Raw genomic sequence first — 57,671 nt, 5'->3', positions numbered from 1 at the left:
AGGGTGATAAAATGGTAGATGAGAATTGTGAAGTACCTAAAAAGAAGAAAATTACTAAGGAAAATAAATTCCATGACTCCAGTAATCCCGAACTCATAGATGAACCTGTAAGCTTCCATTCAGAAAGAATCGATAAAAACGAAGACAAAGATATAGATCCCTTGGCACACAAAAGCGGACCAAGCGACAGTAATAAAGAAGCAGCTCCCAGAACACCAGGAGTAACCAAGAAAAAACATCCCCGAAGTTAAGATTCAAAGATTAAATCAAAGAACTTTGGAACATTCTCAAAATATTGGGCGGTAAATATTAGTTTCAAATTGAATTTGGAACTAGATTAGGGTAATAGTAGTACCGGCATTGCCCTTTAAAGCATCAAAAACATTTTCTATAGATGTTATAATGGCTTTTTTACCTCCATTTTCGAGAAAATTTATTATGGATTCTATTTTTGGTCCCATATTTCCTGATGGGAAATGCCCTTCTTTAAGATATTTATTTGCCATTGAAACTGTCATATGGTCAAGATCTTGTTGGTATGGCTTTCCATAATTAATTGAAACCTTATCAACATCAGTTAAAATAAGAAGTATTTCAGCACCAATCAAAGAAGCTAGAAGGGATGAAGTGTGATCCTTATCTACTACTGCCTCTAATCCCTGTAAATGACCATTTTCATTTTTAATAACAGGAATACCGCCACCACCAGACGCAATTATCAATTCCCCTTTTTCAAATAATGATTTAATTGACGATTCTTCTATAAATCCTATTGGTAGTGGTGAAGGCACAATCCTACGATATCCCTTTCCACTATCTTCAACCATTGACCAACCCCTTTCACGAAGTTTAGATGCTTCTTTAGCAGTATAATAGGGGCCTATAGGTTTTGAAGGAATTTTTAAACGTGGATCATCTTTATGAACAAGAGTTTGGGTGAGAATAGTAACAACAGACTTTTCGATATCCTTGTCTTTTAATGAATTTTTTAATGAAATCTGCAACATGTAACCTATCATTCCCTGTGATTGAGCCACACATACATCTAATGGCATTGGTGGTAAAATTTCCTTTGCAAGATCGTATGACAACAGAATATCACCTACTTGTGGTCCGTTACCATGGGTTAATGCAACATGATAACCTTCCCTTAACAATTCAATGATAATGCTGCTAGTTTGCTTCGTGTTTTTTAGTTGTTCTTCAGCAGTACCTATATCTGTGTGTTTGAGTATTGCATTTCCACCCAATGAAACCAATATGTTTACAGTCATAATTACACCAAATTTTTATATAAAATATAATTTTTTGAAATTAATAATAATATACAAATGTTTAAAATTTATTTTTTTTAGCGTCTTCTAAGTGCACATGTCATGCAGTGGGCTCCTCCATATCCTCCTGTGAGATTTATCAAGTTCAGTGGGTAAGCATCAATATCATGTTGATAAATCTCTTTTTTATGAGGGAAGAACTGACCTTCATTACATAGATATTTATAATCCTTTTTTACCTGCATTAAAAGATTTCCATATATTTCCGGATTATCAGCTGCTTTATCCTTTAAACTATTTATCACATCTTTCACAATACGATCAACTTCAACAGAAACAATAGTACCATTTTTCACACATAGGAAGTTAGATGCATAAGCAAGATACTCTAGGGTAGTAATATCAATGATTTCAAAACCCTTGGACACAATATAATCATGAAGATTTGTTTGCTCTTTTGATTTAACATATTCTCCTTGATTTTCCCTGTAATATATCGCAACTGGGGCATTCTTTAATAATGGTTCACATCCAACAACAACTCCATCGGAAGCAACATTGAAATATGTGTCTAAATGCATATTTATCATCAAATCATTCTTTACAGCTGGTAATAATGGATGTTTTGGTTGTTGAACCACACCAACTTCATTGTAATTTAAACCCTCTTGGAGTATTTGTTCAACACCAGACATATTAGTACGATCTCCAACACCGATTAAGGAAAATTCTTTCATAGGAATAAAGTCTCCGCCTTCAAATGTGCCCGGATCCTTAATTTCACATGCGATAGGCATTTTAAGAGAATTCCATAAAAATTTGGTTAGCTGTGGTTCTCTTCTTCGCTGGGGTTTGGACATTCTTGAAATTACTATTCCTTTATCTGTAACTGCCTGTTGGTCCCTCATAAAATAAAGATTTGTTAGAGGTTCATTTTCAGTTACATGTAGATGTATCATCCTTGTGCCTGTACTTGATTTCAGTTCAACATTAGGATTTAAAAGAACGGTGTTAAAGTAGTAATTTGAATCTAATATTTTCTTATTTTTTTCTACTTCTTCTTTAGCACGATCAACTTCGGTAATGTCTCCTGTATAATGCAGATTTTTAAATGCTAAATTAATGAGTTTTTCATGAATTGGGGTTGATTTATCGGCTTGTTCAATTATAGTTTCCTTTAATGGGATTATATCAATCTTGAATTCATGTTTTAAGGTGTAAATAAGTAGTTCGTGTTCTTTTAATGCATCTTTCATGCTGAAGGATCTTTCATATAGGGATGCAAATGGATCTAAAAGTCCAAAGTACATTTCTATTCCAGGAGAATGCACTGCAACTTTACTTAGATGATCCCATTCGGCGTTTATTTTAGCTTTCATCAAAACTATCCTTTGATTTTTTTAATATAAATAAAAAAACATCCTAATAATATAATTTATTACATCTTAATACATCTTTATTCACCATAAATTATATAGTTGATGTTTAATATAATAAAAATGTGACTTTAGAAATTGATAATAGTTTTTGGAGGTTTTTTTGCAATGATTCCAGAATTAATTAACAAGTTTTATGAAGATAAATTGATTTCAAAGAACCAGTACCAATCACTTTCACCATTAAAAAAAGATTATGATAAAAAATTAGGAAATTTTTTAGTAGATGGTGGATTTATAACACAAAAAGATTTAAAAACCTTTTTCAAAGAAAATAAAGAATTTCTTTTTCAAATTTTTAATAAATGGATGAAAGAAAATAGTAAAATAGCCAATGCCATAATATGGCGTTCGAAAGATTCAAATAACTCTCAAAATGAAGCACACAACTACAATGTCTGGACTGAAGATAAAAAACATGAGCTTTCCAATACATTCTGGAAAACCCTTTTAGATATTTTACCAGATTTAAAAGATGCACCTGAATGTACATTAAATATATCCGACGATGGAACTGTCTTGTCAACAGATCTTAATCCAGATGATGCTTGGATTTATTATATAAATTATGTTGCTCACTCAATTAGAGTTGAAATAGATAGACTTGTACACTGGTCAATTTTAAGATACAATTCTGAGCAGCTAGAATTTTTATTAGACAGTCGTACATTTTTTGAATATTCAGAACCTCGAGATGTATATTCGATATGGAGATGGCATGAATCATTATTCAGCCATGGATCAGCAACTATTGGAGATCCAGTTAGGATATACGATTTTTTAGACAGTGGAAATCTCATCGGAATAACCCGATGGGGAACAATAGGACGTTTTTTAGGATGGATCCGTAATAATTTATACCATTATGATAGTGGAAATACTCCTGAAAACTATAAAAAACACTGGCAATACCAAGGTTATCCACCTGTTGAAAGAATAATTTCTGGAACCACACATCCAAAAAATGGATTTAAACACTTCACAGCTGGATGTTGGGGTACAACAGGGTTTATAAGAATCATTTTAAAAACAATCAACTTTCCAGTTCTATTGGAAGAGCGGTGTGGCCATGCAATGCCACATTTTGTTTATGATAAAACACACGAATTCTACCTATCACATGCTGACGATCCATACAACACTCTGTTTAAACATAACACCCCACAATTAATTCCATTAGAGCTTATTATAGATCGTTATAAATTTGATGAATGGTTTAATAAAGATTTACCGGAGAAAACTATTTGTAATAACGTGGGAAGACGTGCATTGGAACTTGCTGTGGAATATATTCCCAATGAAATCTTAAAAATATATTGTGATGATATATCCAAGGGTAAAACACATGAAGAAGGAAGAATGTACAATGAAATATTTAGAGAGCATATTCCTTTAGTTGACCTTAATGCATTTGGTTTTTGGAATAGATTGGAAAGTAAGATAAAATCACTAGGCGGATGTGAATACATCTTAAAAGAGATATGATAAATTTTCATTGTAAAGAACATTTTCATTAAATAATTTTTTTATGAAATGTTCTCTGTTGTCTTCGGTTATACCAAAATAATAGATTTGATGTTATTATCCCGGTTTGTTCCGGTATTCTATTCATATTTATGTTGTTTCATGGATTTTAGTAGGTATAATTGTTTATTTGTTGAATAAATGCGTATTGTGAGAAAACAGATGATTGTTTAAAAAATACATGTAAATTGGGTGATATCTATGAAAAAGTTATTAGAGAAACTTTCAAATGCTCCAGGAATTTCAGGTTTTGAAGAGGAAATTAGGAAAATTATTTTCAATGAACTTGATGGACTAGTTGATGAGATTAAAATTGATGATATGAGAAATCTTATTGCAGTTAAGAATGGGGATCCAAACGGGAAAAAAATCATGCTGGCTGCTCATATGGATGAGATAGGGCTTATGGTAAGATATATTGATTCTAAGGGATTTGTTAAATTTTCCAAAATAGGAGGAATCAATGATCAAATGCTTTTAAACCAAGATGTTTACATCCAGACATCTGATGGGGATGTAAATGGCGTTATTGGATCGAAACCCCCTCATAAAATGAAAAAAAGTGAAAAAGATAAGGTTGTTAAATACGATAAAATGTTTATTGATATAGGAGCCTCCAACAAAGAGGAAGCTCTTAAAATGGTCCAAATAGGAGATCCAATAATTATCAAACAGAATTTTCAGGATTTAGGAAATTCATTGGTTAAAGGAAAAGCATTAGACAATCGTGCAGGTTGTGCAGTACTTGTTGAGGTTTTAAAACGGGCTAAAAGCAGTGCTACGATTTATGGAGTAGGAACAGTACAAGAAGAAGTGGGATTAAAAGGTGCAAAGACATCAGCATTTAGAATAAATCCAGATATGGCATTTGCATTGGATGTTACTATTGCAGGTGATCATCCTGGAATAAAAAATGAAGAAGCACCATCAAAATTGGGAGAGGGTCCAACAATTGTTTTGGCAGATCAAAGTGGTGATGGTATAATAACCCCTCCAAAAATTAAAGAATTATTGATAACAGTCGCTGAAAAAGAAAATATCCCCTTCCAGCTAGAAGTTAGTGAAGGAGGAACAACAGATGGTACTGCCATACATCTCACACGCCAAGGAATCCCTACAGGTGTAATATCCCCTCCTTCAAGGTACATACATACTCCTGTAAGTGTTGTTAACATGGAAGATATGGAGAATACAGTTAAACTCATAGTAGCAGTTTTGAATGGTATTTAAAAGATATTTGGAGTGATTAAAAATGACTAAATTTGAAGAACTAAATCAAATATACACCAATGCGGAAAATGATTTTAAGGAGTACAGATGGAATTGTCTAAATTTTGTTATACAGTTAGGTAAAGGACTAGCAGAATATTTGGAATGTGATTATGATGAAATACGATACTACAGACCTCCTGATAAAGACAATAAATCTATGGAGGCACATCCACGTGATGCTCTTTTAATTGATATTGATACTTCATGGCATTATGGAATGGGAGTCAACCTCTATGTTGAAGGAAATATTGATAATCCTGCAATGGCCTACATATTTGATTTGGCTCTTAAAAAAGATGATAAAAACTTTGGACTTCGCTTCACCAAAGAAAAAAAAGAATTCACACTTGATCCTAAGGACCCCACTAGTTTCATCCCAGTATATGATCTGATTTACAATTTGATCAAAAATAGATTCGAACAAGAACTTGAAAAATTTTTAACTAATAAATCTAGTGAACATTTCCCCGAGTATGGATAGTTCCATGATTTATAGCAGGATGTAACAAAATTGCAAGATAAAAATAATTCGAACAAAAATACCGATGAAACTATTTTAAATTTAAAAAAGGTAAAAGGAGAACGTCTACTGAGCTTTGAAACAAATAATATTAAGGAAATTAAACAATTAAAATTAAAATTCAAGGCCCTAAATGAAAAAGAGAAAATTAATGAGGTAATATTACAAGCAGATAACATAACTTTTGTAAAACATAACAATGAACTTGAAAATGTATTTACAGCTGTGGATGTTAAAAAAATTGTAGGTAAAAGATTCCTAGAATATGAGGACTGGCATGCAGAAATTTTAACCGATACAGGTAATTTAATAGCACCACAATACAATTTAACCTTGACTTTTGAGGAAGGATATGTAATGGAAATAGAAAATTATCGATGATCTCCATACATATAAATTCACTTAGATCAATTTAAAGCCAAATTCAGGATTTATTGGCTTGTTAAATTTATTAAAATATTACCATTTTGGATTTCTTGGAATTCTGGAATTTTCATTTTCAGTTCGTTCCATTTATTCTGGTTTCGTATACATCCTGGATCTGGAGCCTTTACATCACCAAAGTAGGTGTATGCTCGTGCCCTACATCCACCACAGATATTTTTTGATTCACAACTTCCACAATGGTCATCTAATAAATTTTTATTTCGCAGGGTCTTTAAAAGAGGATTATTCTTCCAGACCTCTTCAAAATTATCTTCCAGTAAATTTCCAAGTTTCAACTCTTCATCATGTGGGAAAAATACACATGGATAAATATCTCCATTAGGTTCTATGCTCATGTAAAATCTTCCAGCTCCACAACCACCAACAAAATCTGCTAGTTGCATTACTTGAGGGTTATCATACTCGGGATTATAGAAATGGGTGGGTATTAAAGAAGATTTTGATTGTAAAGATTCTGCAACTGGAGCAAATTGTGGGGCAGTTGAAAGTACCTGCATATCTCCAATCATATTTTCATCATATGCTGTTTCTAACAAATTAAGTCTGTTTTGTGGTGATATATCCATTTCACTAATATCACTTCCACTTCCAGTTGGTATAAAGTTGTATAACATTAACCAATGCACACCTAGGTCCTTAACATAATTTATTATTTTTGGAATTTCTTCAATGTTATGAGTTGTTACAGTTGTTGCAACTTCAACAAAGAAATCTCTCTCCACACAATTTTCTATGGCTTGAATTGCTTTTTCCCAGGATCCTTCAACACCCCTGAATGAATCATGTGTCTCTGGATTGAGGCCATCAATACTTATTTGAACAAATTCTAGACCTGCATCAGCAAATTTATTACAAACATATTCCTTTGAAAGCCTATAACCATTAGTAGCAATTGCAGGATACATTCCTAGTTCATTTGCATTTTTAATATATGTTGTTATATGTGGATTTATGGTGGGTTCTCCTCCTGAAAATGCAACAGATGTTACACCCGCTTTGGAATTAATTTCAAGACCCTGATTTATCTCATCACGATTAAGTTCATCTACATCTTTTCTTCCAGCATTTTCATAGCAATGAACACATTTCATGTTACAAGCACGAGTTATATTCCAAACCACTTGAAATGGAGCACCGGGTACGAATGGTTTTTGCACACCAAATTTACCTATTCCCTTTACAACACTGCTTAATCCTCGAACCCAATGGGGATCTTTCATAACTTCGTTTAATTCATCTTCATTTACTCCAAAGCTTGTCATACCTTTTTTTATAAGTACTGAAAGTATCTTAGATAATATTGTACATCTAATACATGCATTCTCCCTATTATTGAATAATAAATCTAATCCAACTTCCAGTCTATCTGCTTTATCTTTCTCACAATAATCAAACGTTCTATTTATTATAAATTTAGATAAAGGATTATTAGTAACTCCCTTAAATGATTTAATCATATCTCCAACATCTAAATTATCAATACCAGTCTCGTTTTTTGTTACTTGACTTTCCATTGTAATACCTCTTCACAGATCTTATTTACTAAAAATTTTAATAAAAAAAACAAACTAAAAAATATATCATTCTAATACATCTTATTACATGTTAGTACACTATAATAAATAAATTTTTGGGATTAATTACTAAACAAAAGATTTGTATTAATCATATTTTCTAAAAATTTACATCTTTAATTTAAAACTCTTGAAAAATTATTACTACTTTTTTCAATATCCCTATATTTAAAACAAGTAATTTTTAATGGGACAAACCTTTAAATCATAAAAAGATAGAAATTGTTTCTATGCATCTTAATGGAAACAATCAAATATTGTTTTTACTGTTTGTAGGTGTTTTTATGGGCTCACTGGATATTGGGATTGTCGGGCCAGCACTGCCTTCAATTCAAACATATTTTCTTGTAAATGAAAGAGTTTTATCGTGGGTCTTCACAATATATATCCTATTTTTTATGATAGGCACGCCATTAATGGCTAAACTATCAGATATCTACGGACGTAAATCAATATATATTTTAGATATCTTCCTTTTTGCTTTGGGTTCATTAATCACAATAACATCTTTTTCATATGATATGCTACTATTAGGAAGGGCTATTCAGGGTATTGGTGCTGGGGGAATATTTCCAGTTGCAAATGCATTTATTGGGGACATTTTTCCTCCTGACAAACGTGGTGGGGCACTTGGAATATTGAGTTCCGTTTGGGGTCTTTCCAGTGTACTGGGTCCAATACTGGGAGGTCTTCTACTTAATTATAGTTGGCAATTACTTTTTATAATAAATTTACCCATAGCAGGAATGGTTTTAATTGGAAGCTTGTATATACTGCCTAAATCTCAAAAAAATGGTAAAATAAGATTTGATTGGGCGGGACTTACAGTATTGGGGTTTATGGTGATTGCTTTAGCTTATGGTTTAAATCAAATAGAGACCAACAATTTTATTTCAAGTGTTTCATCATTAAATGTCTGGCCGTACATTGTTCTTAGCGGTATATTGCTTCCAATATTATGGTTTGTTGAGAAAAGAGCCAAAGATCCATTGATACAAGTTAATCTTTTCAAAAGTCTTGAAGTTAAACTTGTAAGCAGTATTTCAATTGGAACAGGCTTGGTTCAAGCATCTACTGTATTTGTTCCTGCATTTGTAATTGCTGCGCTATCATTTAGTACAACTACTGCAAGTTTAATGTTAATGCCAATAGTCTTGACCATGGCATTGGGGGCTCCTGTAATTGGAAAGCTTCTAGATAAATTTGGTTCAAGAAATATAATGGTTACAGGGGCATTTTGTATAGTGATAGGATTGTTTATAATGGGATTCTTTTCTAAATCTTTTTATTTATTTATATTTGCGGGTATTCTGGTCGGTGTGGGTATGAGCACAGCCATAGGATCTCCACCACGTTATATTATGCTGATAGAAAGTCCACCAAAAGAAAGAGCATCTGGCCAAGCCCTAATTAACATCATTACAAGCTTTGGCCAGCTTATGGGTGGTGCTCTTATAGGGGCAGTTATTGGATCTTATGCTGGAGCAGTTAATGGTTATCAACTTGCTTATATTGCAATTGGATTTGTAGCAATATTAATGACAATACTTGCATTGGGACTTAAGAGTAAAAAACAGCAGCTTAAAACCATGATTGGATAGTTGAATATCAATTATCTATCTAAATATTAGAAATTTTAATTTAGAACAAGTATATAGAATATTTATCAATTTTATTAAATGCATAGAATATAATATGTATTTTTTTATATCCAAATCAACGTAATAATCTTAGACAAAAATTATCAATAACAATCTAGATTTTAAACATCTCAGATTTCCAACCTTTAAAACCATCTTTAATATTGTAAACATGTGTAAATCCTAATTTTTTTAGTATTTCACATACATTAATACTTCTGCGTCCGGATTTACAGTAAATAAGATAATATTTTTCTTTGTCTAACTTTTTGATCTGTTCATTGAAATCTGGATCAGTATAATCCAGATTAATTGCACCTTCAATATGATCATCAGAAAATTCCCATGGAGTTCTAACATCCAAAATTATAAGGTTTTGATCATTTTGATGTTTTTTAATTAATTTAAGGGCATCTAATGGTGATATTGTTTTAAATATTTGATATTTTTTATTTTCTGACATTATTTAACTCCATTTAATATATTTATGATTATTTACAATCTTAAAATTATTGGTCAAGCAGATCCTTATTGTCAAATTATTATTCATTTCATTCGAAAATTATAATTAAACTGCAACACATAATATAATCGAGGTAATTTTATGCTTTCGAAAATACCAATAGATTTAGGAAGAATAAAACAAGAAGATTTAGACAAGGAAATACTTCGAGCAGCCATAATTGGTGAACTTGATGCAATAAATCTTTATGAAGAATTTGCAAACATGACAGATAATGAGGATTTAAAGGCAGTTCTACAAGATATTGCTGAAGAAGAAAAAACTCATGTAGGCGAATTTCAAACCATGCTCTTAAGAATAGATAAAGAACAAGCTGTCGAGTTAGAAAAGGGAAAAAAAGAAGTTGAAGAACTGACTGGTAAAAAATAACTAAATTTCCTTATTATTTTTCAATTTTTAAATATTAATTCGATAGAATAACTTTTAGGGATAATAATTTGATTGTTGGTTTTAATTAATGTGAATTTTTAAAAAAAAATTTAATCTACTTTTTAATAAAATATCCTTTTTATAATCACAAAAATAGTTATTAATATGAAATTCTCATAAAATAAGAAATTTATTATCTACTTTTATGAAAAACTGATTATATACGTTTATATGGAATAAAATCCATCCATCCGCTACAGAATTCATCTTTTAGCTAAACAGAAATGCAATTTGAATTACTAAAACTCATCTATTCAAAAAAAACCTAACTCATTGAATGATAGGTTTAAGCCATTTAAAAAAATGTAGGTCTAAAATTTATCCTTCTCAAAATGTAAGAAAAATTATTAATCGATTAAAAAACTCCCATTACTTTAAATAAATTTATATATTTAAGTTGACAAATAATATAGTGTGATTGGGTTAGTACACTACTAAATCCATGAGTATACCTTATTTAATTAAACAATTGAAGCTTAGTAATTGGGGTCTATGTATTTTTGAATAATATTAAATAAAAATAATTTGGGATATTGGGGAGTGTTCATTAATGATATTTAGAAAATCCACTGAAAATGAACTGAATTCGAAAGAAATCTTAAACCAAGTAAATAGATGTAAACCAGAAGAATTAGAAAACCTTTTAAACCAAATTGAAACAAAAATAGAGGAATCTCAATACGAAGATAGAGATCTTCTATTTGCTAAAACAATGACTACTAGCAGATTAGCTTCTATGAGGAGTAATGATCAAGCATTTATTTGATAAATATTTGATTAAATTCTATAAAGTTATATTCTAAGGAATTCCCATATAAAATAATTCTTTTAAAAACTATTATAACAATATAGTTTGATGATATATAGGTAGATTTTAACAAGAAAAATTATGAGACTACCTCTAATTAGAAAAAAATAAATTCTTTATGATTAACTTATCTTCTTTTGTTCTGCAAGATAATTTGCAAAGTTTAAAGCTCTAATATATCCTGCTATTGATTGGGATCGTGATGTGTCAATGTATATTTCATCCATTCCAAAGGTTACTGCACCAAAACTTTTAACTCCACATATCAGTGCCAATGTTCTAAATATTTGATTTCCACAGTTACCATCCGATGTAATACAAAATTTGGATTTTTTATTGTTTCATCTACAAACTTAGTAAATCTAATATATTTTGTAAAATAGAATTTCTAAATAAAATTATCCATTAATTTGGTTGAAAGTTGATTGTAAGATTTTTAAAATTGTCGAAGAAGGAATGCCTTTCAATTTACATAGATTTGAGGATCACAAGATGTTCAATAAGCATTCCTCTAAATATACTACAAAATTTAGGATTAATCACTTGAAAATGGTGTTGTATATTCTGCAGATATTATTGACAAAAAGAATATGAAATGAGGGTTATTTTTAGTTTTTGGCATATTTAATCAAAGTTTTTTATATTTAATACCATAAATTCTATTAAAAATTGAAGAAAAGAAATTATCAGAAAAGTTTAATATTATACAATCTAAAAATACCCATACTATTGATAAAAATGAATTATCGTGTATTTTTCATGATAATCTTCTAGAATATTTAATAAAGCTATTGATTATATGAAACTTAACAGATTGTGCTTAAAATAGTTAAAACTAGTAATGATAATGGAGAATTAATATGGGTGACCAAGGTTTATTGGATAAGCTGGATGAAGAAACTAAGGATAATATTGCTAAAGCATTATGGATGCTAGAATTCAATAATGAAGAGATTTCTGATGAACTTTTCAAAGGATTTGAATCTGAAAAAAATAGCAATGAGAATTTTGGAGTTAGAATGCAGTATCTTTTAAGGGAAAAGATAAATAATCCTGATTCATTCACACCAAATTACAAAAATGTCTATGAGACTTTAATTAAACATTCTTCATCCCTTTCACCACATCAGGCATATGCCATGACCTTTTTTCTTGGAATGGACAGTTCTAAAGGTTATAAAGCCATACCGGGGAAGGCAGATTTTAAACTTCCACAAGATGATGCTCCACAATGGGATTATCAACTAGGATGGCATTTTATTGTTGGAAGTTGTATGGGGGATAATGGAAAAGAATATGGTGTACAATTCATGTTCTGGCAATATGCACTTCTACCACCAGAAATAGCTAAACATTTTGGGCTTTCTGACATTGAAAATCAGATTATTGAATTACATCTAGCTGTAAGTGAAGCTGGCGGAGAACATTACCGTTCCAAACCCATATTAATTGCAGGTACAACTGGACTTGTGGATTTCAAAAACAATCCCTTTGATTATACTTTTGGAAAGAATAAAATAAGATCTTTAAGTGAAGACCGTACTTTTCCTATGCAAATTAAAGGGTGGGGTGTGGATTTAGATCCAGATTCACCATCAGAAATTGAGGTGGATATCACACTCACACAAACTAAGGAATATTTACTTCAGGGCAAAGATGGATGCGATCCATGCTGTGGTGGAGTTGGAACATTATACTATTCCGTACCAAATCTTAGAGTTGATCCAGATAAAAGTACGCTAAGAATCAATGAAGAAGAAATTGCGTTGAAAAGTGGTAAATTCTGGTACGACCATCAATGGTGTAATGGAATGATTCCTGCAGGTAATCCTCGAGTAAAAGTTTTGAGAGCTGCTAATAATATGAATGAAAAGGCTGCAGGTGGATGGGACTGGTTTATGGCTCAATTTAAAGGTAATAGGGAGTTGACAATGGCATCTGTACATTCACATGATATGCTACAATTTCTTAATCAAACAGGACCTAATCCTCCAAAAATAATGGAAGCTGAAGTTTCAGGAAAATATATAGATGAAAATAACAACTCTAAAAAGATTAAAGGGCAAATAAAAATAACTGAATGGATTAGAAGTGTGAAATCACAAGATCCAGATTTATATCCTCCAACAAACACATGGTACCCTCAAAAATGGGAATTTAACTTTGGTGAGGATATCCCCGAAGAAATTCGAAATTTTGTTATGATTCCAATTGTAAGTGGAGGCCAATCAGGATTTTTTGGAAATGGATTGCATTATTCTGAAGGTGCTGTATACTTAAAGGACAATGAAGGAAATTCACTTGGCAGAGGTTTTGCAGAATCAACAGGCTATGCTGACCCAATACTAAACAGACTTAAATTAGCAGGACTTCCAGCAACAGAAGAAATGCGTGATAAATTGGAAATACCCCAACCATCAACGTTTTTAAAATTAATTAGTACGTTATATATTTTATGGCCTTCAAACAAGTCCAAATTAAAAAAATTACTTACAAATTGTGTTGATGCGTTATAAAACAAGCTTTACATAACATGTTAAAGGATAATACTGATAATTCAGAAGTTATAACATCAGAAAGGGTTGATGAAATTTGATCGATGTAGAGAATCTTACAAGGAAATTTGGTGATTTAACAGCAGTAGATAATCTCACATTCCATATCAATGAAGGAGAGGTTTTCGGTTTTCTGGGGCCAAATGGTGCCGGAAAAACCACCACAATGAGAATGCTTAGTTGCCTCATATCAAAGACAAGTGGAGAAGCTAGAATAGCAGGTTATGATGTTAGTGATGAAGCTGATTCCTTGAAAATCAGGAAGATCATTGGTTTGCTTCCTGAAAATGTTGGTCTTTATGATGATTTAACAGCTTATAAAAACTTAGATTTTTATGGAAAACTCTATGAATGTTCGGAAACTCAAAGGAAGGAAAATATTAAACATTTTCTTAAATTGTTAGGACTTTGGAATAAAAGAGATGTAACTGTTGGAACCTTTTCTAAGGGAATGAAACAAAAACTAACTATTGCACGAGCACTTATTCATGACCCTGAAATTTTGTTCTTAGACGAACCAACAGCAAATTTAGACCCTGAATCATCAAAAATTGTAAGAGATTTCATACTAGATTTGAAGAAGGAAAAAAAGACCATTTTTTTAAATACACATAATCTCGATGAAGCTCAGAGAATCTGTGATAAAATTGGAATATTTAACACTAAATTAATGGCAATAGGTTCTCCTGAAGAATTAGAAGGATCTATCTGGGGTAATAAAACCGTAATTCAGTTAAAAGAAGTTAATGACAAAATATTGGAAGCAATAAATAATTTATCAATAGGAAATATGGTACACGATAATAATAAATTAACCATTGATGTAGGGGATCCTGAAAAAGAGAATCCAATCATAGTAGATGCTATATTAAATGCCGGTGGACAGGTTCAATATGTTAATCGGCTCAGTCCATCCTTAGAAGAAGCTTATCTGAAAATTGTGAGGGGAGATTAAGATGAAACTTTGGAAAACATGGGTTATCGCAACCAAAGACTTCAGCATATTTCGTAAGAAAAAACGTATTCTATATACATTAATAATTCTCCCACTCCTTCTTTCAATAGGTTTACCTCTAGTTGTCAGGTCCTTAACAAGTCTTGATAATGCAACAACAGAGATCATAACCTTACTGAATGCATTTTCATACTTTTATATTATCTTAGTTTATATACAATCAACAACACTGGCATCCTACAGTATTTTAGGTGAGAAGATTGAGGAAAGTTTAGAACCTCTCTTAGCAACACCCACAACTGATAGTGAACTTTTATTTGGAAAAACAATTGCTTCATTCTTACCCTCAATAGGGGTAATATATGCTACATCCATAATTTTCATGGTGCTTTCAGATTTATTCACATATAACACTCTGGGTTATCTTTTTTTCCCTAATTTAAGTATGGCATTCATTTTACTCTTAGCAGTCCCTCTCTCATCGATTTTAAGCATTCAATTAAATGTTATCATATCTTCGAGAGTAAACGATGTGAGAACTGCAAACCAGCTTGGATTCCTTCTATTTGTACCATTTATGGGAGTTTATATCCTGCTTGTAACAAATGCAATCTCATTAAACATTACCAATCTGGTTATAATTACCATATTCCTCCTTGTTATTGATGTAATTTTATTCTACCTAAGTAAAGCCACTTTTAGCAGGGATAAAATACTCACAAAATGGAAATAACTTTAAATATCCATAAAAACTTAAACTAATCATAAAAATCATTTTAAGGAATTATACAAAAATTTATCTTTTTTATTTATAATTCTAAAAATTTTTTAATCTTGATATTGTTAATCATATATGCATTTTTCGTAATGATCTATATTTGATATTAATGATTTGGAAATATCTTATTGGAAAAAGATTTATAACATAATTACACCTTAATTCGGTGAATTTAAATAAAATAGGGTCTATATTATAATTAGGTGATAATATGGGTGAACTACCAATAGCTCCAATAGGAAGAATAATAAAAAATGCAGGCGGACTTAGAGTTAGTGAAGGTGCAGAAACTACTTTAGATAAATATTTAGAGGAATATGGTGAAAATATTTCACGACAAGCTGTTAAACTTGCAAAACATGCAGGAAGAGTAACAGTTAATGCATCGGATATTGAACTAGCAGTTAAAGAAATGCAATAAAAAAATTTATTCTTTTATTTTTTTTAGTTAACTTAACAAAGTTTTTGATTTAATCTGAATCTAAATCTCTGTTCAATAATTATTTACTTGAAATTGAACTAAAGTTAATATGCAAATTACATAAAAAAATAATTTTTATTTCAAAATGGTGAAAAAATGGTGAAAAAAACAGAATTAAAACAAAAAATCGTAGGAATTGGTTTCGAAGATGATTTGATAGTTAGATCACAAAGAGGTAAGATGTACAGTGTAAAATTAGCAGATGACCTTGAAATAGATATTAATGAGTTATTGGCTAAAGAATCTGATAAAACCATCTGGGCCAATATCGACACAGAGGCAGATATTTGGGTAATTACTGATGTTGAAATAAACGATGATTAATCCAGTCTATCGTTATATAAATTAGTTTTAATAGTCATTATAGTATTTTTAGCAAGTCTTAATCTATTGATTTTATCGACAATGTTCACATTGTCTATAATATCTAATGTGGCATAAGTAACATTGTATTTAGCAGATTCAAGCATGGATTTTTCATTTAAATCTTCCATGCTTTCTGTTATCATGTCAATTTTATCTAAAACAATATTTAACTCGTAATTTACATTTCCAAGATCGATAACCTCTTGAGTTGAGATGAACATAATATCGATTAAAGCATCTAACCTTTCGATTAGAATATTTAGTTCAATTAAAATGTCTTCATAATTCATTTTATCACATATAGTTTTTTTTTAAACATTAAATGTTATATTATTTATCATAATTAATTTTTTGGACATTTATAAATACAATACCCATTATTCACCTGTTGAAATTCATTATTAACCTATGTTAAACTAAACAGATTATAAGTTGCTTTCACCGATTTTATAAAGATAAATTTTATCTCTATAATCGATTTTTGCAGGTTTCCAATCATGAAACGTCCAAACGTATGAAACAACAAGGGTTCCTGGTTTTAATTCTTTTACAAGCTTTTTTTTAAGCTTTTCATTGGCTTTACTACCTAAAAAAAGAGTTACGGCTGTTGCATCAATGATATCTTCATTGAAAAAATTACCCCATTTAATTTTTGATTTGTCCCGAATTCTATAAAAAAATAAAAACATCCTTGACCATAAAACCCGTATTGGATCTGCTTCTATTCCCACTGCCTTGGCACCATAACATTTCACAGCTTCGGTTATAATTCTCCCATCTCCAGAGCCAAGATCATATAAAACATCATTTGGACCAATTTCAGCTATTTCAAGCATTTTCTTTACAAGTTTCTTTGATGTTGGCTGAAAACCAGCTCCTATTATAGCAGACCACATTATCCAAGATATAATAATTGAAGTGACAGTAATAATCATACCTATAATAAGATAAAATTCCAATTTCAACACTCCATTTTATGATTTGTTCAAAATATTATTTAATTTTTGATTAATAAGTATTATCCACGTTTAAATTTCGATAATATCCGTTTTACTGTGATAGCGAATACTCCACCTATCATAACTAATATTACACCAATCATCATGCCTAGAATACCAATTTCAATACTTGACAAAATAAATTCATTCAATGTAAAAGCATTTGAAATTATTAAACCGATGAATACGGCTATTGTTGATAATGTAAATCCGGATATACATCCCAATTTAATAGATGTCCATGATATTATACTATTATAGCTTGTTTGAGATAGGTAGAAGTATAAATATCCAATGAAGAGGGATATTATCACATATTGTAATGGTATTTCAACATATAAATCTATATATATTCCTCCACTTAGTTTTTAGGGACGTCACCAAACTGGTATGTCTGTTCGTGTATTTTTCTAGCGTTAAATTTTTCCATCTTGTAACTTCTTGTTTTTGGATCTATATATGCCCATATCAATCTAATTTTAGCACCACTAATATACGGCCTTTTGTATATTGCACATAGATGTGTTGGCATATACCATAAAAGTGCTCCACTATCCCAGTATAATGAAGGCTTTTTCCATCATTATAATAAACATCCCCTATACATGTCCATGCATAGTTTCTGTTGGGAACATTACGAATTATTACTGGTTGATACCAGGAGTTTGCCGCACCTATGTCGTGGTTATCAAATTTTAAGTCTAGTTCTGCTGCATATGTTGGTGTAGCCGTTGTTACACAAGATAAAATTGTCAAGCATAAGAAGGCAACTAAAATTTTTGATATATTTCCCATTTAGTATTCTCCCCATTGTATCTTTTCAAGGAAACGTTTACTTGACATAATTATTATGAACTTTAAAATATATAATACTTATTAACAATTTTCAAAGAAATAATATTTGATCCTATTTTATCAAAGATTCTTACAGCAGACTAAAGACAACAATTTTAAAAATAGCCTGGAAAAATAGAGAATAGATAAACAAATGATAACGAATTCATTTTTCATTGGTTATCTATTTTGATTTTTTTATATTTCAATCAACATAAGTATTATATATATTATTATTCATATTACTGATGTATTAGTTTATTATTTTAGATTGAGATAACAGTTTTTGGACAATATGTACGCTTATAATACAGTTAAATAAAGAAAAATTAACTATTTAACTAAAAAAGGGAGAAAAAATGATGAAAAATGGAGAAGGGTTAATATTAGTTGGTACGGTATTATTTATAATATTTCTTCTATTAAAAACGAATATAACTCTTACTATGTTTGCTTTACTATTATTAGTGATGGGATTTCTTAATTATTATGGAAATAATTATAAAAAAATTACCTATTCCTTATTTGCCCCACTGATCTATCTAATTGGACTATTATTCATATACATTCAATACAAACCAGACACATTCACACTTGTAATAAATGTATTCATAATTATAATACTATTTATTGTAGCTGTGAATCTGAGTATAAAAAGAAAATAACAGTTATTTAGGAATTTAAAAAACATCACTTAAATAATATAAAATTAAGCAATAAGTAAAGAATTTTCATAATTTTTTAATATTAAAATAGGAAAATTAAATTAATAATCCTATTTTTACTTCGCTATATTAACCTATAACGAAATAAATTTTGATTATTTATTCAATTTAATAGACATCAAATAGAATCATTTAGATATTTTATATTTCATTTTTTGCCATTTCTCCACTCTAATGCCCAGAATATTTAATTACTATTCTTTGCGTCTATTCTATTAATTTTAGGCATTATAATTGTAAAAATAGAAAGTTTTATTCTGGATTATAACAAATATTTGTTTTGGGGGATAGGATTAGATAAGTTTACTAAGATATTGATTGTTTTAGTTATTATTTTAGTTGCAGGACTGAGTTTAACTGTTGGTTTAGTGCTTGGTAACTATTTAAACAAACCTTTGATGATAAATAATACAACAAATTCATCCAATAGCTCAACACAAAGTAATCAAACAAATTCGACTAATCAAAGCAAGATAAGCAATACTAAAAATAATTATATAAGTGCAAGTGAAGCGATAAGGATAGCTAAGGCAGCATGGCCTGTGTCCAAAGCCACGTATTACATAGATACTTATCCCACATCCAAATCACCTTACTATGAGGTTACCGTTCAGGATAATCCTAATATCGGTCCCGGTGGGTTTGTTGAGATTAACGCAATCACTGGTGAGGTAATAGAGAAAGGTACATAATATAGAATTTTAACCTATTTTCACAAATGAATCTCACTTATAATTACATTAAAGAATTTGATGAATGCAAATATATCATATTTAACTAGGATTAAATACTAAGTCTATTTTAAAAAAAAAGGAAGATATTGGAATTAATATTGTGTGAACTCGTTTTTTATAATAGTATTATTTTCTATTATTATGTCCTGAGAGTATTCCATTTTGCTTTCTGCGTTAATAGTATTGTTGTATAATGTAGTATTATTGTAATTTAGTTGTGCTGCTGTCATGTGAATCTGTGCATGGGCTATGTATGGACTAGCATAAGTACGGAGAGGAAGATCCCAAATTGCCGGAGTATAACCTCCACTTTCCCAATAATAACCAGGCCATTTACCACTAGCTTTACTAAACCATACTGTTCCACATACTGTCCATGCGAAAGTACCACCAGCTATATTTCGAACAATATGTGGTTTAAACCAAGAAGTAGCTGTATAATAACCTCCTGAATCTACCTTTACTTCAATGGGATATACTGCATATGTTCCATGTATTGAGACGAATAAACCAAATAGAGTCAAAATTAAAAATAAACTCTTGATTTTTTGATTCATTATTAATTCACCTCCTATAATTCACCTCACTTAGTTCGAAAACCTATATAATAATATATAAATTTATATATTTACATTTTTCCATGTTAAGTTTAAAAGTATAAGTAAATTAATAAGTTAAAGAATAATTAATAGTGTACAAAATCTGAGTTAATTAATAATTATTTTATGAAAAAGGAGTTTTGAAACATGTTTGATTTAAATAAATATTACACAAACCTAGATCTAGATGAAAGAATATCTACAATAGGTCTTATTTCGCTAATGTTATTGTTTGTAAGTGTTTCTCTTCATTTAAGTTTTAATTTTTATGGATCACTAAATGGAAACTTAACATCTTCAATAATATTTTTAATAACTATTTTTTCAACACTACTTTATTTTTATTTTCTAATCATAGTAGTTAAAACAAAAAATAATTCATTAATTAATAGAATAATCATGATCACTTACATTTTTCTTGCAATAGTACTATTCCTATTTAAAAATATTTGGTTTAGCATGAAATTTTATTAAAGATTATTTAAAGTTATTATACTCTAATCATGAACCTAACACGATAAAAGAAGTTTTAATTTTCTTGCATTTAAGCCTCATTTTATGCCTCAAAAATTTAGTTTAAGCCTCATGAAAAATACGCCTCAATTTATGCCTCAAAAATTTAGTTTAAGCCTCATGAAAAATACGCCTCAATTTATGCCTCAAAAATTTAGTTTATGCCTCAGGATTATTAGTAGATTGATACTTTATCGCTCTACCTTTACCTATAGTATAAATTTGTCCTTTTTCTACAAGATCTTTAAGATCTCTGGAAGCTGTTTGTCTAGAAACTGAAAATTCTTCTTGATATAAACTATTAGTGTAGTATCTTTTTTGATTTACCATCATTTTTAATGCTTCAATCTGTCTGTTGTTGAGTCCTAATTCTCTTAAATCAGTCATTCTTTCATCAGGGATATCTGATACTAGATCAAGTATTTTGTCTCCCGGTCCATAGAATTTTACTACAAAATAATCTCCTTCTTCGGAAAATTCAGGTTCTTTTAAGCCATGTTCTACCATTAATCTTTTCATTTTTCTTACACCAGTACCAATCTTGAAGCCACTTTTTAAGATCATTTAATATTTTTAGGTCCAAAAACTCTTCAATGATATATTTATTATTATGGGATATCCAAATTAACAATTTAAGAAAATGATTTGGAACTACACTATCTTGATTTAAAATTTCATCAAGTTCCTTAATATCCTTCTTGTAAGATTCTTCAGAAGTATATAAATTAAATATATTGCCTAAATCTGAATAATATTCTTTTGAATTCATTTTATTAGCTTTTAATCCTAAGGATATGAAAAGATTAGAATTAAATAAATATGTTTTTGACGTTCTTCATACAAATGTTATATGTTTCATAATTAAGCGGATCTAATAAAAATTCAAAGAGTTTCGTAATTAAATTAATAGAAGGAGCATATAACCTAGAGAAAGTTTTACAAAAATTTTCTATATTTTCTTTATTTTCAAAAATTAATTTTTAATATCAGGATGAGCAAAAAATGGAAAATTCCAACTTTTAAAACCTCTACTTGTATCATCTATTAATCAATAATCTATATCAATCCATTCTTTATTTATTATTTTAACACTTTAGAGTGTCATTCAGAATAAAAAGTAAAATATATTTTTTAGAAATCTCTAATTTTTATAATAAGGGGTTATTATAATATTTAAATTTTATAGTACATATTATTTTATTAATTAGTAATATTTAAATAATAATCTTTACAAAAATAGTATGTAGAAACTAAAATGGATAAATAAAGAGCGGTGAATTGAAATGTTTTTGAAAGAAAAATGGCTTTTAATAACATTAATATTTACTATAACATTAAGTATACTACCATCCAGTATTTGTGCTGCAAATTTAGACAATATAAACAATCCAACACAGTCTAATATTGGATCGTTTTATGTAGATGATTTTTCAAAAATAGTAGATGCAATAGAATCTAAAGAAGTTAAAAATTGGATTGGAAATCATACTGACGTAGATCCGAATAATTTCAATTTCGCAAGAATAGAGAAAAAAAATTTGAACGACAAATCAAATTTTATAAGATTTTACGATAAAAATAATCATGAAATTTATTATACGATAACGCCAGGAAGTACTTCAGTAATAGAATCAAATGTTGAAAAATCCAGAAGCGTGCTATTACCTCAAATTGGCCCTAATCATTTTCGTATTGTTAATAGTCTAGGGAAAACAGTTGATTATGTAAGTGTAAAATTCTTTCGTATGTTAGGTGGTGCTCCAATAGGAGGTCAGGTAATCGAAAGACATAAAATACCCAGTGGTGGTTTATTAAATTATAATCCCAGCCCAGAATGGTCACATGTAACAATCACTATTAATGTTGATGATCTGGGTCTGTTGCGTGTGAAACCAGATATTTGGCATTGGTGTCTGCCATTAGGCACTTGGCATACAGGAATCATTAAAGAAGATAAAGGGTATTATCTAGACTTTGGATAAAGATAGGAGTGGTGTAAAAATGGATAATGTTTTAAGAGTAGTCTATGAAAATGGTTATAAAGTTGTAGGAGTACTGTTATTAATTTATATCTTCATTTACATTATTTTGTGGATTATTGCACTTTCACCTTTTTAATTATTTTCTACCTATTTTTTTAATTCATTTAATCAGCTTAGACTATGCTTTATTCTATAGGTCAAGCTATTCAACTTCGTTAAATCGTTAGGTATATAGCGAATTCTTTGATAGAGTTCGTGAACAGGCTGCAAAAAATCTAATCAGAAAATCAGGGACCCTCCAAATGATACTTGGACGGCATCCTGTGAACAATGGTGAGCTGGTAGGATTCCATGATTATATTGTTGGAGGATTCTCGATTTTTTGGTTAAGCTTCTCGATAGAGTTCGTAATGTAATAAATTCGTTATATACCGATTTGACGCTCGTTGTAATAGGTTTCCCCTGGTAGGGCTGAGAATAATCAACCATAGAATATAAGATAATATATATTCCTTTTTCAGAGTTTAATCTGTATTCTTAAATAAAGAATTGAAATTAATATTTTTATTTAAAATTTTGTTAGATTATACCCCTAAGAAAAAATTTTTTTACTAGAATGTAGGTTAATCATCAGGTTAATCATCAGGTTACTAAAACATAATGAGTACTTCGACCTTTACCTTTGGCTGCAATTTACTTCGAGATCAAGCATCTTTTTTAGTTCATCATAAGCACTTGAATGAGACAAATTAAACATATTCTGAACGTCTTTCTTAGTTATTTTACTATTTTCAATTATTTTTTCAACGATCTTCATTTGTCTATCATTTAAAGGAATTTGACCCTTCTTTTTAAGAAATTTAACATCTTTACTTAATCCCAGTACTTTATCTTTTACGAACTTTATACTAGTCAAAACACCAGTTGTAAAATATTCAAGCCATTGAGTTAAATCTAATAAGTCCGGATTAACGGTTTTTAAAGTTTCATAATATTTGTCTCTATCTTGATTATAATAATCATCCAAACTAAAAAATCGTTTTATATCATAACCCCTTCTATAAAGTACAATCATAACCATTATACGTGCAGATCTACCATTTCCATCTATAAATGGATGAATTCTAACAAGTTCATAATGAGTTATACTTGATACAAGAACTGGATTTAATTTTTCAGTATCAGGGGAATTGAACCATGAAAGAAAATTATCAATTAATCTGGGACAATATCAGTATTCGGTGGTCTAAATATAATTTCACGAGTAATTGGCTTTAATCCCAACATGAATATGCTGAACATAACCATTATTGCAAATAAAGGTACATTGTTTTTTAAATACATCTCTTGTTACTACCTGTGGATTATTTATTGAAAGTAAATTTATAAATCAAAATTCTATTAATTATGACCTATAGTAATGATTAAAAATATAAACTTTTAACTTTTAAATTTATCTAATAATCTGAAGAGATTTATAATAAAAGAGTGTTAATAAAACTAATATTGAAATTATCCAAATTTTTGGAAGTAAATATTATTTACCATAATTTAATAGAGATATGATCATAATTACTGTAAAAATATAATTCATGTAGGTGGAATCAATATGATTGATATTAAAGTAACAAAAACATTTAAAGGATTAACAGTTGAATTTAAAAACTTATCGAGTAAACCTTTGTTTCAAGAGCTAAACACAGGATTTCTTTTATTACAATTAGAAGACTCAATTTACAAAAAAAGTGATAAAAAAATATGTGATTTAATTCCTTTACATTACACTTTTATAAATAATCATTATAATTTAAACCCACAACAGGTAGCAGAACTTGAAGATTGGTTTAATCAACCAGCGGAAGAGTTATTAAAATATTTAGGTGATGACTATTTTGATTTTATAAATGAATCTGAATAAACATTTATTCTTTTTTTAATTATTCTTTATTACTATGTTAGTTCATATTTTTGACGGGATTATAATTTTGAGGTAATTTAGGTAGGGTTGGGTTATGGTGTCATTCCAACTAAGTATACCCATATCAACCATTTGGGCGATATTTGTAGACGTAATGGCTTTTGTATCAGAAGCCAATTGGAATAAAGTATGAGTATTAACAAGGGCTCCTGTAGATACATCCCTAACTCCAAGACAGTTCATATAAATAATTTTATCATTTTGAACAATAACCATTGCTAATCCGGGAATTCCTGTTTGAGGATAGGTTGATTTCACATAAGCATCAAAAAGATGGATAATATTGTCCATTGGGGTAGGTGTAGGTTTGGGAGTAGGATTTGGAATAGGTTTAGGTGAAGGGCTAGGTAAAAAATTAGAAGAACTTGATTGGCCAGAAGATAATTTTAAAATTAATAATCCTGTTAACAAGGATAATGGTCTATTAGACGGTAATATATTGTTATTGGTGTTATTCATGTTTCCGGTGTTTATAGCGGTATTATTAACTCCAAAAGTACTAGGTTGTGAATTATAAATGATAACTCCAGCTACAACAACTACTAAAACACAAACTAAAATTAATCCTCCCAAAACTTTATTATCCATCCTAATCCCCCCATTAGAATTTCATATAAATATTCTTATGTAGTTATTACTTTTTGATATTCTTTTCTATTTATAGAAATTTTAAAATTTATTTTTACTAAAAATTTAAATTATCTCAAATATTTTTTTGGATAAAATTATTAAATTTTTATTTAAGATTTTTTTTAAAAAATCAAAGTTGTTATAATGTGATTAAATTAAATAATTTAATTCTATACGTGGATTATTTATTTTAACCCTGTTTATTTAGCTTAATTGAACAAATAATGTCTCGTTCAATGTTCAGTGATTTTAAAAATGTGAGAAACTATCATATTTGAACTGCGAAGTATACATGTAATGATATAAATAATGGTATTTAGTTGATTTTTAAAAATTAGAAATTTTTTTGTACCATTCATGGAATGTTTAAAGTTCAATAATTCAATTAAAAAAGTTGGAATTTTATTTTTGTAACAATTAATGGATCAAAAAAATTTTTTGAATATCATTATTTGTAACTCGAAAATAATTGGTAAATCGTTTGTAATATTTTTAAATTTCATTATTTTTTGTAAAATCTGAAACAAAAAATAATAATTAGTAAAACAGAAATACAAAAAAAATTTATTTGTAAATAAAATTAAAGATACTAATAAATTATTTCTTACTATTCATAGCATTATCAATGGAAGTGGCCAGTAACTTACTGTCAATTTCATCTTTAACCAGATAATCCTGAGCACCCCTACCAACAGTACTAACAGCGAATATATCTTCCTTAAGTCCGGTAAGAACTATTATGGGTATATCTGGGGCATTATATTTCATAATATTAAAAGTGTCCATTCCTTCACTATCAGGTAGGCCTAGATCCAATAGAATTAAATCAAAATCATCCCTTACAATAATTTTTATTCCATCATCGAGCCTGGTGGTATGTACAACTTCATAACGGTTATCATCAGCTTCTTTTAACATTTCTATTATAGATTTTGTATCACCAGGATTGTCCTCAATCAATAGAATTTTGATGATTTGTTTTTTCATTTTCTTCCCCGAAAACTTCTTATTATTATTTATAGAGAATACAAGTAATATATTTTTCTATAGAATTAGGAATATGTACCATAACTGAAAATAGATGAAGAATTCAATATCCTTAACAATTCCACTATAGATAATGGTACAAATTGTACTCACACAATATTAACTTCATTTATTCCCACTTAGAAGACTATTTTTTCTACCATAAAAATAATAAATAAACAAACCAATTATGAGCCACAAAATAAATCTAATATGAGTTATGGACGGTAGTTGTGTAACCAAGAAAAAACAGAAAACAATAGCTAAAATAGGAATTACTGGTACTAATGGGGTTTTAAATGGACGTTTTAATTCTGGTTTTTGTTTTCTAAGTATAATTATTGCTGCTGATACTATAATGAAGGCTGCTAGGGTACCAATATTCACCAATTCAGCTAATTCAGTAATTGGTAGAAATGCTGCAAGTATAGATGCAAAAATACCAACAATTATTATTCCATTTGTTGGTGTTCTAAAATCTTTATGTAATCTTGAAAAAAATTCAGGAAGTAAACCATCCCTGGACATTGCGAAAAATACTCTACTTTGACCGAAAAAGCTTACTAGAAGAACAGAAGTTATTCCACACAAAGCCCCAATAGAGATCACTATATCTGCCCAATGAATCCCTAATTGATTTAATGCAAATGCAACAGGAGCAGCAGTTTCTTTGAACATATAATATGGAAGAACACCATCTAAAACTCCTGAAACAGCAATATAAAGGATGGAACTTATAAGTAGTGATCCTAGAATTGCAATTGGAAAAGTTTTTTTAGGATCTTTAACCTCTTCGGCAGCTGTTGTAATGGCGTCAAAACCTATATATGCAAAGAATATGATTGCTGCACCTTTAAATACTCCGCTCCAACCATAGGGAAGGAAAGGATGATAATTAGCAGGATTTATATAATTAACACCAATGGATATGAACAACAAGATTACGGATAGTTTAATTATTACAATCACTGTATTAACCTGGGAACTCTGTTTTACTCCTCGAATTAAAAGCCATGTTATACTGACTATAATTAGCACTGCTGGAATATTTATTAGCCCACCTTCAACTCCAGGAGGATTTATTAGTTGTGCAGGTAGAATTAACCCTAATGATGTGAAAATATTTACTATGTAACCTGACCAACCAACAGCAACAGTAGCAACAATCACCAGATATTCTAAAATAAGGTCCCAGCCAATAATCCAAGCCAATAATTCTCCCAAGGTTACATAACTGTAGGTGTATGCACTGCCAGCTATGGGAATCATGGATGCAAATTCTGCATAGCAAAGTGCAGTGAATAAACAGGCAACACCAGCAATTAAAAAGGATATAATAATAGCTGGGCCTGCATAGAATGCAGATGCAATCCCTGTTAGTATGAATATTCCCGCACCAATAATTGCACCAATACCCATGAGTAGAAGTGCAGGAGTACCTAAAACACGTTTAAGTCCATTTTTGTCTTCTGTGATTTCAAGAAGTTCATTTATTGATTTTTTCCGAAATATTTTTCGATCCATGTAATAAATTTGGATGAATTACTATACTGGTAGATATTAAATAAAAAACAGAATAAATACACCTATAACTTTTGTTCATCCAAACCCCCTACTCTTTTTTTAGTTTTTCTTTAAATAAAACTTCCTAAAAAGAATGTTAAAATCAAGTAGTTATAAATTAATTGGGATTAAATATCGACTTTAAAGTTTGATCTTAATATAAGGATATATTGAAAGTTTACTTTTACCGGATTAATATGAAATAATTCTAATTAAATCTGCTATTTAAAATAATCACATAATTATGTATGAAAATGTAATAAAATGTAAATTAATCATTAATTATACCATATATTGGATATATTTAAATATTTATTAAAACAAATAATAATAAGTTGGAGTTTGATTTTATGGACTATAATCAATTCCATTATCATGCCAAATGTTGAAGTCAGTACTTAGTACTTGCTTCAACTACCTCCATTATTCTAATTCTAAAAAATGGGAACGTGTTCATTCATGAAATTACGAAAACCAAGTGAGAACAAAAGGATTAATAAAGAAATGTTGAATGAAATAAACGATAAACCAGAAGAATTAGAAGAATCTTTAGAACAATTTATATCTAAAATTGAAGCAATAAAGGGCATGATTATTCATGAAATTCAGAAAATCCTCGGAAAACAAAATACAGGAAAACCAAAAAAAATCAAAAGATCTCTTAAAAAAAGCAAGTAACTGTAAAACAGAAGAATTAGAAAATCTACTTAAATTAATTGAAACTACAACAGTAACATCCAAAGATACTGATAATGATCTTTTAATGGCAAAAACTATGGTTACAAGTAGATTGGCATCTATTCGGGATAAATAATTCAAATTAACCTTAAATCATTATTATTTATCATTTTCTTTATGATTGATTAAATCACATGCAACCTTTTCTTTTAATAGTTCTTCTATTACAGCTGAATTCTCTTGATATTCAAGTGAACCTTTGCATTTTGGACATATGAAGTTGTCTTCAGATGCTTTTTCAAATATATACCGATGTCCATTATTACATACAAAAAACATATTTTCTTCTTCATACTTAACAGATTTTTCAATTTGTTCGGATAATTTATCATATTTTTTTGTTATGAGATCATAGACCTTGTCTTCTTCAAATTTCCAACTGTAAATTTCCCATTTTGTCTTAGGATCTTTGGTCTTTGTGTAGGAAATAACACCTGCATCATTCATTTTATAGAGAACTTTCCTTACTAAAGTCAATACTATTTCAGTTTCCTCTGAAATTTCTTCGGCAGAAGTTTTACCATCTAATATGCATTCAATAATTGGAATGCTACATTTTTCATCGTCTGTTATATCCATTAAAATTTCCTGTACAATCGGATCATTTAACATTATTATCATACTCCCACAACATAAAAATCCATATAACCCAAACAACTGAAAATTATAGTTAATTGTATTAAATTAGAATATAAACTTTGTTTTTAAATTATAATATTTCAATTAATATTTAGATATGAAATGATAATCAAATTTCAACTCCTTTCATTTTTATAAATTCTTTTCCTCTTTAAGCTTTATTTTAAATCTTAAGGGTGTTATATTAGTTTTAAAACTTAATATAATTTGTTATTAATTATCCCTACCTTTTTAACATATATTATTAATACCTTTTTTAGATTAACCAAGATAAAGAATTTTAGAAGATGATTAGATTGATAGGATTAATTAGATCAGTAAAAAATATGGGGAAATTAAGGTTGTTAATAATGTTAAAGAGTTTAATAATACTATAAAGGGATATTATTATCTGTGAAAAAATGATGTTGATAATACCATCTCTTCAAATTAAATGTGCTTTTATAGAAATTTGATAACAAAAATTAAAAATAGATTTGGAGATCACGTTCCTTTTTTTAACAGTTTTTCTTCATATTTTTTTATCCATATAATTTCCTTAAGTATCAGATCACCATGTCCCTTGGGATTACAAATGATCTCTGAAATCCTTTCTTCGGTAATATGGTCAAGAAGGATTTCCCATTCACTTAAATCGCTGTAAATATCTCTTTTAACATGGAAAACATCTAGTTCAAATAATTCTAGAACTTGGTCAATATCTTCTCCAACATTCAATTTATGAATATATTCTGCTATTACATGAGGTAAAAACTCAACAATTTTAATTTGGGTTATCAAATAAGCTTCGTATGGATTTTCATAGCTTACATGCTCAACATCTATAAATCCATTCAAATCATCGGTGGAAGATTTATTGATCTGATTGTAATGTTTATTCAGTTCTTCCACAAGATCTCCATGACTGTTTTCAAGGGAAATCTTGTAGGTCAACATTTTTTCAATGATCTGCACTCGTTCATTGGACTCGTTGATATATAATTCCTCCAAATCATTTATCCATTACATAGGGAGTATAATCCGTTTTAATTGAGTTTCACACCATCTGTAACTGGTAGTTTTCTGAGCCATCCTATATCACTTTTGTAGAGCATTCTTATATCGGTTATTCCTAATTTCAACATAGCTAACCTTTCAATTCCAAGTCCAAATGCTAATACTGGTGTTTCAACTCCTAATGGTTCTAAAACTTCTGGTCTGAACATTCCAGATCCTCCAAGTTCTATCCAGCTTTCCTTCTCAGGTAAGTATATTTCACATTCTGTTGATAGATATGTGTACGGGAAGTATGCAGGCCTGAACCTCACTTTAAACCCTAATTTATGATAAAATTCTTCGATAATTCCAAGAAGATTTTTATAATTAATATCCTCAGCAGCAACAATTCCCTCGACTTGATGGAATTCTGGAAGATGTTTATATGTAATTGTTTCCCTTCTGAAAACTCTACCAACAGAGAACATCTTAAGGGGAGGTTTATATTCGGATAAAAACCTTGCAGACACACATGTGGTATGTGTTCTTAAAACAGATTGTTTTGCAACTTCACGATCCCATGTGTACTGCCATCCTTCGGATTCAGTTGTTCCCCCATTCTCATGGACATCTGAAACTCTTTTAACGAGTTGATCATCAGGTAATTGAGAATGTTTAGGATTTTTAATATAAAATGTATCCTGCATTTCACGTGCTGCGTGATCTTGAGGCTGGAAAAGACAGTCAAAATTCCAGAAAGCTGATTCTAAAATATTGCCGCTTGACTCTGTAAAACCCATGTTAAGGAACACGTCTCTAATCTCTTCAATAATTCTTGTTAATGGATGTATCTTACTTGGAAATGTTTCAGGATGCTCTGCATTAATATCATAACTTCTGAACTTCAAAGACTTCCATGAACCAGTTTTCAATTGTTCATGGGTAAGTTGGGTTGCAGTATAAGTGAGATCAACACCATGCTTCAATACTTTTTTACCTTCTTTAGTAACTTTTAAACGATATTTAACATCTTTTTTAACAGAGAGTATTCCTTTTCGCTGTTTTAAAAGGTTGTAACCATTTTTAATTATTTTTGAAGGTTCGAAAAGCAGAAGTTGTTGCATTTCAAGCAATGTTTTAAGGAGCTGTTCATCATTGAAATCCGTATCCAGGGCTTTTTTACCATCTTCTGTTATTTTAACAATTCCTTTATCGATGAAAGCCCATTTCTTTCGAATAATCCATCCTATTGCAATTTTAACTTCATTAGGTTCCAATCTAGTTTCTTTACCAATGTCTGTCATTGGAATGGAATTTTTTTCGCCTAAAACTTTTAATATATTCCTTTCAGGTAATCCCTGCTTAGCATATACTTGACCATCGTCTGTAAGGCTTAATATATCTTTAACATCCTTTTGAACCTTTATCAAACCCCTTGATTCAAGAATTCCTGCAGCGCTCATAACAGATTTAATGTCCATTTTCTGAGATTCAACTATTTCTTCGGGTGTAGCTTCATATCCTGCAGATTCTAATCCCTTTAAAACCTTTTTTTCGTAAATGTGTAATTCATCAATAATTTTCAGGAGTTTATCATCGTTCATATTAATCATTTCCAATTGATCTATTTAGTAATCAAATAAATATAAAATTTCTATTCTAAAAATTATCATTATATTCATCAAGAAGAGCAACCATTACTGATGATGCTGTCAGATCGGCTGTTGTACCCGGATTTAAACTTTTTTCAATTAGATCTTGGTCGAATTTATTTAACATATCCCGACCTTTATCTGTTAAGATTCCGCCTTCAGATATTATCATATTTGCATCTTCAGAAACCTTTTGAGCTATTTCAGCACCATATTTCCGGGATATCAATGTGTCGTCATATATTGACAGTATTGTTAAAAATGTTTGTACTGTTGCATTATTTATGCCATTGGTTTCTTTAACTCCTTTGTAAGTGGGATATCCTATTTCAAATGTAATGGGCATGGTTCTTGTAAGTTCAAATGCAAGCATATCCCATTGGGAGGATAGATCAAGCACATCGTACATATTTATATTTTTATCAATAAGTTCTTTTTTGGCATCAGTGCTTCCAACATCTAGATCTTCCCTTTCTCCCATGCCTCCAGCATCTGCTATGTTGATTGCATCGTATAGATTTGCAGCATCATAGGGGGTTGTGTTTCTCATTATGTTATCCACATTATTTTGGAGCTCATTAACATTGCTGCTCATTCCTGCGGCTGCTGATAAAGGTGTTAAAAGCATGACAATCCCTAAATTGGTGTTGTTGGCTATCCATTTATTTGTTTCAAGCACAGCTTCCTTTATTAATTTACCTATCTCAATTTTATCCAGGGAATCTTTTTTATTATATTTAAATCCTCTTTTGGCAGCTTTTTTCATGGTGTCACCAATTACTACACCGCTTATTAAAAAGTCTTCAAATACCATATCTGGAAAATCACGTGTTCTGTGAACATTACCGGGTTTAGGATGTCCACTAACCTCTAATACAGATGCAATCTGTGCTGTTTTTGCAATGAAATCAGGATCCAATTCATATAACTCCTTTTTAAATCTATGTTCAGATTTTTTAATGAAATCTCTAATAAACTTTTTAGATTAAATGCTTCCTTCCAAAAATTCAGGTGCAAAATGAGTAATAATAAGATCAGCGCCCGCCCTTTTGATTGATTGAAGAGATTCATAGATGGATTCTTTTGTAATATATCCTGCATTTATGCCTGCCATTAACATTGAATACTCTCCACTCACTTGATAAGCCGCTGTTGGCATCTTAAATTCATCTTTCACACCTTTAATAATGTCAAGATAAGGCATTGCAGGTTTTATCATTACAATATCAGCGCCTTCGTCAATATCCATTTTTACTTCTCTTAGTGCTTCACTTGTATTGGATGGATTCATCTGATAGGATTTCCTGTCACCAAAGCATGGGGCAGAACAAACAGCATCCCTGAAAGGTGCATAAAATGATGATGAATATTTAGCTGAGTAGGACATAATAATCGTGTTGTAATGGCCATTTAAATCTAAAGTCTTTCTTATAGCTCCAACTCTACCATCCATCATATCTGAAGGCGCAACTATATCCGCACCGGCTTCAGCATGGCTTAATGCTATTTTTGAAAGATAATTAAGGGTTTCATCATTAATTATTTCATCATCACGTATTATTCCGCAGTGCCCATGGGAAGTATATTGACACATACAAACATCTGTAATCACCACAAGATCTGTTTCTTTTTTAAGTCTTCTCACAGCTTGTTGAACTATTCCGTCCTTATTATATGCCATTGAACCCTTATCATCCTTTAATAGTGGCATTCCAAAGAGAAGTACAGATGACAATCCTATTTCTTCGAGTCTAGAGGCTTCTTCTACAGTATCGTTTATGGAGTACCTGTATTGACCGGGCATTGTGTCAATATGTTCTTTCTGACCATCTTCAAGTCCTTCTTTCACAAACATTGGATAAACAAAATCCTCTGGATTCAGCTTGGATTCTGTAAGTATGGTTCGAATGTTATGATTTTTCCGTAATCTTCTCATTCTTGTAACTGGAAATTCCATTTTATCACTTTTTTCTTTGTTAATGATTTCTTATATGATTATGAATCTAGAAGTATAAATAATAATAAAATTGAAAAAGATTGAATTTCAATATATAATATCCATAATATTAATTGAAATTAAACAGAAAATAAAATGAATATTTAAGATTCAATCTTTTGCTGTATTCATTCGCTTTCAACATTAACCAATTTTTTAACACGTTCGATTGAATGTATAACGGCATTTGGTTCTATTAAAACTTTTAATGCTTCCTCTTTGCAGATTTCAACACATTTACCACATTTTCTACAAATCTGATTATCAATTATTGCCTTTCCATTGTGAATTTTGATTGCATTTACAAAACAGATGTTATCGGCTGCACATTTTCCACAACCTCGGCAAAGATCCTGATTGAATTCTATTTCAACTCCAATCATTGGGGTAAAACCTTTACTAATCTCATCTGGCAATTCTGGAACCATTTTCCATAAACAACAACAGGGACAGCAGTGGCAAATTGATAATAGTTCTTCTTTAGGGCCTGTGTTTAACCATACACTGTCAATCTTATTACGGCCAATAATATGTATTAATCCTGCATCGTGGCATCTATCAATATGTTCTATAGCTTCATCTGGATTTACCATCCGACCAAATTTATGTGATATCCTTTTAGTGCCCTTACCAAGGAACAAACAACCCAGTTCATGCGGATAATCAGTGCAATCAGATGATACTCTACATATGCAGAAATCCATTATAAAATGATATCTGGAACTTCTTACCATTTCCTTTAAAACATCGTTTGGAATAATAGATTCCTCTGAAGCTGGTATTTCTCTGTTTATTTCAATATTTTTCAATTTTAAATTATCAGATTTTAAGGTTCTTGGTATCACCTGTATATCATCCCCATCAAAGAGCAGTTTATCAACTATCTTAGCAATAGGTGGAATTTTTTTACAGGTTTTAGCTAGTAAAAATCGAGATTTAAATGTTAATTTTATAAATTTAACACTGATATCTGAAAAGGATACACTGAACATTATATTCTCCCTTGTAATCATCTTCAATCCTGTTAATGTGCAAGCACTTTTTTGAAAGTCCATTTATATTTCATATTCTAAGTAGTAATCGATCATTTTGTCCATAAGGTTTTTTATTGTAATATCTTTTGGCATGTTCAACAATTAATGCATGATATTCATTATAAACACTTTGTTCAGGTTCTAAATTTGATTCAAAAACATATTTGATCTTATTGTAGTTGTCATTCTCTTTGATTATACCGTTATGTATGAAAATTCTTTTTGTGTAGGCATCAACAACAAATTCGGATTGTTTATAAGCGTAGAGTAAGATTGAATCTGCTGTTTCATTCCCTACACCCTTTACTCTTAACAGTTCTTCTCTTGTTGGAATCGTGCCATCTAATGAAATATAAAAATTTGTAACTGCTTTTATATATTTTGCCTTCTGATTGAGAAATCCAGCACATCTTATGGTTTCTTTGAGGGTGTCATCTCCCAAGGATAGTAATTTTTCAGGATTTATTGCATTTAAATTGTTTAAATTTAACAAGGCTTTTTCAGCAGATGTCCATGCTGTATTTTGAGTTAGTATTGTACCCAGTATGATTTCATATATTTCATCTCTTGTTTTGGGTAAAATATAATTTAGTGGATGATATCCTTTTGTTGCACCTGTTTTAGTGGTATTTGAACATTCATAGTTGATTAATGGCCACCATCCCTGCGGACCATATTGATTGTATAGTTTGGAGAAGATTAATTTAATTTCTTCCCCCACTTTGTTTGTCATAACAATAAACACCTCCAAAACCCCCTATTTACCAGGGATAAATGATTACACATCAATATACTATAAAGAGAATCCAAATTTGTAAAGAAAATGGATTGATATCGTATGAAATTGTTAACCAAAGATATCTTATCAAGATTTATTAATTTATCTGAAGATTCTATTAGAGGATATAGAATTGCATTGTTATTAATACAGTAATTTTTTGAAATACATTAAGAGAGTTTATGAATGAAGCTGAAGAAGAAATATGTATAAATAACCCAAAGATTAAATTTTATAAGGTTTCACTTAAACTTTAAACTGAGATTAAATTTTATTTGTCTATAAATATGTAAACCGGGGATTCTGATAGTGATTATAAAATGTAAAAAATGTGGGAATGAATATGAATTAGGATATAATGAGAACCTTTCAGACTATCAATGTGAATGTGGAGGGGAATTATCCCTTAATAAAAGGGCATCTGAACCTGTTAAAACTCTTAAAACTCAAAAAAAATCTGATATTATAGAGGATTTAAATGAAAAAGGTAAAAACAGAAAAATTTGGATAGCAAGGGCGTGTAGCATTGCTCTCATATTAACTACAGTCTTTGGAGTGATGATTTTTCCCGATAACACTACTTCTGGAAATAGTACTACAAATATATCAAAAAATCCAACAAATATACCTAACAATACTTACTCCGGAAATGGATTAACATTTAACTATCCTGCTGATTGGAAACAAATATCAAATCTCTATAGTCCTAGTAGATGGGGATATCCCAATCCATTCCTTGCATATTATGAACAAAATGGGAATAATGGTGAAAAGTATATTGAAACTTATTTTTACATAAAACAACGAGATGTGGGATCTTTAGCTGAGATGCTCAAGATTTATAGGAGTGATATTGCATCTATTAGTCAAACAGAAGTTTCAGAGCGAAACATCACCGTCAATGGGATGAAAGCAGTGGAACTCATTAAGACATGGCGTACTGGTAATAAACAATATAAAGCCCTGACTGTACACATCGAAGTTATTCCAGGATCCAAATATTATAGAATCGGATGTGTAGTCCCAGCTAGTGAATATAACGCCACCCTACCTAAATTCGAGATGGTTGTAAACAGTTTTAGACCCCTTAATTTAAGGTAAACGTTTTAACAAGAGTTCTTAATAAGTTTATATTTTTTTTTTTTTAAGAGGTTGAGTCATTATTAATTTTTGTAATTTTTTTTAGTGGCTTTGTTTGTTATTTTAGATGGTTGTTGTTGTATTTTTTGCGAGTATTTGTTTTGTTTGTTTTGTTATTGTGTTAAATATTCGTTTTATGTTGTGTGCGATGTATATTAGGTTGTTTTCTGTTTCTATTTGTTTTAATCCTCTTGTATAGTATTCTGTGAACTTTAAGTTTTGTTTTATGTTTCCAAATGGCCATTCAACGGTTTCTTTGCGTTTTGCAAATTCTAGTTTTGCTTCAGGTGTTTCCATTTTTAGAGACATATTTTTTGCTAACTCGCCGCTGTAGTCGGTTATTATTTTAACTCGATTTTTTCCTGTACAGTTAGTTTGATCTGGACATTTTAAACATTCGTTGGTGTAATATTGTTGTCTTATTTTGTTGTTATATTTATATGTCTTTTGATATGGTAATTTTTTATTGTTTGGACATAAATATTGATTATTTTGATGATCATATTTGAAATTGTGCTTAGAAAATGTTTTTATATCTTTTTCATCAATTTTAGCTTCGTGTGCTTGTTTTCTGTTGGGTATATATGCATCTAGTTTATTTTCATATATGTATGCTATATTGTCTTGTGTAAAGTATCCATTATCTGCGCTTATACATGTTTTAGCGGATAATGGACCTATTGTTTCGATTATTTTTTCTATTTGTGGTATTAATTGGTGGTGATCAGTGGGTTGTTGTGTTACACTGTTTGTGAGTATAATTCCAGATTTATGGTCTACACTGATTTGGGAATTGTATGATAGTTCTATTTTATTCTTTTTATTTTTCATCCAGCGTGAATCTGGATCTGTTAAGCTAACTGATTTTTGTCCACTGCTTTTTAGTTGTTTTTCGGCATTTTCTAGTTTTTCTAATGCTTTTTTTGGATTTTCAATCACTTGATTGATAATATTTACAGCTGCTTTTTTTAGGGGTTTATTTTCTGATTCTTTCTCTACTATTTCTTTTAATACTTCGCGTATCAATTTTTTTCTTTCTTTTTTGGTTTTAGGGAATTTGAGTTCGTTTGAATTTTCTTCGCCTTATAATTCGTCTTCTTCTTTGTCGACATCGATTCCTTTTTGTAAAATTTTTTTAATGTCTTTTATTTCTTCTTCAGTTAGATTATTATCATTTGATGCGTTTGCTTTGAATTTTGTACCATCTATGGTTATATGTTCTAAATTAAGCAGTTCTAGCCTTTTGGCTGTGTGTACAGTTGTTTGAAATGCTTTTTCTATTAATCTTCGTGCTTGGATTTTGAATCTTAAAATTGTCCTAAAATCTGGTGATTCTACGCCAGATAAGTACGTATAAACAAAATTTTCATTTGTCAGTTTCATTATTTGCCTTGATGAAAAAACACCATCCACAGAAGCCATAATAATTATTCTCATAAGCATACGTCGTGAATAAGCAGGTTTACCTGCACTATATCGATATTTTTTCTCAAGTTTTCTAAAATCAAGTTCGTTAACCATATCTTCAATAAAATAACAGATATGATTCTTTGGAATAAGCTCAGTCAATTCCAAAGGCACTAAAAAAGATTGACCTATTTTATCTTCTCGTAAAACCATAAACACAACCTCTAACTAAACACAAACAGTATAATAATACTAGAACAACCATCAATATATAATTAACCCCCAAAAAGATATCAAAAAAAATAATAACAACAAATACAAAAAAAGTAATATAATTATGGGTCAGCCTCTTAAACAATAAAATTTCCAACAACAGGAAATAATACTACTAAAAATAATTACCAAATTATTAAACACTCATAGTACTCCTCAGCCCATACAAATAGTAAATAAGTTAAATAAAGTCCAATGTAACTGCGGCTGGTGTATAGAATATATAAATGCTCTGTAGATATTTGAATTATTTTATATTATTTTACATTAAATAAGTATTAAAAATAAATCAATTATATTGAGAATATGAGACTTTTAGCTTGTAATTAATAAATAGGATGGAAGTTTATATAATATTAAGAATGGAGTCAATAAAGAATCCAATAGAATTTCTAATATGGAACTATTGGGGTAGATCTAAATTGTTAGGATGCAAAAATCATGTCAGGAAATAAGATAGGAAAAATGTTCAAAGTCACAACCTTTGGTTCAAGCCATGGTAAAGCTCTTGGAGCTGTGGTAGATGGTTGCCCTGCAGGTCTTGAGATTTCAGATAAGGATATTCAGGTAGAACTGGATAAAAGAAGGCCAGGCACAAGCAATATCACAACCTCTAGGGGAGAAAAGGATGAAGTAAATGTTTTATCTGGTTTATTTAATGGAAAAACAGATGGTACACCAATTACTGCTGTTGTATATAACAGAGACATGGATTCATCGGCATATGAAAACCTTAAAAATAATCCTAGACCTGGACATGGGGACTACACATGGAAAGCAAGATACGGTTTATACGATTACAGGGGCGGTGGACGTGGTAGTGGAAGAACAACCATAGGGCATGTTATTGGAGGAGCTATAGCAAAGAAAATTTTGGATACCTTGAACATTAAGGTTTTATCTCATGTAATACAAGTTGGAAACATTAAAGCAGCTAAAATGGAATTAAATGAAATTGAAGCTAATATTGGCCTAAATTCAGTTAGATGTGCTGATCCAGACGCAGCACCTCGTATGGAAGCATTAATTCTTCACCTTAAAGAAACCGGTGAATCAGTTGGAGGTATTGTTGAAACAATAGTTTCAAATGTTCCAGCAGGGCTTGGCGAACCAGTTTTTAATAAACTTGATGCTGATATTGCACATATTCTAATGGGAATAGGATCTGTTAAAGGGGTTGAAATCGGCATAGGATTTAAAGCAGCAGAATTAAAAGGTTCACAAATGAACGATGGATTTTGCATTGATGAAGGGAAAATAAATACAAGAACTAATAATGCTGGAGGAATTCTCGGAGGTATGTCTACGGGAATGCCAATTACAGCCCGTATGGCTGTTAAACCAACACCATCTATATCCCAAATTCAGAAAACAGTTGATCTCAAGACAATGAAAGATACAGAGATAAAGATAGCGGGTAGACATGATCCATGTATCTGTCCAAGAATTACACCTGTTGCAGAGGCATCAGTATCCATAATCATTGCAGACCATCTTATTAGGGCGGGTTATATAAATCCATGTAAATTAAATCCAAAAAAATAGGAGATTTTTAATATGGACTGGATAATTGTTGCAAAATGTGATGAATGCACAGAAGAAAAAACATATGAAGTATCTGGAAATACAATTCCCTACTCAATAGGGGATGCAATAGAACATTGTATATGCGGTGGCCAGTTTATTGTAGATGAAATACTCGAAATAGGTTAGTATACAACAAAAAAAAATTAATATCTAATGATTCTGATTCAAACATATATATCAACACATTTTTTTAATCTAGTTTACTCTATTGAATTACTAGAAGAAGTTGAATATATAATAGAATAGTAAAACTCATTCAATGATTATTTATGGTTGTTATGATATCATATAATATTTAAAATCCATGAATATTATCCAAGATAGATTTTAATAATCATAATATTTCATATATTTTAACCGAATCTCTGTTGAATATAATAGTATTGCTACTTGATATTTCCATAATTATATCTCCAATACCTCCATTTGTTCTCACATTATTTCCAAATCCTTGCTGCATAGGAATGGTTGCATTTATTTGAGCTGTACCATTAGGAGGGTTATGGGGATTATTAGATGAATTGTGATTTAAATTTTTATTAGCAAGATTTGAAGAGCCTTTGCTAATGTTGAAGGTATCATTTCCCAAACCATTTTTTAGGCAAAAATAAGAATTTTTCTATATGAATCAATTACTTACAAATTAAAAAAAAAATTATATAGAATTATTTTATTGTACAAGTATTTTGTTATTCATTTTATATTAACAGAGCTAATATAAATGGAAAAATAACATGTAATACTATATCTGCTGAGAAGTGGCCTATCATTGCAGATTCTAATCCTTTCTTCCAGTAAAGCCATCCGAATATTATTCCACCAATTCCGTTGAGTAAAATAGCTCTAATAACTATTAACGGTGTAATTGAAGTTAAAGTTCCAGTTATGGGCAGATGTCCTAGACCGAATATAACTGCGGAGATAATTATTGCTAACCAAATACCCGCAGCAGTTGGTTTTCCATCTGCTGTTTTTTTAATTTTAAAAATTATCCACACAATTAAAGTCATCAAGAATAATCTAAGCAATATTTCTTCAGCTATGCCCCCATAAAAAGATGCTAAAAACCCTTTCCATAGTGGAACAGATATTTCGGCATTCTGAAAAATACTTGATACAGGTGTAAAAATGAAACTTACTAAGATAATTATTATACCTGCTAGAACTCCCAGACCGATGGAAATGCCTAATATTGATTTAAGATAAGTTCCTATTTCTTTACCTTCCAACCAACCTTCCAATATAGGCAAATTGAATCCGACTTTTTTAGCTAGAATTAAACCAATGAATATGGCAATTGAAAATATTATCAATGTCTGAATTAATTGTGCAATTAATACTAACGGTGTGAATACTTTCGCCAAAGCTGGACTTAGAGCTAATGTATATGGTAAAACCATTAAAGTTGTAATAACAGTTGTAATAAGAAGAATACCAAATAGTTTCCAGTTGATATTAATTTTCATTTAATTTACCCCTTTTTAAAATATTTCTTAATTAATCTGATTTTTTTTATTCATCCATCTACGAATATGTCCTCTATCTGTACTTTAAAAAATTTGGCTATTTTAAAGGCCAGACTTAACGATGGATCATATTTAAGCTTTTCAATAGCAATGATGGTTTGTCTTGTTACTTTGAGCTCTTTTGCTAAATCCTCTTGTGTTAAATCATGAATTGCTCGATAGACTTTTAATTTATTTTTCATATTTTCCCTATCAAAATTTCCTTTTATAATATGTACGTGATATAATGTTTAATATAAGACCATATAGTGCTGTTATTAATAAAATGTAACCTGTTAATAGGTATTCGGGATAAATATTCCTCAGGGAGACTAGAATAAACCCTACATATATTATAGTCCCAATTAATGCTCCTAAAGTCATTGTTGAAGATTTTTCATTGATCAGTTGAGTTCTCTCATCTTCCATAATTTTATCTTTGTCCCGTTGAAACATCTCTCCAATATTATCTCTGTGGATATAAACCACAGGTAAAACTGCCATTGCAACTATTAGTGCCAGTATAACTAGTGTAACATTTGCCAATATTAATCCTGTAACCCATAAAATTGTTTGAATTGCCGATGTTGTGATTAGTATATTTCTTAAAGTTTTTTGATTCATGAAACTTCCCTCCATTGTATCATTACTTTTACATAATGTCATATATACTTTACCATATGTAAAGGTTTATTTACATAAATCCAAAATGAATTCAAAAATATTGATTCAACCAATGGAAATTTCAACTCTATAATAAATAAATTACTTTTTTTTAGACAATGAATATCCTTCAAAATCAAGTTTAAAAGCTTCATACAATTTAAAAAAACATTTTAATATAACTCCATTTATAATTTGTCAGGTTGTTGACAATGAAATTTATTAATTTCAAAGTGTAATATTATAGTGTATTAAGATGATTTATAAAACATTTGATTGTACTTATTGATATTTTGTCTTTTTTAATAATCTAAAACAAATGGAGTCAACCAATACCCAGTATATTACGTAATTAGAGGGGGTGACTTCCCCTTGAAACTTTTTTTCTTTTTATTTTGTAAATTCGAAATCCCCAAGCTGATACCACTACTGGACATTTAAAGTATAATAAATAGATGAGCCTCGGGTGGGAATTGAACCCACGACCACGAGATTACGAGTCACGCGCTCTACCAGACTGAGCCACCGAGGCATTTTTTACTATATAAACTGTAATGAATTTAAGTATATCTATCCCTCAAAATTTACTGGGATAATCCATTAAGCAATGAATAAAAAATATAATATAATTTATAAAATAATTAAAATATGGTTAAAATTCATCCAGTGTGGGTTGTTTTGTTTGGAAATCATCAAGATCAATACGCATACCATCACGTGCAGCTATTATCTTAATACCAGTATTTTTTTCAACCCTCTGAGCCTCCCTTTCAGGATATTCCATAATGAACTTCATTCCTAAATGTGTCATAATAGCGAGTTTAGGTTTAACTTCCTTTACAAGAACCTCAAAATCATCAACAGACATGTGACCCCTAATCCTTTCACTTCCTGCCCTAATAACACTTGCAATTAAAACATCTGCACCCTCATGATGCTTGTGAAGTTCGGGAAAGTACTCTGTATCTGTTGTATAGGATATTGTGAAATTATCATACTCCAGTTTAAAACCCACAGCTTTAGGATCACCGTGTATAGTTTTTGTAGCTGTTATATCTAAATTATCAAACTGCTTATGGTCACCATCTTCCAATACAACCACTTCTGGTTTGCTTAGATGGTACTTGGATATGCATGGACCCCAAGTTTCATAACCATCAATAACACTTCGACTACCAATTACAGTACCTTTTTTCCGGGTCATACCCTTTGTCATGGCCTCAAGCATTACCTCTGCATCGGTATAATGGTCAGTATGGGAGTGTGATACCATGAGAATGTTTACTTTCATTGGATTTAATCCAAATTGGTAAGTTCTAACAAGTGCTCCAGGACCCGGATCAACATGGATATTTTTTCCATCTATATTTTCTATCCTAAATCCGCCTGTCATCCTTCTCTGGGTAATGGTCGCGAAATCGTCCCCCACCACTTCCTAAAAATATTAGTTTCATATTTTAATACCTCACAACAGTACAGCTTCTTTTTATATCAATGTTTATAATCTCCATTTTGATATCATCATTTATTATAATTTGTTCTAAAAATTAATATTATTTAATATTCTTTTTATTATCTGTATCAGCCCTACAAAGAATAAAGTCACAATTTAATGGTTCTTTTGTTCTATTAATACATAGATTTTCATTCTCAATAACTGCTAAATCCCCTCTAGACACTTTTGATCCATCCTCAGCTGTCATTTCTATGAGTTCAGATGGTTTTGCAATTGTATTCCAATCTGTGTCTAAGGCTTCAATACTTTTATCAAGGATAATCCCAATTTCATTCCCATTAACATATGCAACATTTCCAACAGCACCTTGAATAACAATCTTGGTTGCCATTTGAATATTTTGGGATGTTTGTATAAGGTTTTCCTTCAACTGTGTTCTGTACTCTTCAAGATCCTTAACATCCTGAAGTATGGTTACTCTCAAGAGCTCTTTTGCTTCTTTTGTATCAATTGAAGGATATTTCATCTTAACATCATACTCTGGGCTTACAGTAGGTGTTTCAATAGCAACTTCTTCCATTACACTTTCAAAAATCTTTCTAATTGTTACAAGATTCAACTTTGATTTCCAGTATCTTTTAATGGTCTTTTCAGCTAGTTCCTGGGTATATTTATTTCCAAAAACAATAATAGAACTTTCACCGCTTTTTACTGTCTTCAAGTCTGATCCTAATAATTCAATAATGTTATAAGCTCCGGTAGTGGCATAGATACGTTTACGTTTGGTTTCATATACCGTTTTAGACCTTACTTCACCAACAACAACATCCCCAATTTCATGGATTTTATCTGCATCATCAGAAATTTTTATGTTAATTCCAAGTTCATCAGCTTTTTTTAACAGTTCTTCCTTTGTGTTGATGGATCCAGAGTAGAGTTTTTCTTCAAGATTTTCCCTAGGCCCTTCTGGGCCAAAAAATCCGATTCTCCTCTTATCTCCTGCCATTACGCATCCTTTGCTTCCAATATAAGTTATTATGAGACTCATTTAAACCACATTAATCAAGGTATATTTTTATATTTAATCTTTAATTCTCTTCTTATAAATCAGTTATTTAACTGGTTTTACAAAAACCAATTAATAATACAGCTATGAATTAGAATGATATTCCAATATATAACTTTAAAGTTTGTTTTATGTTTCTTATGAATGTTTAAGTGTATGAACATTATAATATTTCTGATCACATGGATTCTGATAAAATTGAAGAAAAGAAAGTTAGGAATATAGCACTACTTGTAGTTGCACTTGGATCCTTCCTTATACCGTTTATGGGATCATCCCTAAACATTGTTCTTCCTATAATACAGAAGGATCTAGCAGTAAATATAATACTGCTAAGTTGGATACCAACAGTTTTTGTTTTGGCAAATGCAGCATTAATACTTCCATTTGGACGCTTAGGGGATATGTTTGGCCGTAAAAGAATTTACACCTATGGTGTGATTATATATACAGCTGCATCTCTTTTAGCTGGTTTATCAAATTCGGGTATTATGCTAATTGTATTCAGTTTTATGCAGGGTTTTGGATGTGCTATGATATTTGCAACTGGTGTGGCACTTCTCAGCAGTGTTTACCCATCAAATCAACGAGGTGAAGCACTCGGATTATTTGTTACAGCTGTTTACATAGGATTATTTTTAGGTCCATTGTTAGGAGGTTTCCTGGCCCAAAACTTTGGTTGGAGAAGTATTTTCCTTTTTAACGTACCATTTGGTATTTTTCTTTTTATTCTTATTAAAATGAGACTTCATGGAGAATGGAAGGGTTTGGGAGGTAAATTTGAAATTAGAGGATCTTTGATATACAGCCTGTCAATAGTTGCACTACTCTATGGATTTTCAACACTTAACAGTAACTTTGGTAAATTATCACTTTTTACAGGTGTAATTGGTCTTTTAATATTTGTTTTAAACGAAAAAAGATCCATAAATCCAATACTGCGGCTTGGTATATTAAGAAAAAAGGTATCATCATTATCTGCACTTGCTATTTTGTTGATGAACATTGCGAATTCGGCAATGTGGGTACTTTTAAGTCTTTATCTTCAGGATATAATGCATCTTGATCCTCAACAAACAGCTCTGATAATTTCAGTCGAACCATTGATGGTTGCTTTATTATCCACCCCTGTTGGCAGACTCTCTGACAGGATTGAAAACAGAATATTTACTGTTATTGGAATGATAGTTACAACTATAGGATTGTTAATATTATCACAATTAACAACCAACAGCAGTCTATTAATACCAATTATAGGTTTGATACTGGTGGGTATAGGCTTAGGTCTTTTCTCATCCCCTACAACCAATAGATTTATTGGAAGTGTTGAAGGAAGAGACTATGGAATGGCATCAAGTGTACTTTCAACCATGACATATGCAGGTCAAACAATGAGTCTTGGTATTATGCTTTATATTTTTGCTGTGTACCTAGGCAATGTTCAAATCACAGAATCAAACTTTCCAGCTTTTCTCTTTAGTTTAAAAACAGCATTTATAGTATTTGCAGTATTAAGCGGGTTTGGTATTATTGTTTCAATATTAATTGGTCCAAAAAAGATTAAAGATGATTTGCAGAGAATTGATTAGATTGTATAATTTCTTATTGTTTCAATTAGTTTTTACAACTAGAATAGATTTTTTATCCCTGTGTTTCTAGTATTTGATCCAGTTCTCCTGCAACAGCCTCACTTTCAGCATCAATTCCAACAATATTTATTTTATCAGCACTTTGTACACCAACACCTAGTTCAGCTGCCCTTTTGATCTGTTCCAATTCAAATATCTTACCCTTAGATATGTCATGTGTTGAGCCATAGTGTCTTAATACTGCAACTCCTACTGCATCAATTGCAATTCTATCATTTGACATCAAAAGAAGATTAGGTTCAACAACATGTCCCTGTTCAGGACCTTTATCTACAAATGCTTTGATTCCATCCATTAAAACTAGATCCATATTATAATGATTGTTTATTTCCGCAATCATTGATCTCTGGTAAGGTGATATATGGAGCTCACCCATATAATTGTAGACTCCTCCTGGAACTTTCTTTGCAACAATTCCAACAGAATTTTTAAGCGATAGAGTGAAAATTCCACCAAATCTATGGGATTTAAGGCAACAAGTTTGAACCACCTTATCAGCGTCTTTAAATATCTTTGATATATAAAAACCTTTCATCCAGTGATTTCCATTTTTTTCAACTTTTACCCAGTCATCAGCATCTTCTTCATCCAGAATCCTGACTTCAAAATCTTCATCTTCTGCTATATCCATTACACCCCTTGTTTCAAGCACAATTCTGGTATCACCCATTCCACTTCTCTCTGCAAGAGTAATTTTTTCAGGTTCCCCTTTTTTAATGGATCTAACAAGCGTTCTTAGTGTATCTGGATGTGTTGATGCAGGAAACGGATCTGCACTGTTAAAATTAGCCTTCAATGCAATATTTTTGGATTTGAAATCTGTAATATCAAAATTCTCAATCAGTCTTTCTATACCTTTTTCCCTTTTATCGGTTTTCAACAAGAAAACTGTTCCAATATCATTTGACATTAAACCACCCTAATACTATAATATGTGTTTAGAGGTTAATTTAATCTTGCATTTTGGGTTATGGTTAATACCAAATTCATTTGAGCTTAAAACTTACTCATTCCAGATGTTTGAACTGAAATCTGCATGACGGTGATCCATCCACAATGGTTGATCTTCTTTCCATACCTCCAGAAAGACCTGTCCATTTGTAGCTTCGATTCATCATTGCCTGACAATTCAAACAGAAAATAGGTTTTTTCAAAGCATCTTCATGCCATGGGCAATTCAAAAATTCTATATATGATCTGTTGCCCTTATGGTGTACAATTGTTTTAATACCAAAGTCTTTAAAAATATCAGAAAGCCATTCAATATAATCTGCAAAAAGCTGATCATTAGTTTCAATATCCTCTGGAGAGAGTTCTTCAACAAATCTAGGGTAAAGATCTTCGTCTAAACGTTCGGCAAATACCTTCAATAGCAACTCTCTCATTTCGATATCAGTACCGGTGCTACTAGTTGGCATTGCTGTTAAAATAAAGTCATAAAAATCTGCTAACACTCTTTTTTTGATGATTTCACTTTTTTTCTTGTCACATCCATGTTTATATATGGCCATTTGAATATTGGCATTTACTTCACTCTTTTTAAATGGTTTTAATATATAACCGTAAGGTTCGGTTATTCTAGCACGTTCCAAAACCTCATCATCAGAATAAGCTGTCAGATAAATGATTGGAGTGTCTTGTTGCTGGTGTATTTTTTGTGCAGCTTCAATACCATCCATATCACCTTTAAGAACAATATCCATAAGTATAAGATCCGGCTTAGTTTTTAAAGCAGTTTCCACAGCTACTTCACCAGTTGCAACTATTCCCACAACAATGTAACCTAAATCCTCTAATTTATACTTAATTCCCATGGCAACAATACTTTCATCTTCAACAACCATAATTCTCTCGTTACCCATTATAGTCTCTCCTTGTATTCAAGTTCCTTAAAAATGATCTTAAATTCTTTATTTTCTCTGTTAAAGTCCAATTGGCCTTCAATTTGTTTAACCAGGTTTTTTATTAATTCCAAACCCAATGTTTTGCTCGAAGTAAAATCTACTTTATCAGAAAATGGAACTCCTGTATCACTTTCAACTAATGAATATTCTTCATCAGCTATTTTATGGATTTCCACATTAATTTCTCCAGTTTCATTTCCTGTAAATCCATGTTTCAGGGAATTTGATACCAGTTCATTTATAATGAGTCCGCATGGAATAGCTGTTTCAATCCCCAGCGTAACATCCTCTATATCCAAATTCAATTTGATCCTAGATGAATCAACTCCGTATGAATCAAACAAATCTGATAACAGCCCCTTAACATATACCTCAAAATTAATATGGGCAAGATCATCTGATTGATACAGATTTTCATGTATAAGTGCAATGGACTGTATACGATTCTGACTTTCCCTGTAAAGATCATTAACATCAACTTTATTTGATTGGGATGATTGGAGAGAGAGTAAAGTTGAAACAATCTGCAGGTTATTTTTTACCCTATGATGTATTTCCCTTAAAAGAAGTTCTTTTTCTTTTAATGACCTGAAAATTTCATTTTCACCTTTTTTACGTTCAGTAATATCGTTACCAACGCCAAATACTATTGATTTATCTTTTAAATAAACTGGTGTGATCGTAATTTCAAGAATTTTAAATTTACCGTTAATATCAAATTTAACTTCTAATATATCCTTTTTTTTCCATAAATCCTTATTTTCAATGTTTTTCAAGTCTTTCTCATATAATATAAAATCTGAAAGGTTTTTGTTTAAAAGTTCATTTTTGGTTATTTCCAAAAACATTAATGCAGCTTCATTGGAATCAATAAAATTTCCCATCTCATCAAAAACAATTATAGGATTTCTATTCTTTTCAAACAGGGTTCTGTATTTTTTTTCACTTTCCAAAAGTGATTCTTCGGCCTTTTTATGTTCAGCCTGTTCATTAAATTCATTCAATGCCCTTTGAACTGCATGGCTAAGTTTGGGCAGGTTACTTTTAAGCACATAGTCAGTTGCTCCTTTCTTTAGCATCTCAACAGCAAAATCTTCACCTATTTTACCACTTACAAATATGAAAGGTATGTCTGGAGATATTTCCTTTGCAATATTAAGTGCTGAAACTCCATCGAAATGTGGAAGCGAATGATCAGCAAGTATCAGATCTGGTTTGAATTCTTGAAGTTCCCTACGGAAATCATGCTCTTCTTCAACACGTATGGATATAAAATTAATTTTAGCTTTTGTTAATTCGTGTTCAGTGAGTTCAGCATCAAGTTCAACATCTTCAACCAGCAGAATTTTAATCTGTTCCATGACTTACCTCTGATGGTGGTTTGTTTATCAAAATCCAGTAGAATCCCATGGTTGAAACAGCGTCTATAAACTCATCAAATTCAACTGGTTTGCTGACATAACTGTTAACACCCAATTTGTAGCTTTCTACAATGTCTCGATCTTCCTTTGAAGATGTTAAAACAACTACTGGAATTCTTTTAGTTCTGTCATCTGCTTTGATCTCGTGCAGTACTTCTAGCCCGTCAACCTTCGGCATCCTTAGATCAAGAAGTATCAATTTTGGAAGGTCGTTCATATTTCTATCCGAATATTTACCCTTTGCAAATAAAAAATCTAATGCTTCTGCCCCATCTTTAACCCAAACTAATTTATTTATGAGATTTTTCCTTTTCAAGGCCCTCATTGTAAGTTCAGCATCTGTTGGGTTGTCTTCAACCAGAAGAATTTCAATTTCATCTAAGCTCATAAAAATATCCTCCAATTAAGTACTAATTTTTACTTTAAATTTTTTGGAATTGAAAAGTATATTGTTGCTCCATTACCAACTTCACTTTCACCCCATACACGGCCACCATGTCGGCTTATTATACGTTGTACAATAGATAGTCCCACACCTGTACCTTCAAATTCTTCTTGGCTGTGTAATCGCTGGAAAAGACCGAAAAGCTTATCATAGTATTTCATGTCAAAACCAGCTCCATTGTCCTTGACATAGTATATATTATCTTCATTATCCGATTTAAAACCTATATTGATCTTCGCATTTTCTTTTTCTCTTGTAAACTTTATTGAGTTGCCAATAAGATTTGTTAAAACTTGTGTTATAAGTGCCCTGTCAGCCTTGGTTTTTGGCAGATCTTCCACAGTAAAATCAATATTTCTTCCCTGGGTGTCCTGATTGAATTCCCCGTATACATTTTTTGCAAGTGAAGAAATGTCTAGTTTTGAAATTGTCATTTCTTGACGTCCTGCTCTTGATAATAACAGTATGTCATCGATAAGCTGTCCCATTTTTTTGGTATTTTCCCTTATTATATTTAGAAGTCTAACTCCTTCATCATCCAATTTATCCTCATAATCTTCAATCATTATACGGGAAAATCCATCAATTGCCCTTAAGGGCACACGAAGATCATGGGATACAGAATATGCAAATGCTTCCAATTCATTATTTGCATCTTCAAGTTTGATTGCTTCTTTTTTAAGCTCGTTGTTAAGGTTTTTTAATGTTCTTACCTTTTCAACTCTTTCTGTTAATAATGCAACCATTAAAACAACTAATAATAACAATAATAAGATAAAATAATCTCCAGCTTGTAGAACTCCATTGTAAAATGATTCTAAAAATGGTATGGCTAAAAGAACAGAACTTAAAATCAATTAGATCCCCCTATCTATATTTTTTAAATGGAAATAGAAAATAATCTCGTTAAAAAAAAACGAATTCAGTGATTGGTAGTTAATTTTCCTTAAATTGATTAGAAAAAAGTGTAATGTTAGCGGAAAAGTAGTTATCAATTGGGAATTACTATCACTGTACATATGATTTTATTCTATAATTTACCTAATATATAATTGCTTTTGTTTTAAATTACTGTAATTGAATGATTAAAGCGTAATTATTAGTTAGATAAATATCATATGAAATTAAACCATTTATGGAAAAATAAAATAATTTAAGATGGTTTAAACCTTCTATTATTTGTCTTTTGTTGATGAATCAACTAATTCTTTCTCTGGAATCATTTGTCCCCGCATATGTGGTGTAACACCATCTAAAACATCCTTTAGATATTTTCCAGTATAACTGGTGCTCAATGAAATTTCCTCAGGTGTTCCTTCAGCAACAACAAGGCCGCCTTCGTCTCCTCCTTCAGGTCCGAGGTCGATTATATAATCTGCAGTTTTTATAACATCTAAATTGTGTTCAATTACCAGTACTGTGTTACCTGAATCTCTTAATCTTCCAAGTACATCTAACAACTTTTTAATATCTGCAAAGTGGAGTCCAGTTGTTGGTTCATCGAGTATGTAAAGGGTTTTACCAGTGCTTTGCCTGCTTAATTCCTTGGCTAGTTTAACACGTTGAGCTTCACCACCAGAAAGTGTTGTTGCAGGTTGTCCCAGTTTTATGTATCCTAAACCCACATCGTCAAGTGTTTTAAGTTTTTTATGTATCTTTGGAATATTTTCAAAGAACTCTAAGGATTCCTCAACAGTCATATCAAGAACTTCGGCAATATTTTTACCCTTGTAACGCACATCTAAGGTTTCTCGATTGTATCGTTTACCCTGACAAACTTCACAGGGCACATATACATCTGCTAAAAAGTGCATTTCAATTTTAATAATACCGTCACCACTACAAGCTTCACAACGTCCACCTTTAACATTAAAACTAAACCTTCCAGGTTTGTAACCTCTATTTTTAGCAGCTAATGTCTGTGCAAAGAGTTCCCTTATATATGTGAATACTCCTGTGTAGGTTGCAGAATTTGAACGTGGTGTACGACCGATTGCAGATTGGTCAATAATTATTGTCTTGTCCAAATGTTCAATGCCTATGATATCATCGTGCTTACCTGCAAGCATATTTTTCCTGTTTAACTTTCCATTGACTCCCTTGTAAAGCACATCGTTAATGAGAGTGCTTTTACCAGACCCTGAAACTCCTGTTATACATGTAAATACTCCGAGTGGGAATGTAACATCTATATTCTTGAGATTATTTTGTCTTGCACCCTTCACTGTTAGGTAATTGCCATTTGGTGAATGTCTGTGTTCTGGTATGTGTATTGTTTCTGCCCTTGAAAGATACCTTCCTGTAATTGAATCTGTATTTTCCATTATTTCCTGCGGTGTTCCCTCGGCTATTACCTTTCCACCATGCTCTCCTGCTCCAGGTCCTATGTCAACAACATAATCAGCGCTCATTATTGTTTCTTCGTCATGTTCAACAACTATGAGTGTATTTCCAATATCTCTAAGTCTTTTTAATGTTTCTATAAGTCTTGCATTATCCCTTTGATGCAATCCAATACTTGGTTCGTCTAATATGTAGAGCACACCAACGAGACCAGAGCCTATCTGTGTTGCAAGACGTATTCTTTGTGCTTCTCCACCAGAAAGCGTTCCGGAAGATCTGTCGAGGGTAATGTAATCAAGACCAACATCTTCTAAAAACTTGAGACGCTCCTTTATTTCCTTTAAAATCTCTTTTGCAATGAAATGTTCCATTTCAGTCAGATCTAATTGGTCGAAAAAACTTTTTGAAGTTTTTATGGGCATTTCAACTACTTCTGATATGGATTTACCACCAATTGTAACAGATCTGGCTTCGGGACGCAGTCTGGTACCTTTACAGACAGGACATTTTCTGTCGCTCATAAACTTTCCAACGTAACTTCTCATGTAGTTTGATTGGGTTTCCATAAACAGACGTTCCATTCTTTTTACAACACCTTCAAAACGTCGGTTAACCTTATGTTGTCTGTTTTTTCTTCTGAAGATAAATTGTACCTTGTCGGGTGTGCCGTATAGTATGTATCTCTGATATTTTTCGGGTAGCTCTTCAAATGGTGTGTCCATGCTAAAGCCATAGTGATCAGAAACTGCCTGGAGCATCTGATAATAATAATTGTCCTTGTTACCTGATTTGCTCCATGGAAGTATGGCTCCATTGTTGAGTGAAAGATGTTTATCAGGTACAACAAAGTCTGTATCAATTTCTAATTTACTTCCAAGACCATTACATTCTGGACATGCACCTTGTGGATTGTTGAATGAAAACATCCTGGGACTTATCTCTTCGAAGTTTATTCCACATTCTGTACATGCAAAATGTTCACTGAATACTTTATCAGTTGATTTCCCTTTTTCTTCCATGTAGGATACAATTACAATTCCTTCACCTAATTCTAGTGCTGTTTCAACAGAGTCTGCTAATCTTCGTTTAAAGTCCTCATCCGATCTAATGACCAGTCTATCCACAACTACCTCAACAGAGTGTTTTTTATTTTTATCAAGGTCAAAGTCTGTGTCAAGATTAGATATTTCACCATCAACCCTTACACGTACAAAACCCTTCTTTTTGAGGTCTTCAAAAACCTTATGATGTTCTCCTTTCCGATCCTTAACAACAGGTGCAAGTACCTGTATTTTGGTATCTTCCTCTTCTGTGAGAATAGAATCAACTATCTGCCCTGCGGTTTGTTGCGAAATTTCTTTTCCACATTTGTAACAATGAGGAATACCCACACGTGCAAATAATAGCCTGAAATAATCATATATCTCTGTTACAGTACCAACAGTGGATCTGGGATTCATTCGTGTAGTTTTTTGATCAATGGATATTGCAGGTGAAAGTCCTTCAATATAATCAACTTCTGGTTTTTTCATCTGTCCTAAAAACTGTCTTGCATAAGCTGATAAAGATTCAACATATCTTCGCTGCCCTTCAGCATAGATAGTGTCAAATGCTAAAGATGATTTACCAGAACCACTAAGTCCGGTAATAACAAGGAACTTGTCCCTTGGAAGGGTGAGCTCTATATTTTTAAGGTTGTGCTCACGTGCTCCCTTTATATTTATACTTCCTTTTTTGGTTGTTATGTTGTTCATCAGTTTGAGGCTCCTTCTAAAAATTGTATCTGATCCCTTATCTTGGCAGCTGTTTCAAAGTCAAGTTTGAGGGATGCTCTTTTCATTTCATCCTCTAAATCTTGTATTATTAGAATCAATTCATCCTTTGGAATATTTTTAACATTATCTTTGTACTTAACATCCTTTTTAGTTTTTTCTTTAACAGATCTTACAACTGATTTAGGTTTTATTCCATGTTTTTCATTGTATGCAAGTTGAACATTCCTTCTTTGGGTTGTTATATCAACTGCATTCTTAATTGAATCTGTGATTTTATCGGCATAGATCAATACCTGACCATCTATGTTACGTGATGCCCTTCCTATTGTCTGTATAAGCGATGTTTGAGATCTTAGAAATCCTTCCTTATCAGCGTCGAGTATACCTACAAGGGATACTTCTGGAAGGTCAAGCCCCTCCCTTAAAAGGTTAACACCGACAAGACAGTCAAATGAACCCCTTCGAAGTTCGTCTATAATATCTATCCTTTCAAGTGTTGTTATATCTGAGTGCAGATACCTTACCTTGATACCTACCTTTGCATAGTAATCTGTTAGATCTTCTGCCATCTTTTTGGTCAGTGTTGTTACCAAAATTCTTTGTTTATCCTTAATCTTCCGCTTAATCTCTCCAAGTAGATGGTCGACCTGTCCAACAACTGGTTTAATTATTATTTCAGGATCAACCAGGCCTGTTGGTCTTATAATCTGTTCAACCATGTTCTGGCTCATTCCAAGTTCATACTTAGCTGGTGTTGCTGATACATATAACACCTGATTTTGTAACATTTCAAATTCAGAGAAATTTAATGGCCTGTTCTCTCTTGCAGATGGTAATCTGAATCCATAATCAACAAGGTTATCTTTACGTGCTCTATCTCCTGCATACATTCCACCGATCTGGGGTACTGTTACATGTGATTCATCGATAATTGTTAAAAAGTTGTCTGGGAAATATTTAATTAATGTTTGTGGTGTGTCTCCCCATTTCCTACCAGACAGATGCATTGAATAGTTCTCAATACCTGTACAATATCCCATTTCCTGTAACATTTCAAGGTCAAATTTGGTTCTCTGTTCCAGTCTCTGAGCTTCAACTAGTTTGTTCTGTGAATTCAGTACCAGTAATCTTTCTTCAAGTTCTTCTTCAATATGCTTAACTGCTCGCTGGATCTTATCCTTGCTGGTTACAAAATGCTTGGCTGGAAACACGACTATTCTATCCATTTCCCTTCTAACACTGCCAAGAATTGGATCAATTGTTGATATTCTGTCAACTTCATCCCCAAATAACTCTATACGTATGGCTGTATTTCCATGGGCGGGATGTATTTCAATTACATCTCCCCTTACCCGGAACTTACCCCTTGTAAAATCTATGTCGTTTCTTTCGTACTGCATCTGAACAAGGGTTCCTATGATCTTTTCCCTTCCATCAGAATCCCCCACATCAACAGACAGTACAAGTCCACCATAATCTTCGGGTGATCCTATACCATATATACATGAAACACTGCTCACAACAATAACATCATCCCTTGAAAGTAATGATTGCGTGGTTGAGTGCCTCATCATATCAATTTCATCATTTATTGAAGCTTCTTTATCGATATAGGTATCTGACTGTGCTATATATGCCTCTGGCTGATAATAATCATAATAACTAACAAAGTATTCGACTGCATTATCAGGGAAGAATTCCTTAAATTCTTCGTATAACTGTGCAGCCAATGTTTTATTGTGTGAAATTACAAGGGTTGGTTTTTGAACCTCCTTAATAACATTAGCCATTGTAAATGTTTTACCCGAACCAGTTACACCTAGCAGTGTTTGATGTTTCAGACCATTTTTTATCCCATTTGAAATGGATTTGATTGCCTTTGGCTGGTCACCCAAAGGTTTGTAAGCTGATGATAGTTTAAATTCTGACATTTTAAATCCTCTCATAAAAATAAAAATAACATTCACTATTGAATGAAGAAATTTAGGTTTAATTTAGAAATAGACTTTAAGAACATAACTGTAAAATTTTATATAATTTTCTCTGAAATTTTTGAATATTTAATTAAGTTTCATTAAATAATTTAAAGTAAAATTCCCTTTTTATATTATACTATTAATATAACCTCATGTTATAGTCGTGCTTTTGATTATTATTTTGAACTTATCGTACAAAATGACATACTTTTTCAAAGATTGATAATACTCTATTTCTATTACTTTTTGTACTGTTACATAGTAGTTTGGATCATATAATCTTTAGCGTTACTATTAATATCAATACAGATTTTTCATTATAATTTTCATCAAATTTTCTTTCAAAATTATGATTACATGAAAAGGATATTGAATTTTGTATACTTTTTTTAACTTATCGTAGTTTTTATAATACTATTTTATACTTTTATAATACTTATTATTGTAATAAAAACATAGTTAGTATGCAGGCTACACACCTTTATAATTTGGTTAGTATCCACATTTTTTTAAAAATAGAACAATAATGTTAATGATGCATTGATAGAAATGTATAGGTTAAATATAAAAATATCTCCGAATATAATTACTGAATTTTTATCCGTAGCTATAAAATCACTTGAAAATATTTAAACAACCGTTTAATACTTCTTTTAAATTAACTATTGAAAATAATTTCACTTGGGACTTTTTAAATGATAACCATCAAAATAAAGCAATTCTTTGCTGAAAATATAGAAATCTATAATAATAACGATTGACATAGAATGTTATACAGCGAAATACATTTGAATTAAATGAAATTGATATAGATTTGTTTTAGTTATTAGGCTGTGTTTAATGTACCAACCGTAGAAGTGAAAATATGAACGGATCAGATCCAGTCTGTTATATGTTATAGTAGTTATTAATTGCGTTAATTATCCTTTTAAGATTATTAAGAATATTATAAACAGAACTTAAATCAATTATAGAGAAAATTGGATTACAATATAAGAAAATTGTGGAAGGGGATAGAATGGTAGATAAAGATGAAATGAAAGAGAAAATGGGTGACATCAAATCTAGTGTTTCTGATAAAAAAG

60 protein-coding genes and 1 tRNA gene are annotated in these 57,671 nt (G+C 31.0%); 22 read left to right on the top strand and 39 right to left on the bottom strand.

Annotated elements, in window-relative coordinates:
* The first annotated feature begins 11 nt into the window (after nt 1-11).
* Nucleotides 12-251 (top strand): hypothetical protein, encoded by a 240-nt coding sequence (locus tag K8N75_RS12605; RefSeq protein ID WP_048190798.1) that lies wholly within the window; start codon nt 12-14, stop codon nt 249-251.
* An 81-nt stretch (nt 252-332) separates the two neighbouring features.
* Here the strand turns inward: K8N75_RS12605 and arcC are convergent, their stop codons facing one another.
* A complete protein-coding gene (gene arcC / locus K8N75_RS12600) occupies nt 333-1,274 on the bottom strand; it encodes a carbamate kinase (protein WP_223792410.1) in 942 nt (313 codons plus the stop codon).
* A 77-nt stretch (nt 1,275-1,351) separates the two neighbouring features.
* On the bottom strand, nt 1,352-2,653 hold the full coding sequence (locus tag K8N75_RS12595; RefSeq protein ID WP_223792409.1) for an arginine deiminase family protein: 1,302 nt from the start codon (nt 2,651-2,653) through the stop codon (nt 1,352-1,354).
* Nucleotides 2,654-2,818: 165 nt separating this feature from the next.
* Here K8N75_RS12595 and K8N75_RS12590 point away from each other — a divergent pair, with 165 nt between their 5' ends.
* From K8N75_RS12590 to K8N75_RS12575, 4 genes are all read left to right on the top strand, one after another.
* Nucleotides 2,819-4,195: a hypothetical protein gene (locus K8N75_RS12590; RefSeq protein ID WP_223792408.1), complete on the top strand. Its 1,377-nt coding sequence runs from the start codon at nt 2,819-2,821 to the stop codon at nt 4,193-4,195.
* A gap of 240 nt (nt 4,196-4,435) precedes the next feature.
* Nucleotides 4,436-5,464 (top strand): M42 family metallopeptidase, encoded by a 1,029-nt coding sequence (locus K8N75_RS12585; RefSeq protein ID WP_223792407.1) that lies wholly within the window; start codon nt 4,436-4,438, stop codon nt 5,462-5,464.
* A 22-nt stretch (nt 5,465-5,486) separates the two neighbouring features.
* Nucleotides 5,487-5,987: a hypothetical protein gene (locus K8N75_RS12580; RefSeq protein ID WP_223792406.1), complete on the top strand. Its 501-nt coding sequence runs from the start codon at nt 5,487-5,489 to the stop codon at nt 5,985-5,987.
* Between the two features lie 30 nt (nt 5,988-6,017).
* Nucleotides 6,018-6,407 (top strand): hypothetical protein, encoded by a 390-nt coding sequence (locus K8N75_RS12575; protein ID WP_223792405.1) that lies wholly within the window; start codon nt 6,018-6,020, stop codon nt 6,405-6,407.
* A gap of 50 nt (nt 6,408-6,457) precedes the next feature.
* Here the strand turns inward: K8N75_RS12575 and K8N75_RS12570 are convergent, their stop codons facing one another.
* Nucleotides 6,458-7,987 (bottom strand): radical SAM/SPASM domain-containing protein, encoded by a 1,530-nt coding sequence (locus tag K8N75_RS12570; RefSeq protein ID WP_223792404.1) that lies wholly within the window; start codon nt 7,985-7,987, stop codon nt 6,458-6,460.
* A gap of 290 nt (nt 7,988-8,277) precedes the next feature.
* On the opposite strand from K8N75_RS12570, the gene K8N75_RS12565 reads away from it, so the two are divergent.
* Entirely contained in the window at nt 8,278-9,648 is a 1,371-nt protein-coding gene (locus K8N75_RS12565) for an MFS transporter (RefSeq protein ID WP_223792403.1), read from the top strand.
* Nucleotides 9,649-9,802: 154 nt separating this feature from the next.
* Here the strand turns inward: K8N75_RS12565 and K8N75_RS12560 are convergent, their stop codons facing one another.
* Nucleotides 9,803-10,150, bottom strand: a complete 348-nt coding sequence (locus K8N75_RS12560; RefSeq protein WP_223792402.1) for a rhodanese-like domain-containing protein — start codon at nt 10,148-10,150, stop codon at nt 9,803-9,805.
* Nucleotides 10,151-10,291: 141 nt separating this feature from the next.
* On the opposite strand from K8N75_RS12560, the gene K8N75_RS12555 reads away from it, so the two are divergent.
* Nucleotides 10,292-10,579: a demethoxyubiquinone hydroxylase family protein gene (locus K8N75_RS12555; RefSeq protein ID WP_223792401.1), complete on the top strand. Its 288-nt coding sequence runs from the start codon at nt 10,292-10,294 to the stop codon at nt 10,577-10,579.
* A gap of 610 nt (nt 10,580-11,189) precedes the next feature.
* Nucleotides 11,190-11,405 (top strand): hypothetical protein, encoded by a 216-nt coding sequence (locus K8N75_RS12550; protein WP_223792400.1) that lies wholly within the window; start codon nt 11,190-11,192, stop codon nt 11,403-11,405.
* Nucleotides 11,406-11,569: 164 nt separating this feature from the next.
* Here the strand turns inward: K8N75_RS12550 and K8N75_RS12545 are convergent, their stop codons facing one another.
* Nucleotides 11,570-11,722 carry a hypothetical protein gene (locus tag K8N75_RS12545; RefSeq protein WP_223792399.1) on the bottom strand — a complete coding sequence of 51 codons (153 nt, stop codon included), beginning with the start codon at nt 11,720-11,722 and terminating at the stop codon, nt 11,570-11,572.
* A gap of 585 nt (nt 11,723-12,307) precedes the next feature.
* Between K8N75_RS12545 and K8N75_RS12540 the strand changes: the two genes are divergently transcribed.
* From K8N75_RS12540 to K8N75_RS12520, 5 genes are all read left to right on the top strand, one after another.
* Nucleotides 12,308-13,963 carry a carotenoid 1,2-hydratase gene (locus K8N75_RS12540; protein WP_223792398.1) on the top strand — a complete coding sequence of 552 codons (1,656 nt, stop codon included), beginning with the start codon at nt 12,308-12,310 and terminating at the stop codon, nt 13,961-13,963.
* Between the two features lie 76 nt (nt 13,964-14,039).
* Nucleotides 14,040-14,957 (top strand): ABC transporter ATP-binding protein, encoded by a 918-nt coding sequence (locus K8N75_RS12535; protein WP_223792397.1) that lies wholly within the window; start codon nt 14,040-14,042, stop codon nt 14,955-14,957.
* 1 nt (nt 14,958) lies between these two features.
* The gene (locus K8N75_RS12530; RefSeq protein WP_223792396.1) at nt 14,959-15,690 is read left to right on the top strand and encodes an ABC transporter permease subunit; all 732 of its coding nucleotides are present in this window, start codon (nt 14,959-14,961) and stop codon (nt 15,688-15,690) included.
* A 256-nt stretch (nt 15,691-15,946) separates the two neighbouring features.
* A complete protein-coding gene (locus tag K8N75_RS12525) occupies nt 15,947-16,156 on the top strand; it encodes a histone family protein (RefSeq protein WP_223792395.1) in 210 nt (69 codons plus the stop codon).
* Nucleotides 16,157-16,312: 156 nt separating this feature from the next.
* Complete coding sequence (locus K8N75_RS12520; RefSeq protein ID WP_223792394.1) at nt 16,313-16,540, top strand: hypothetical protein; 228 nt, start codon at nt 16,313-16,315, stop codon at nt 16,538-16,540.
* On the opposite strand, the gene K8N75_RS12515 is transcribed toward K8N75_RS12520, so the two are convergent.
* The 4 genes from K8N75_RS12515 to K8N75_RS12500 form a co-directional block, all read right to left on the bottom strand.
* The gene (locus K8N75_RS12515; protein ID WP_223792393.1) at nt 16,537-16,872 is read right to left on the bottom strand and encodes a hypothetical protein; all 336 of its coding nucleotides are present in this window, start codon (nt 16,870-16,872) and stop codon (nt 16,537-16,539) included. The genes K8N75_RS12520 and K8N75_RS12515 overlap by 4 nt on opposite strands.
* A gap of 135 nt (nt 16,873-17,007) precedes the next feature.
* Nucleotides 17,008-17,541: an SAM-dependent methyltransferase gene (locus K8N75_RS12510; RefSeq protein WP_223792392.1), complete on the bottom strand. Its 534-nt coding sequence runs from the start codon at nt 17,539-17,541 to the stop codon at nt 17,008-17,010.
* Between the two features lie 59 nt (nt 17,542-17,600).
* Nucleotides 17,601-17,807 carry a hypothetical protein gene (locus K8N75_RS12505; RefSeq protein ID WP_223792391.1) on the bottom strand — a complete coding sequence of 69 codons (207 nt, stop codon included), beginning with the start codon at nt 17,805-17,807 and terminating at the stop codon, nt 17,601-17,603.
* Nucleotides 17,808-18,048: 241 nt separating this feature from the next.
* Nucleotides 18,049-18,375 carry a hypothetical protein gene (locus K8N75_RS12500; protein WP_223792390.1) on the bottom strand — a complete coding sequence of 109 codons (327 nt, stop codon included), beginning with the start codon at nt 18,373-18,375 and terminating at the stop codon, nt 18,049-18,051.
* Between the two features lie 398 nt (nt 18,376-18,773).
* Between K8N75_RS12500 and K8N75_RS12495 the strand changes: the two genes are divergently transcribed.
* Together K8N75_RS12495 and K8N75_RS12490 are read left to right on the top strand one after the other, a co-directional pair.
* Nucleotides 18,774-19,079, top strand: coding sequence for a hypothetical protein (locus K8N75_RS12495; protein ID WP_223792389.1), 306 nt, complete (start codon nt 18,774-18,776; stop codon nt 19,077-19,079).
* 374 nt (nt 19,080-19,453) lie between these two features.
* On the top strand, nt 19,454-19,831 hold the full coding sequence (locus K8N75_RS12490) for a PepSY domain-containing protein (RefSeq protein ID WP_223792388.1): 378 nt from the start codon (nt 19,454-19,456) through the stop codon (nt 19,829-19,831).
* A 134-nt stretch (nt 19,832-19,965) separates the two neighbouring features.
* Here K8N75_RS12490 and K8N75_RS12485 read toward each other — a convergent pair whose 3' ends face one another.
* From K8N75_RS12485 to K8N75_RS12475, 3 genes are all read right to left on the bottom strand, one after another.
* Nucleotides 19,966-20,430, bottom strand: coding sequence for a hypothetical protein (locus K8N75_RS12485; protein ID WP_223792387.1), 465 nt, complete (start codon nt 20,428-20,430; stop codon nt 19,966-19,968).
* 714 nt (nt 20,431-21,144) lie between these two features.
* Nucleotides 21,145-21,504 carry a DeoR family transcriptional regulator gene (locus K8N75_RS12480; protein ID WP_223792386.1) on the bottom strand — a complete coding sequence of 120 codons (360 nt, stop codon included), beginning with the start codon at nt 21,502-21,504 and terminating at the stop codon, nt 21,145-21,147.
* A complete protein-coding gene (locus K8N75_RS12475) occupies nt 21,464-21,754 on the bottom strand; it encodes a hypothetical protein (RefSeq protein ID WP_223792385.1) in 291 nt (96 codons plus the stop codon). The genes K8N75_RS12480 and K8N75_RS12475 overlap by 41 nt, the downstream gene beginning before the upstream one ends.
* A 514-nt stretch (nt 21,755-22,268) precedes the next feature.
* Here K8N75_RS12475 and K8N75_RS12470 point away from each other — a divergent pair.
* Nucleotides 22,269-22,967, top strand: coding sequence for a hypothetical protein (locus K8N75_RS12470; RefSeq protein ID WP_223792384.1), 699 nt, complete (start codon nt 22,269-22,271; stop codon nt 22,965-22,967).
* Between the two features lie 676 nt (nt 22,968-23,643).
* Here the strand turns inward: K8N75_RS12470 and K8N75_RS12465 are convergent.
* Nucleotides 23,644-24,183 (bottom strand): Fic family protein, encoded by a 540-nt coding sequence (locus K8N75_RS12465; protein ID WP_223792532.1) that lies wholly within the window; start codon nt 24,181-24,183, stop codon nt 23,644-23,646.
* Between the two features lie 393 nt (nt 24,184-24,576).
* On the opposite strand from K8N75_RS12465, the gene K8N75_RS12460 reads away from it, so the two are divergent.
* On the top strand, nt 24,577-24,885 hold the full coding sequence (locus K8N75_RS12460; protein ID WP_223792383.1) for a hypothetical protein: 309 nt from the start codon (nt 24,577-24,579) through the stop codon (nt 24,883-24,885).
* A 42-nt stretch (nt 24,886-24,927) separates the two neighbouring features.
* On the opposite strand, the gene K8N75_RS12455 is transcribed toward K8N75_RS12460, so the two are convergent.
* The 3 genes from K8N75_RS12455 to K8N75_RS12445 form a co-directional block, all read right to left on the bottom strand.
* Nucleotides 24,928-25,533 (bottom strand): serine hydrolase, encoded by a 606-nt coding sequence (locus tag K8N75_RS12455; RefSeq protein WP_223792382.1) that lies wholly within the window; start codon nt 25,531-25,533, stop codon nt 24,928-24,930.
* A 639-nt stretch (nt 25,534-26,172) separates the two neighbouring features.
* Nucleotides 26,173-26,562, bottom strand: coding sequence for a response regulator (locus tag K8N75_RS12450; RefSeq protein WP_223792381.1), 390 nt, complete (start codon nt 26,560-26,562; stop codon nt 26,173-26,175).
* Between the two features lie 165 nt (nt 26,563-26,727).
* Complete coding sequence (locus K8N75_RS12445) at nt 26,728-28,125, bottom strand: amino acid permease (protein WP_223792380.1); 1,398 nt, start codon at nt 28,123-28,125, stop codon at nt 26,728-26,730.
* A gap of 637 nt (nt 28,126-28,762) precedes the next feature.
* On the opposite strand from K8N75_RS12445, the gene K8N75_RS12440 reads away from it, so the two are divergent.
* Nucleotides 28,763-28,978: a hypothetical protein gene (locus tag K8N75_RS12440; protein WP_223792379.1), complete on the top strand. Its 216-nt coding sequence runs from the start codon at nt 28,763-28,765 to the stop codon at nt 28,976-28,978.
* A 23-nt stretch (nt 28,979-29,001) separates the two neighbouring features.
* Here the strand turns inward: K8N75_RS12440 and K8N75_RS12435 are convergent, their stop codons facing one another.
* The 7 genes from K8N75_RS12435 to K8N75_RS12405 form a co-directional block, all read right to left on the bottom strand.
* The gene (locus tag K8N75_RS12435) at nt 29,002-29,514 is read right to left on the bottom strand and encodes a transcription factor (RefSeq protein ID WP_223792378.1); all 513 of its coding nucleotides are present in this window, start codon (nt 29,512-29,514) and stop codon (nt 29,002-29,004) included.
* A gap of 510 nt (nt 29,515-30,024) precedes the next feature.
* Nucleotides 30,025-30,531: a hypothetical protein gene (locus tag K8N75_RS12430; protein ID WP_223792377.1), complete on the bottom strand. Its 507-nt coding sequence runs from the start codon at nt 30,529-30,531 to the stop codon at nt 30,025-30,027.
* 35 nt (nt 30,532-30,566) lie between these two features.
* Nucleotides 30,567-32,120, bottom strand: coding sequence for a phenylalanine--tRNA ligase subunit alpha (gene pheS, locus K8N75_RS12425; RefSeq protein ID WP_223792376.1), 1,554 nt, complete (start codon nt 32,118-32,120; stop codon nt 30,567-30,569).
* Nucleotides 32,121-32,175: 55 nt separating this feature from the next.
* Entirely contained in the window at nt 32,176-33,087 is a 912-nt protein-coding gene (locus K8N75_RS12420) for a triphosphoribosyl-dephospho-CoA synthase (RefSeq protein ID WP_223792375.1), read from the bottom strand.
* A gap of 66 nt (nt 33,088-33,153) precedes the next feature.
* Nucleotides 33,154-34,125 carry a porphobilinogen synthase gene (gene hemB / locus K8N75_RS12415; protein WP_223792374.1) on the bottom strand — a complete coding sequence of 324 codons (972 nt, stop codon included), beginning with the start codon at nt 34,123-34,125 and terminating at the stop codon, nt 33,154-33,156.
* A gap of 167 nt (nt 34,126-34,292) precedes the next feature.
* The gene (locus K8N75_RS12410; protein ID WP_223792373.1) at nt 34,293-35,156 is read right to left on the bottom strand and encodes a 4Fe-4S ferredoxin; all 864 of its coding nucleotides are present in this window, start codon (nt 35,154-35,156) and stop codon (nt 34,293-34,295) included.
* Nucleotides 35,157-35,226: 70 nt separating this feature from the next.
* The gene (locus K8N75_RS12405) at nt 35,227-35,931 is read right to left on the bottom strand and encodes an endonuclease III domain-containing protein (protein ID WP_223792372.1); all 705 of its coding nucleotides are present in this window, start codon (nt 35,929-35,931) and stop codon (nt 35,227-35,229) included.
* Between the two features lie 354 nt (nt 35,932-36,285).
* Here K8N75_RS12405 and K8N75_RS12400 point away from each other — a divergent pair, with 354 nt between their 5' ends.
* Nucleotides 36,286-37,077 (top strand): PsbP-related protein, encoded by a 792-nt coding sequence (locus K8N75_RS12400; RefSeq protein ID WP_223792371.1) that lies wholly within the window; start codon nt 36,286-36,288, stop codon nt 37,075-37,077.
* Between the two features lie 102 nt (nt 37,078-37,179).
* Here K8N75_RS12400 and K8N75_RS12395 read toward each other — a convergent pair whose 3' ends face one another.
* Nucleotides 37,180-38,142 (bottom strand): transposase, encoded by a 963-nt coding sequence (locus tag K8N75_RS12395; protein ID WP_223792370.1) that lies wholly within the window; start codon nt 38,140-38,142, stop codon nt 37,180-37,182.
* 57 nt (nt 38,143-38,199) lie between these two features.
* A complete protein-coding gene (locus tag K8N75_RS12390) occupies nt 38,200-38,736 on the bottom strand; it encodes a transposase (protein WP_223792369.1) in 537 nt (178 codons plus the stop codon).
* Nucleotides 38,737-39,237: 501 nt separating this feature from the next.
* Here K8N75_RS12390 and aroC point away from each other — a divergent pair.
* The gene (aroC, locus tag K8N75_RS12385; protein ID WP_223792368.1) at nt 39,238-40,341 is read left to right on the top strand and encodes a chorismate synthase; all 1,104 of its coding nucleotides are present in this window, start codon (nt 39,238-39,240) and stop codon (nt 40,339-40,341) included.
* 12 nt (nt 40,342-40,353) lie between these two features.
* Nucleotides 40,354-40,509, top strand: coding sequence for a hypothetical protein (locus K8N75_RS12380; RefSeq protein WP_223792367.1), 156 nt, complete (start codon nt 40,354-40,356; stop codon nt 40,507-40,509).
* 208 nt (nt 40,510-40,717) lie between these two features.
* Here K8N75_RS12380 and K8N75_RS12375 read toward each other — a convergent pair whose 3' ends face one another.
* From K8N75_RS12375 to K8N75_RS12345, 7 genes are all read right to left on the bottom strand, one after another.
* The gene (locus K8N75_RS12375; protein WP_223792366.1) at nt 40,718-40,972 is read right to left on the bottom strand and encodes a hypothetical protein; all 255 of its coding nucleotides are present in this window, start codon (nt 40,970-40,972) and stop codon (nt 40,718-40,720) included.
* 109 nt (nt 40,973-41,081) lie between these two features.
* The gene (locus K8N75_RS12370; protein ID WP_223792365.1) at nt 41,082-41,849 is read right to left on the bottom strand and encodes a CPBP family intramembrane glutamic endopeptidase; all 768 of its coding nucleotides are present in this window, start codon (nt 41,847-41,849) and stop codon (nt 41,082-41,084) included.
* A 50-nt stretch (nt 41,850-41,899) separates the two neighbouring features.
* Entirely contained in the window at nt 41,900-42,091 is a 192-nt protein-coding gene (locus tag K8N75_RS12365) for a helix-turn-helix transcriptional regulator (protein WP_223792364.1), read from the bottom strand.
* A 10-nt stretch (nt 42,092-42,101) separates the two neighbouring features.
* The gene (locus K8N75_RS12360; RefSeq protein ID WP_223792363.1) at nt 42,102-42,512 is read right to left on the bottom strand and encodes a DUF2178 domain-containing protein; all 411 of its coding nucleotides are present in this window, start codon (nt 42,510-42,512) and stop codon (nt 42,102-42,104) included.
* A 497-nt stretch (nt 42,513-43,009) separates the two neighbouring features.
* Nucleotides 43,010-43,083, bottom strand: a tRNA-Thr gene (locus K8N75_RS12355).
* 120 nt (nt 43,084-43,203) lie between these two features.
* On the bottom strand, nt 43,204-43,980 hold the full coding sequence (locus K8N75_RS12350) for an MBL fold metallo-hydrolase (protein WP_223792362.1): 777 nt from the start codon (nt 43,978-43,980) through the stop codon (nt 43,204-43,206).
* Nucleotides 43,981-44,104: 124 nt separating this feature from the next.
* Nucleotides 44,105-45,055 (bottom strand): DUF2121 family protein, encoded by a 951-nt coding sequence (locus K8N75_RS12345; protein WP_223792361.1) that lies wholly within the window; start codon nt 45,053-45,055, stop codon nt 44,105-44,107.
* 170 nt (nt 45,056-45,225) lie between these two features.
* Here K8N75_RS12345 and K8N75_RS12340 point away from each other — a divergent pair, with 170 nt between their 5' ends.
* Nucleotides 45,226-46,662, top strand: coding sequence for an MFS transporter (locus tag K8N75_RS12340; RefSeq protein WP_223792360.1), 1,437 nt, complete (start codon nt 45,226-45,228; stop codon nt 46,660-46,662).
* 52 nt (nt 46,663-46,714) lie between these two features.
* Here K8N75_RS12340 and K8N75_RS12335 read toward each other — a convergent pair whose 3' ends face one another.
* From K8N75_RS12335 to uvrB, 7 genes are all read right to left on the bottom strand, one after another.
* Nucleotides 46,715-47,632, bottom strand: a complete 918-nt coding sequence (locus K8N75_RS12335) for a DUF362 domain-containing protein (RefSeq protein WP_223792359.1) — start codon at nt 47,630-47,632, stop codon at nt 46,715-46,717.
* 97 nt (nt 47,633-47,729) lie between these two features.
* Nucleotides 47,730-48,584, bottom strand: a complete 855-nt coding sequence (locus K8N75_RS12330; RefSeq protein WP_223792358.1) for a methanogen output domain 1-containing protein — start codon at nt 48,582-48,584, stop codon at nt 47,730-47,732.
* Nucleotides 48,584-49,987: a sensor histidine kinase gene (locus K8N75_RS12325; protein ID WP_223792357.1), complete on the bottom strand. Its 1,404-nt coding sequence runs from the start codon at nt 49,985-49,987 to the stop codon at nt 48,584-48,586. Before K8N75_RS12325 ends, K8N75_RS12330 begins: the two co-directional genes overlap by 1 nt.
* Entirely contained in the window at nt 49,974-50,435 is a 462-nt protein-coding gene (locus K8N75_RS12320) for a response regulator (protein WP_048190779.1), read from the bottom strand. Before K8N75_RS12320 ends, K8N75_RS12325 begins: the two co-directional genes overlap by 14 nt.
* 29 nt (nt 50,436-50,464) lie before the next feature.
* The gene (locus K8N75_RS12315; protein WP_223792356.1) at nt 50,465-51,349 is read right to left on the bottom strand and encodes a sensor histidine kinase; all 885 of its coding nucleotides are present in this window, start codon (nt 51,347-51,349) and stop codon (nt 50,465-50,467) included.
* Between the two features lie 318 nt (nt 51,350-51,667).
* Entirely contained in the window at nt 51,668-54,589 is a 2,922-nt protein-coding gene (uvrA, locus tag K8N75_RS12310; protein ID WP_223792355.1) for an excinuclease ABC subunit UvrA, read from the bottom strand.
* Entirely contained in the window at nt 54,589-56,541 is a 1,953-nt protein-coding gene (uvrB, locus tag K8N75_RS12305; protein WP_223792354.1) for an excinuclease ABC subunit UvrB, read from the bottom strand. The genes uvrA and uvrB overlap by 1 nt, the downstream gene beginning before the upstream one ends.
* Nucleotides 56,542-57,671 lie beyond the last annotated feature (1,130 nt).

It is taken from the genome of Methanobacterium spitsbergense, from assembly GCF_019931065.1.
GTDB classification, from domain to species: domain Archaea; phylum Methanobacteriota; class Methanobacteria; order Methanobacteriales; family Methanobacteriaceae; genus Methanobacterium_B; species Methanobacterium_B spitsbergense.
Note: the sequence above shows the minus strand (reverse complement) of the source record. Positions and strands in the feature narration are given on the sequence as shown.

What these genes read in the sequence shown, in the direction of transcription:
- K8N75_RS12550 (WP_223792400.1), top strand. Translation starts at nt 11,190, where the DNA reads ATGATATTTAGAAAATCCACTGAAAATGAACTGAATTCGAAAGAAATC.
- K8N75_RS12555 (WP_223792401.1), top strand. Translation starts at nt 10,292, where the DNA reads ATGCTTTCGAAAATACCAATAGATTTAGGAAGAATAAAACAAGAAGAT.
- K8N75_RS12330 (WP_223792358.1), bottom strand. Translation starts at nt 48,584, where the DNA reads ATGGGTAACGAGAGAATTATGGTTGTTGAAGATGAAAGTATTGTTGCC.
- K8N75_RS12540 (WP_223792398.1), top strand. Translation starts at nt 12,308, where the DNA reads ATGGGTGACCAAGGTTTATTGGATAAGCTGGATGAAGAAACTAAGGAT.
- K8N75_RS12435 (WP_223792378.1), bottom strand. Translation starts at nt 29,514, where the DNA reads ATGTTAAATGATCCGATTGTACAGGAAATTTTAATGGATATAACAGAC.
- K8N75_RS12410 (WP_223792373.1), bottom strand. Translation starts at nt 35,156, where the DNA reads ATGTTCAGTGTATCCTTTTCAGATATCAGTGTTAAATTTATAAAATTA.
- K8N75_RS12345 (WP_223792361.1), bottom strand. Translation starts at nt 45,055, where the DNA reads ATGAGTCTCATAATAACTTATATTGGAAGCAAAGGATGCGTAATGGCA.
- K8N75_RS12570 (WP_223792404.1), bottom strand. Translation starts at nt 7,987, where the DNA reads ATGGAAAGTCAAGTAACAAAAAACGAGACTGGTATTGATAATTTAGAT.
- K8N75_RS12500 (WP_223792390.1), bottom strand. Translation starts at nt 18,375, where the DNA reads ATGGGAAATATATCAAAAATTTTAGTTGCCTTCTTATGCTTGACAATT.
- K8N75_RS12585 (WP_223792407.1), top strand. Translation starts at nt 4,436, where the DNA reads ATGAAAAAGTTATTAGAGAAACTTTCAAATGCTCCAGGAATTTCAGGT.
- K8N75_RS12525 (WP_223792395.1), top strand. Translation starts at nt 15,947, where the DNA reads ATGGGTGAACTACCAATAGCTCCAATAGGAAGAATAATAAAAAATGCA.
- K8N75_RS12450 (WP_223792381.1), bottom strand. Translation starts at nt 26,562, where the DNA reads ATGAAAAAACAAATCATCAAAATTCTATTGATTGAGGACAATCCTGGT.
- K8N75_RS12590 (WP_223792408.1), top strand. Translation starts at nt 2,819, where the DNA reads ATGATTCCAGAATTAATTAACAAGTTTTATGAAGATAAATTGATTTCA.
- uvrA (WP_223792355.1), bottom strand. Translation starts at nt 54,589, where the DNA reads ATGAACAACATAACAACCAAAAAAGGAAGTATAAATATAAAGGGAGCA.
- K8N75_RS12515 (WP_223792393.1), bottom strand. Translation starts at nt 16,872, where the DNA reads ATGAATTATGAAGACATTTTAATTGAACTAAATATTCTAATCGAAAGG.
- K8N75_RS12595 (WP_223792409.1), bottom strand. Translation starts at nt 2,653, where the DNA reads ATGAAAGCTAAAATAAACGCCGAATGGGATCATCTAAGTAAAGTTGCA.
- K8N75_RS12405 (WP_223792372.1), bottom strand. Translation starts at nt 35,931, where the DNA reads ATGACAAACAAAGTGGGGGAAGAAATTAAATTAATCTTCTCCAAACTA.
- K8N75_RS12495 (WP_223792389.1), top strand. Translation starts at nt 18,774, where the DNA reads ATGATGAAAAATGGAGAAGGGTTAATATTAGTTGGTACGGTATTATTT.
- K8N75_RS12480 (WP_223792386.1), bottom strand. Translation starts at nt 21,504, where the DNA reads ATGAAAAGATTAATGGTAGAACATGGCTTAAAAGAACCTGAATTTTCC.
- K8N75_RS12360 (WP_223792363.1), bottom strand. Translation starts at nt 42,512, where the DNA reads ATGAATCAAAAAACTTTAAGAAATATACTAATCACAACATCGGCAATT.
- K8N75_RS12325 (WP_223792357.1), bottom strand. Translation starts at nt 49,987, where the DNA reads ATGGAACAGATTAAAATTCTGCTGGTTGAAGATGTTGAACTTGATGCT.
- K8N75_RS12520 (WP_223792394.1), top strand. Translation starts at nt 16,313, where the DNA reads ATGGTGAAAAAAACAGAATTAAAACAAAAAATCGTAGGAATTGGTTTC.
- K8N75_RS12445 (WP_223792380.1), bottom strand. Translation starts at nt 28,125, where the DNA reads ATGGATCGAAAAATATTTCGGAAAAAATCAATAAATGAACTTCTTGAA.
- K8N75_RS12370 (WP_223792365.1), bottom strand. Translation starts at nt 41,849, where the DNA reads ATGAAAATTAATATCAACTGGAAACTATTTGGTATTCTTCTTATTACA.
- K8N75_RS12440 (WP_223792379.1), top strand. Translation starts at nt 28,763, where the DNA reads ATGAAATTCAGAAAATCCTCGGAAAACAAAATACAGGAAAACCAAAAA.
- K8N75_RS12485 (WP_223792387.1), bottom strand. Translation starts at nt 20,430, where the DNA reads ATGAATCAAAAAATCAAGAGTTTATTTTTAATTTTGACTCTATTTGGT.
- K8N75_RS12605 (WP_048190798.1), top strand. Translation starts at nt 12, where the DNA reads ATGGTAGATGAGAATTGTGAAGTACCTAAAAAGAAGAAAATTACTAAG.
- pheS (WP_223792376.1), bottom strand. Translation starts at nt 32,120, where the DNA reads ATGAACGATGATAAACTCCTGAAAATTATTGATGAATTACACATTTAC.
- K8N75_RS12380 (WP_223792367.1), top strand. Translation starts at nt 40,354, where the DNA reads ATGGACTGGATAATTGTTGCAAAATGTGATGAATGCACAGAAGAAAAA.
- K8N75_RS12320 (WP_048190779.1), bottom strand. Translation starts at nt 50,435, where the DNA reads ATGAGCTTAGATGAAATTGAAATTCTTCTGGTTGAAGACAACCCAACA.
- K8N75_RS12390 (WP_223792369.1), bottom strand. Translation starts at nt 38,736, where the DNA reads ATGGTTTTACGAGAAGATAAAATAGGTCAATCTTTTTTAGTGCCTTTG.
- aroC (WP_223792368.1), top strand. Translation starts at nt 39,238, where the DNA reads ATGTCAGGAAATAAGATAGGAAAAATGTTCAAAGTCACAACCTTTGGT.
- K8N75_RS12565 (WP_223792403.1), top strand. Translation starts at nt 8,278, where the DNA reads ATGCATCTTAATGGAAACAATCAAATATTGTTTTTACTGTTTGTAGGT.
- K8N75_RS12365 (WP_223792364.1), bottom strand. Translation starts at nt 42,091, where the DNA reads ATGAAAAATAAATTAAAAGTCTATCGAGCAATTCATGATTTAACACAA.
- uvrB (WP_223792354.1), bottom strand. Translation starts at nt 56,541, where the DNA reads ATGTCAGAATTTAAACTATCATCAGCTTACAAACCTTTGGGTGACCAG.
- K8N75_RS12580 (WP_223792406.1), top strand. Translation starts at nt 5,487, where the DNA reads ATGACTAAATTTGAAGAACTAAATCAAATATACACCAATGCGGAAAAT.
- K8N75_RS12335 (WP_223792359.1), bottom strand. Translation starts at nt 47,632, where the DNA reads ATGTCAAATGATATTGGAACAGTTTTCTTGTTGAAAACCGATAAAAGG.
- hemB (WP_223792374.1), bottom strand. Translation starts at nt 34,125, where the DNA reads ATGGAATTTCCAGTTACAAGAATGAGAAGATTACGGAAAAATCATAAC.
- K8N75_RS12530 (WP_223792396.1), top strand. Translation starts at nt 14,959, where the DNA reads ATGAAACTTTGGAAAACATGGGTTATCGCAACCAAAGACTTCAGCATA.
- arcC (WP_223792410.1), bottom strand. Translation starts at nt 1,274, where the DNA reads ATGACTGTAAACATATTGGTTTCATTGGGTGGAAATGCAATACTCAAA.
- K8N75_RS12560 (WP_223792402.1), bottom strand. Translation starts at nt 10,150, where the DNA reads ATGTCAGAAAATAAAAAATATCAAATATTTAAAACAATATCACCATTA.
- K8N75_RS12460 (WP_223792383.1), top strand. Translation starts at nt 24,577, where the DNA reads ATGATTGATATTAAAGTAACAAAAACATTTAAAGGATTAACAGTTGAA.
- K8N75_RS12455 (WP_223792382.1), bottom strand. Translation starts at nt 25,533, where the DNA reads ATGGATAATAAAGTTTTGGGAGGATTAATTTTAGTTTGTGTTTTAGTA.
- K8N75_RS12475 (WP_223792385.1), bottom strand. Translation starts at nt 21,754, where the DNA reads ATGAATTCAAAAGAATATTATTCAGATTTAGGCAATATATTTAATTTA.
- K8N75_RS12470 (WP_223792384.1), top strand. Translation starts at nt 22,269, where the DNA reads ATGTTTTTGAAAGAAAAATGGCTTTTAATAACATTAATATTTACTATA.